This window comes from Pseudoalteromonas sp. S3776 (assembly GCF_005886915.1).
Classification (GTDB): Bacteria; Pseudomonadota; Gammaproteobacteria; order Enterobacterales; family Alteromonadaceae; genus Pseudoalteromonas.
Genome location: NZ_PNCU01000065.1, coordinates 1 through 42900 on the forward strand (window position 1 = coordinate 1; position 42900 = coordinate 42900).

Annotated in this window: 36 protein-coding genes and 3 tRNA genes; 7 read left to right on the forward strand and 32 right to left on the reverse strand. The window is 40.9% G+C overall.

Features of this window, described 5'->3' with window-relative positions:
- Positions 1 to 5: 5 nt before the first annotated feature.
- The 13 genes from CWC16_RS17775 to CWC16_RS17835 all read right to left on the reverse strand — a co-directional run bounded on the left by CWC16_RS17775 (position 6) and on the right by CWC16_RS17835 (position 12044).
- Positions 6 to 81 (reverse strand) — tRNA-Lys (locus CWC16_RS17775).
- Positions 82 to 152: 71 nt separating this feature from the next.
- Positions 153 to 228: transfer RNA gene (locus CWC16_RS17780), tRNA-Lys, on the reverse strand.
- A 219-nt stretch (positions 229 to 447) separates the two neighbouring features.
- Complete coding sequence (gene ybgF, locus CWC16_RS17785) at positions 448 to 1197, reverse strand: tol-pal system protein YbgF (RefSeq protein ID WP_138542506.1); 750 nt, start codon at positions 1195 to 1197, stop codon at positions 448 to 450.
- 13 nt (positions 1198 to 1210) lie between these two features.
- Positions 1211 to 1753: a peptidoglycan-associated lipoprotein Pal gene (gene pal / locus CWC16_RS17790; protein ID WP_004587277.1), complete on the reverse strand. Its 543-nt coding sequence runs from the start codon at positions 1751 to 1753 to the stop codon at positions 1211 to 1213.
- Positions 1754 to 1788: 35 nt separating this feature from the next.
- The gene (gene tolB, locus CWC16_RS17795) at positions 1789 to 3147 is read right to left on the reverse strand and encodes a Tol-Pal system beta propeller repeat protein TolB (protein WP_055016262.1); all 1359 of its coding nucleotides are present in this window, start codon (positions 3145 to 3147) and stop codon (positions 1789 to 1791) included.
- A 9-nt stretch (positions 3148 to 3156) separates the two neighbouring features.
- Positions 3157 to 4083 (reverse strand): cell envelope integrity protein TolA, encoded by a 927-nt coding sequence (gene tolA, locus CWC16_RS17800; RefSeq protein ID WP_055016261.1) that lies wholly within the window; start codon positions 4081 to 4083, stop codon positions 3157 to 3159.
- A gap of 4 nt (positions 4084 to 4087) precedes the next feature.
- Entirely contained in the window at positions 4088 to 4519 is a 432-nt protein-coding gene (tolR, locus tag CWC16_RS17805) for a protein TolR (protein WP_055016260.1), read from the reverse strand.
- A complete protein-coding gene (gene tolQ, locus CWC16_RS17810) occupies positions 4506 to 5210 on the reverse strand; it encodes a protein TolQ (protein WP_004587273.1) in 705 nt (234 codons plus the stop codon). Before tolQ ends, tolR begins: the two co-directional genes overlap by 14 nt.
- Positions 5211 to 6549: 1339 nt before the next feature.
- Complete coding sequence (gene ruvB, locus CWC16_RS17815) at positions 6550 to 7557, reverse strand: Holliday junction branch migration DNA helicase RuvB (protein WP_055016259.1); 1008 nt, start codon at positions 7555 to 7557, stop codon at positions 6550 to 6552.
- Between the two features lie 7 nt (positions 7558 to 7564).
- Positions 7565 to 8182: a Holliday junction branch migration protein RuvA gene (gene ruvA, locus CWC16_RS17820; RefSeq protein ID WP_138542507.1), complete on the reverse strand. Its 618-nt coding sequence runs from the start codon at positions 8180 to 8182 to the stop codon at positions 7565 to 7567.
- Positions 8183 to 8184: 2 nt separating this feature from the next.
- Entirely contained in the window at positions 8185 to 8709 is a 525-nt protein-coding gene (gene ruvC / locus CWC16_RS17825) for a crossover junction endodeoxyribonuclease RuvC (RefSeq protein ID WP_004587270.1), read from the reverse strand.
- A 130-nt stretch (positions 8710 to 8839) separates the two neighbouring features.
- Positions 8840 to 11341 (reverse strand): ABC transporter permease, encoded by a 2502-nt coding sequence (locus CWC16_RS17830; protein ID WP_138542508.1) that lies wholly within the window; start codon positions 11339 to 11341, stop codon positions 8840 to 8842.
- On the reverse strand, positions 11331 to 12044 hold the full coding sequence (locus CWC16_RS17835) for an ABC transporter ATP-binding protein (protein ID WP_138542526.1): 714 nt from the start codon (positions 12042 to 12044) through the stop codon (positions 11331 to 11333). Before CWC16_RS17835 ends, CWC16_RS17830 begins: the two co-directional genes overlap by 11 nt.
- Here CWC16_RS17835 and CWC16_RS17840 point away from each other — a divergent pair, their 5' ends adjacent.
- The 3 genes from CWC16_RS17840 to CWC16_RS17850 all read left to right on the forward strand — a co-directional run bounded on the left by CWC16_RS17840 (position 12045) and on the right by CWC16_RS17850 (position 13331).
- Positions 12045 to 12668, forward strand: coding sequence for an arylesterase (locus CWC16_RS17840; RefSeq protein WP_138542509.1), 624 nt, complete (start codon positions 12045 to 12047; stop codon positions 12666 to 12668). It abuts the gene before it with no gap.
- A gap of 172 nt (positions 12669 to 12840) precedes the next feature.
- Positions 12841 to 12917: transfer RNA gene (locus CWC16_RS17845), tRNA-Pro, on the forward strand.
- A 90-nt stretch (positions 12918 to 13007) separates the two neighbouring features.
- Positions 13008 to 13331, forward strand: coding sequence for a DUF2845 domain-containing protein (locus CWC16_RS17850; RefSeq protein WP_138542510.1), 324 nt, complete (start codon positions 13008 to 13010; stop codon positions 13329 to 13331).
- A 55-nt stretch (positions 13332 to 13386) separates the two neighbouring features.
- Here the strand turns inward: CWC16_RS17850 and CWC16_RS17855 are convergent, their stop codons facing one another.
- The 4 genes from CWC16_RS17855 to CWC16_RS17870 all read right to left on the reverse strand — a co-directional run bounded on the left by CWC16_RS17855 (position 13387) and on the right by CWC16_RS17870 (position 20355).
- A complete protein-coding gene (locus CWC16_RS17855) occupies positions 13387 to 13635 on the reverse strand; it encodes a hypothetical protein (RefSeq protein ID WP_138542511.1) in 249 nt (82 codons plus the stop codon).
- Between the two features lie 148 nt (positions 13636 to 13783).
- The gene (locus CWC16_RS17860; RefSeq protein WP_138542512.1) at positions 13784 to 15337 is read right to left on the reverse strand and encodes a type 1 glutamine amidotransferase family protein; all 1554 of its coding nucleotides are present in this window, start codon (positions 15335 to 15337) and stop codon (positions 13784 to 13786) included.
- 147 nt (positions 15338 to 15484) lie between these two features.
- Positions 15485 to 17632 carry a putative bifunctional diguanylate cyclase/phosphodiesterase gene (locus CWC16_RS17865; RefSeq protein ID WP_249929304.1) on the reverse strand — a complete coding sequence of 716 codons (2148 nt, stop codon included), beginning with the start codon at positions 17630 to 17632 and terminating at the stop codon, positions 15485 to 15487.
- Positions 17633 to 17844: 212 nt separating this feature from the next.
- Positions 17845 to 20355 (reverse strand): UvrD-helicase domain-containing protein, encoded by a 2511-nt coding sequence (locus tag CWC16_RS17870; RefSeq protein ID WP_138542513.1) that lies wholly within the window; start codon positions 20353 to 20355, stop codon positions 17845 to 17847.
- A gap of 289 nt (positions 20356 to 20644) precedes the next feature.
- Between CWC16_RS17870 and CWC16_RS17875 the strand changes: the two genes are divergently transcribed.
- From CWC16_RS17875 to CWC16_RS17885, 3 genes are all read left to right on the forward strand, one after another.
- Positions 20645 to 21229 carry a hypothetical protein gene (locus tag CWC16_RS17875; protein WP_138542514.1) on the forward strand — a complete coding sequence of 195 codons (585 nt, stop codon included), beginning with the start codon at positions 20645 to 20647 and terminating at the stop codon, positions 21227 to 21229.
- 64 nt (positions 21230 to 21293) lie between these two features.
- Complete coding sequence (locus CWC16_RS17880; protein ID WP_138542515.1) at positions 21294 to 22208, forward strand: M14 family metallopeptidase; 915 nt, start codon at positions 21294 to 21296, stop codon at positions 22206 to 22208.
- 30 nt (positions 22209 to 22238) lie between these two features.
- Positions 22239 to 22649, forward strand: coding sequence for a hypothetical protein (locus CWC16_RS17885; RefSeq protein ID WP_138542516.1), 411 nt, complete (start codon positions 22239 to 22241; stop codon positions 22647 to 22649).
- Positions 22650 to 22667: 18 nt separating this feature from the next.
- Here CWC16_RS17885 and ccoG read toward each other — a convergent pair whose 3' ends face one another.
- The 10 genes from ccoG to CWC16_RS17935 all read right to left on the reverse strand — a co-directional run bounded on the left by ccoG (position 22668) and on the right by CWC16_RS17935 (position 35692).
- On the reverse strand, positions 22668 to 24050 hold the full coding sequence (gene ccoG / locus CWC16_RS17890) for a cytochrome c oxidase accessory protein CcoG (RefSeq protein ID WP_138542517.1): 1383 nt from the start codon (positions 24048 to 24050) through the stop codon (positions 22668 to 22670).
- A 144-nt stretch (positions 24051 to 24194) separates the two neighbouring features.
- On the reverse strand, positions 24195 to 25613 hold the full coding sequence (locus tag CWC16_RS17895) for a sigma-54 interaction domain-containing protein (protein WP_138542518.1): 1419 nt from the start codon (positions 25611 to 25613) through the stop codon (positions 24195 to 24197).
- Positions 25614 to 25670: 57 nt separating this feature from the next.
- Positions 25671 to 26990 carry an ABC1 kinase family protein gene (locus tag CWC16_RS17900; RefSeq protein ID WP_138542519.1) on the reverse strand — a complete coding sequence of 440 codons (1320 nt, stop codon included), beginning with the start codon at positions 26988 to 26990 and terminating at the stop codon, positions 25671 to 25673.
- A gap of 115 nt (positions 26991 to 27105) precedes the next feature.
- Complete coding sequence (locus CWC16_RS17905) at positions 27106 to 27663, reverse strand: YceB family lipoprotein (RefSeq protein ID WP_138542520.1); 558 nt, start codon at positions 27661 to 27663, stop codon at positions 27106 to 27108.
- A gap of 93 nt (positions 27664 to 27756) precedes the next feature.
- On the reverse strand, positions 27757 to 30438 hold the full coding sequence (locus CWC16_RS17910) for a DUF349 domain-containing protein (protein ID WP_138542521.1): 2682 nt from the start codon (positions 30436 to 30438) through the stop codon (positions 27757 to 27759).
- Positions 30428 to 30709, reverse strand: a complete 282-nt coding sequence (locus CWC16_RS17915; protein ID WP_138542522.1) for a YeaC family protein — start codon at positions 30707 to 30709, stop codon at positions 30428 to 30430. The genes CWC16_RS17910 and CWC16_RS17915 overlap by 11 nt, the downstream gene beginning before the upstream one ends.
- A gap of 1 nt (position 30710) precedes the next feature.
- On the reverse strand, positions 30711 to 31037 hold the full coding sequence (locus CWC16_RS17920) for a hypothetical protein (RefSeq protein ID WP_055016234.1): 327 nt from the start codon (positions 31035 to 31037) through the stop codon (positions 30711 to 30713).
- A 59-nt stretch (positions 31038 to 31096) separates the two neighbouring features.
- On the reverse strand, positions 31097 to 32764 hold the full coding sequence (locus CWC16_RS17925; protein WP_138542523.1) for an alanine/glycine:cation symporter family protein: 1668 nt from the start codon (positions 32762 to 32764) through the stop codon (positions 31097 to 31099).
- 157 nt (positions 32765 to 32921) lie between these two features.
- The gene (locus tag CWC16_RS17930) at positions 32922 to 34049 is read right to left on the reverse strand and encodes a M14 family metallopeptidase (RefSeq protein WP_055020318.1); all 1128 of its coding nucleotides are present in this window, start codon (positions 34047 to 34049) and stop codon (positions 32922 to 32924) included.
- A 200-nt stretch (positions 34050 to 34249) separates the two neighbouring features.
- The gene (locus tag CWC16_RS17935) at positions 34250 to 35692 is read right to left on the reverse strand and encodes a glyceraldehyde-3-phosphate dehydrogenase (protein ID WP_055016231.1); all 1443 of its coding nucleotides are present in this window, start codon (positions 35690 to 35692) and stop codon (positions 34250 to 34252) included.
- A 174-nt stretch (positions 35693 to 35866) separates the two neighbouring features.
- On the opposite strand from CWC16_RS17935, the gene CWC16_RS17940 reads away from it, so the two are divergent.
- Entirely contained in the window at positions 35867 to 36667 is an 801-nt protein-coding gene (locus CWC16_RS17940) for a DUF2989 domain-containing protein (protein WP_055016230.1), read from the forward strand.
- A gap of 86 nt (positions 36668 to 36753) precedes the next feature.
- Here CWC16_RS17940 and ihfA read toward each other — a convergent pair whose 3' ends face one another.
- The 5 genes from ihfA to CWC16_RS17965 all read right to left on the reverse strand — a co-directional run bounded on the left by ihfA (position 36754) and on the right by CWC16_RS17965 (position 42287).
- On the reverse strand, positions 36754 to 37053 hold the full coding sequence (gene ihfA, locus CWC16_RS17945; RefSeq protein WP_002960690.1) for an integration host factor subunit alpha: 300 nt from the start codon (positions 37051 to 37053) through the stop codon (positions 36754 to 36756).
- A 2-nt stretch (positions 37054 to 37055) separates the two neighbouring features.
- On the reverse strand, positions 37056 to 39443 hold the full coding sequence (gene pheT / locus CWC16_RS17950; RefSeq protein WP_138542524.1) for a phenylalanine--tRNA ligase subunit beta: 2388 nt from the start codon (positions 39441 to 39443) through the stop codon (positions 37056 to 37058).
- Between the two features lie 15 nt (positions 39444 to 39458).
- A complete protein-coding gene (gene pheS, locus CWC16_RS17955; RefSeq protein WP_055016228.1) occupies positions 39459 to 40439 on the reverse strand; it encodes a phenylalanine--tRNA ligase subunit alpha in 981 nt (326 codons plus the stop codon).
- 82 nt (positions 40440 to 40521) lie between these two features.
- A complete protein-coding gene (gene hda / locus CWC16_RS17960) occupies positions 40522 to 41232 on the reverse strand; it encodes a DnaA regulatory inactivator Hda (protein WP_171037686.1) in 711 nt (236 codons plus the stop codon).
- Complete coding sequence (locus CWC16_RS17965) at positions 41232 to 42287, reverse strand: DUF2066 domain-containing protein (protein ID WP_138542525.1); 1056 nt, start codon at positions 42285 to 42287, stop codon at positions 41232 to 41234. Before CWC16_RS17965 ends, hda begins: the two co-directional genes overlap by 1 nt.
- Positions 42288 to 42900: the final 613 nt, after the last annotated feature.

The following is a 42900-nucleotide window of genomic DNA, read 5'->3' on the forward strand; positions in this document are numbered from 1 at the left end:
CAGAATGGTGGGTCATGATGGACTTGAACCATCGACCAATGGATTAAAAGTCCACTGCTCTACCAACTGAGCTAATGACCCGCTCTGTGTGCTTACAATTAAGTGAGCTGCGTAAATCCGCCGATTGAACCACTCTTTATCTTAATAAAGAATGGTGGGTCATGATGGACTTGAACCATCGACCAATGGATTAAAAGTCCACTGCTCTACCAACTGAGCTAATGACCCGCTCTTTTTGCCGCATTTTGAGTGGGGTAACCATTCGTTTGCTGCGGGCGCTTATAATACTTATTTATAAAATGAGTGCAACCGAAAATGTCTCTTTTTTTCAGTTTTTATGCCTAGGTGAGCAAAATTAAAGCGTTTGTGCTCAAACTACATGCAAATACAAGATTCGCCGAGTATTTCTATGTAGTTTGAGCTTTAAATACACTGCTTAAATGCGCCCTAATTAGCTAAACGCTCGGTTGCAAGTTTTGCAGCAGTTGTACTTGGATATTGGTTAATTAGATCACCCAATATTTTTTGTGCCTCTTGATTTTGGCCTTGCTCTTGTAAAAGCGTGCCTAATTTTAACATGGCATCTGGTCGTTTGTTTGAGTTAGGAAACTCATTAACCACCACTTTAAAATGCTCACTTGCTTTTACACCATCATTTTTAATGGTTAGCAACTGCCCAAGCCAATAATGTGCATTAGAGGCATACACAGAATTAGGATAGGTTGTTAAAAATGTTTGAAACTCAGGAATAGCTTGGTCGTAGCGTTTGTCTTTCATTATTAGCGCTACTGCACGCTCATACGCCTCGTTTTCAGATAAGTCACTGCTATAGGTTTGTGCATCGCTCGATTGCGTGTAATCGGTCGCAGGCGCAGCAGCAGGTTGTGTATACGCTTGGCTTACGCGGTTTTCTATTTCTTGATAAAGCTCTCGCTGGCGCTGAAGTACCTTTTCAAGTTTATAGCTTTGCTCTTCAGTAACACCGCGAATTTGGCTTACTTCATCTTGAAGCAGGTTAAGTTGTTGCTGTAATTCAACTTGTAATAAGTTTCGCGACTGCATCATGTTTTCTAGTGATGCTAAACGCTTCTCTATGCTCGACTGTGAACTTGCAGCTTCTGAAACAGGAGCGGGAGCAGCCAAAACTTGGGTGCTCCCGCTCAATATCATGGCTGCCAAAATAATTTTCGGCTTCATAATATCTCTTATCTTAGTAAACTAGTACCGCACGGCGGTTTTTAGCGAAAGCTGACTCAGTGCGAGATTTAACCATTGGTTTCTCTTCACCGTAGCTAACTACTGACATTTGGCTAGCAGAAACACCTAAGCTTTGTAGGTATTTTTCTACAGCTTGGCCACGATGCTCACCTAGTGCAATGTTGTACTCAGGCGTACCGCGCTCATCAGCGTGACCTTCAATTAATACTTTTACTGAAGGGTTTTGAACTAAAAACTCAGCATGTGCGCGAAGTAATTCTGCGTACTTGTTCTCAACAGTTGCTTTGTCGAAGTCAAAGTAAATGATTTGCTCTTGACGAAGCGCTTCATACTTTTGACGAAGTTGCTCTTCTGCTTGTTGTTCAGGTGAAATTGTTGCTACTTCAACTGTGTCCGTGTTTGTTGATTGCTCAACTGCACTTTGGTTTGATTGGTTAGCTGCGCCTTCATCAATATCTGAAGATGAGCTACAAGCGGCTAATGTCATTACTGGCACAGCGATTAGCAGGCCTTTAAGTACTTTGTTAAGTTGCATTGAGTAGATTCCTATTTTGAGTAAACCAGCAAATATTACTGTAAATATGGCGACCAAGCTGGTGCCTTTACTTGTCCGTCTAGCACGGGTAAACGTGCTTTAAAGCGACCGTCCATCGATACCAGCGCGAGTACCTGTTTATTATTATGAAGCGTGCTATATATGATCATCGAGCCGTTTGGCGCTATGCTCGGAGATTCATCAAGGCGAGTTCGTGTTAATACTTGAAACGCACCTGTAGCCAACTCTTTCTTAGCAAGATGGTACTGCCCGTTGGTACGGTTAACCATCACTAATTCTTTACTATCTGGCGTTATAGAACCCGCTAGGTTCATATCGCCGTCGAAGGTCAATCGTTGTGACCTACCAGTTCTTAAATTTAACTTATAAATCTGGGCATTACCACCCCTTTCAGATGTAAACACAATATCCTGGCCATTTGGGTACCAAGATGGTTCAGTATCTATACTACGGTGGCGTGTAAGGCGTGTTTCTTTACGGGTTGCTAAATCTAAAACGTAAACTTCGGTTGCACCTGTTTTATCTTTAGAAAGCACCAATAACATTTTTTTGCCATCTGGTGAAAACTGCGGTGCACCGTTAATACCGCGGTAACTTGTGATCAGCTCACGCTTACCTGAGTAGAGATCTTGAATGTAAATTTGGCTTTGGCGGTTTTCAAATGTTACATACGCAAGCTTAGTGCCATCAGGCGACCAAGCTGGTGACATTAACGGCTCTTTTGAGCGCAATAACACTTGCTCGTTAAAGCCATCGTAGTCGGCAACCACTAACTGGTAAGGTTTTGGTTGATCTTCGCGTACAATTACATACGCAATTTTAGTTAAAAACGCGCCTTTTTCACCGGTTAGCTTTTCGTAGACTACATCGCTTATGCGGTGAGAATAACGGCGAAAGCCACTTTCACCAATTACACTTTCGCGTGCTTCTAAAATGTGATCTTGGCTTTTTACAAGTTTACCGTTGCTCATCATTTGCGTTTGGCCGCCTGTAATTTGCCCACGGATCACATCTACCAATTCGTAGCGTACTAGGTAACGCCCATCAGTTTGCTGATCAACTTCGCCAACGACAACCGCTTCTACACCTTGGTTTACCCAAGCTGCGTAGTCTATATCGCCATCTTTATTAGGAAGTTGCGGCATTTGTGCTACATCTACCGGTTTAAACTTACCACTGCGCATTAAATCGGCAGCAATAACATCGCTCAATTTTTGCGGAATTGGGCCAACACCATTGTATTTAAAAGGCACGATGGCAATAGGACGTGCGCCGTCTACACCTTCAGTTATTACAATTTCAAGTGCCGCATTTGCCACACCCTGAAACCCTAATAATATAACTACAAAGGCTATTTTAATTTTGCTGAACATATCATTCCTTTAAAATTCTGGCTTGATTGTTAAATTAATATTCTTAAGTTGCTCGAATACATCTTTGTCTTTAGATACAGGTAATGTGTCGGCCATGCGCACAGCTCTAAGTGCTGCTTCACACACTAACTTATCACCCCCTAACGATTTAACCTGCGTGACTAAACCATTAAACCCAAGACGAATATTTACTCGGCACTGTTGATTTTTCATTTTTTCATCAATCAGTAAGTTTTGCTGAATACGCGCCATAATTAAGGCTCTATACTTATCAACTTCGCTTACTACTTGCTGTTGGCGTATTTTACTACGTGCAGCCTGCTCTTTTGCAAGTTGTTCTTGCAGCATTTGCTCTTGCAGCGCTTGCTGACGTTTGCGTTCGGCTTCTTTGGCACGCGCTTTGGCTTCTGCTTCACGTTTTTTACGCTCTGCTTCGGCTTTTTTCAGTGCCTCTTCTTCTGCTTTACGCTTATCTGCAGCCGCTTTGGCTGCATTTTCAGCCTCTTGCTTTTGCTTTTCGGCTTGTTTTGCCTTAGCACGTTCTTTTTGTTCAATTTCACGCGCTTTTTTAGCTTCAGCCTCAGCTTGTGCTTTTTCTTTCTCTTTTGCTTTACGCTGTTGCTCTAGCTTTTTAATATTACGGGCTTCGGCTTCACGTTGTTTACGTGCATTGGCGGCTCTGCGCTCTAAGTCGCGAATGCGCTTATCTTCAGCACGTTTTTTAGCGTCTTCTTTTTTTTGCAACTCGGCAATTTTTTGCTCAACTTGCTTTTGATCTACAGTGACCGCAGACACTGCATTATCAGGCTCAGGAATAGCCGAATTAAGCGTCACTTCCATTACTTTAGGTGCTGGAGGGTGTATATTCGCAGTTGCCCACAAAAAGCCCCCCAAACCTAAATGTAAAAGCACTGACTTGATTATAGAACTATTCATGTTACTACTGTTTCCCCTCAAAGGATTCTGTCATTAAACCCACAGATGGTACGCCAGCATTCTTTAAAAAGTCCATTAATAACAATACTTCTTGGTACGAAACCTTACCAGAGCCTTTAATCATTACTGGTACATCAGGGTTTTTCATTAGCTGAAGCTTAATAACCGCTGCCACATCCAGTGCTTCCATTGGCTCCTCTGGATCAGTTCCTATGCTTACATAGTACTTACCTGCAGAGTCAATAGAGGCAATAATGGGTGGCGTGTCTTTAGTGTCAACTAAATCCGACTCTTCCATTTTTGGTAAATCAACTTTTACACCGTGAGTAATAAGCGGTGCTGTTGCCATAAATATAATTAGCAATACCAACATTACATCAATGTAAGGTACTACATTAATTTCTGCGACCGGACGGCGCTTCTTACGCTGATACATTCGCTTTAGCCTCTATTTGGGTAGCTGCTTGACGGTGTAAAATATTGGCAAATTCTTCCATAAAGTTGATGTAGTGTGATTCTAGTTTTTCAACTTTATTAGCAAAGCGGTTATACGCAATAACAGCCGGAATAGCCGCAAATAAACCCATTGCTGTTGCAATAAGTGCCTCAGCAATACCTGGCGCTACCATTTGTAAAGTTGCTTGTTTAACTTCACCTAGTGCAATAAAGGCATTCATAATACCCCACACCGTACCGAATAAGCCGATATATGGGCTAATTGAACCTACTGTCGCTAAAAACGATAAGCTCGATTCTAGTTTTTCAATTTCACGCGATAGAGCCACACGCATTGAACGATGCGTACCTTCCATAACAATGCCTGCGCTTTGAAATGTGTTCTTTTTATGGCGCGCAAATTCTTTAAAGCCTGATGTAAATAACGCTTCAATACCATGAGATTGGCCACTGCGTGATGAAATTTCGTTGTATAATTTGCTTAAGTCGATACCTGACCAAAATTTTTGTTCGAATTTTTTTGCATCAGACAAGGCATCGCTAATTGCTTTTTTGCGCTGAAAAATAATTGCCCATGACATTACAGACATTGCTACAAGCGCTAGCATAACTAACTGCACAAGCAAACTGGCTTCTAGAATTAGATCTAAAAAGTTAAGCCCTGATCCCACGTTAAACTCCTAAATAATTTCAAAAAACGTCAATTTGGTTATTTTATGTAAATAAGACCATTGTAACGGCCATAAGTTGCATCTAGTGTATCGAGTCAAGAGTTTACTGACAACGGTATTGCTATGAATTGGCAACAAAAAACGTTAAACATACGGTTAATCACTTGTTTGTTTCTAAAACGCGACTGCCACGCTAAGTAAAGTACAACTAAATACAATAAAAGTGCGTAAATATACGCAGAAAACTTGATAAAATGCTGCGTTTATTCATAAAAAGTGCATAAGCACGCAAAAGCTATTCATGTCATTATGCATGTACTAATTTAACTAATAGTGTAACAATACAGCTCACACCAATTGTTTATTAATTTTCAGTAACTTATGAAGTTAACGAATAATTAACGCACAAGTTTCGAACAACTAAAAAATTCATCAGATTAGTTTTTTTTATCTGAAATTTTAAATTTTCTAGTTTGAACAAAAAGCACATATTCCGTATTATTCTCCCATACCGAGCTTACGCACTGAATGAAAGATTTTTCATTAAGCCAAGTTCTTAGTAATAGGATTTTTAAACGTATTACATTGTTTTACTCTTTTTGGATAAAACCTAATTAAGTAAAACGTAGTTCCCTGGATTACTTCCTTCAACTTGTTGTTTGCCCGCATTATATGCGGGCTTTTTTTTGCCTAAACTTTCGCGCTTCCTACTCAACCTGAATACTAGGGCCTGCTTACCTTTCGAGGTTAAATTCGCAGCAGCCTGTTTGGTATTTAGGCAAGGCAGAGCCTATGTAGTGTGGTCATTCCCCATAAATAGGCGATAACGACGTATAAATGCCAAACAGGCGCTGCCCTAAGGGTTCTGCCTAGGGGTCATTTACTCATTGTTACTCGGTTTTTACTTAGCCCACTAGGTTACAAACCTCGCGCCGCGATTAAATGGCCCCTAGATTGAACAAATTATAACCCTGAAAGGTCAACAGGCCCTCAATAAAAGCGCATTTCTTAAAGCCGCGTTTTCGCTAAAAGCTTCTCACTAAAAAAACTTATATCAGCCTAATTTAAGATGTCTGTAAGTCTCTTTATAAAAATACAATGTACTTAATTTAAATAACCACACTTTTAAGCTCTCAAAAAGTAGCAAATAAGTGCCGTGATAAATTCAATGGTACGCAGCATAGCCACGCCAGTCTTAACGTTAAGTGAATTACAAAATGAATTTAATTTATTGGTTACATTTGCAACAAAGTGGATGAAAGCTGATTAACTATTAAGAAAATTTTACAATTAAGGGTAGGTACAACCCGCTACATTGACTGTAACGGGCTAAATGAGGTTAATCTTGTTTAGGGAGTAAACCAAAGTGATGGTACGCATTGTCTGACACAATTCGCCCGCGCGGTGTGCGCTGTATAAAGCCTTGTTGAATTAAAAACGGCTCAATTACATCTTCAATGGTTTCTTTTTCTTCGCCGATGGCGGCGGCTAAATTATCTAGCCCTACAGGTCCGCCCATAAATTTTTCGATAATGGCAAGTAAGTATTTACGGTCCATGTAATCAAACCCGCTTTTATCTACGTCAATCATATCTAACGCCTGCTCGGCAACCGAGGCATTCACAGTGCCATCAGATTTTACTTGCGTGTAATCGCGTACACGGCGCAATAGGCGGTTAGCTATGCGCGGTGTGCCTCGCGAGCGCTTTGCAATTTCGGTGGCTCCATCATCGCACATTTGTAAATCTAAATAATGCGCTGAGCGCCCCACTATATATGATAAATCAGCAATAGAATAAAACTCTAAGCGCTGCACTATGCCAAAACGGTCTCTTAGTGGTGAGGTAAGAGAACCTGCACGTGTGGTTGCGCCAATAAGCGTAAACGGCGGTAAGTCTAATTTAATAGATCGTGCTGCTGGGCCTTCACCAATCATAATGTCGAGTTGATAATCTTCCATCGCGGGGTAAAGGATTTCTTCAACTTGCGGGCTGAGTCTGTGTATTTCATCAATAAACAGTACATCGCCCTCTTCAAGGTTAGTAAGCAATGCAGCAAGGTCGCCGGCTTTTTCGAGCACTGGCCCTGAGGTGGTTTTAATACTTACATTAAGCTCGTTGGCGACAATATTAGCAAGCGTGGTTTTACCTAAGCCTGGCGGGCCAAATATTAATAGATGATCGAGCGCTTCACCACGGCTACGGGCAGCCTCTATAAATATTTCCATTTGCTGCTTAACATGCGGCTGACCTTTGTAGTCGGCTAAAAGCTTGGGCCTTATTGCGCGGTCTATGGTGTCTTCGTTGGTTTTTTCGCTCGCGTCAATTAAACGATCAGCTTCAATCATGGGTTACTCACAACATTGATTTTAAAGATTCTTTAATAAGAACCTCAGTAGACATATCGGGTTTGCTTACCGATTTTACTGCTTTTTGCGCCTGTGGCAATTTATAACCTAACGCAACAAGTGCCGATACGGCATCGTCTGCGGCATTATTGGCAATAGTTGCATCGCAAGCGGGCTCTATTACGGCATTATCGCTAAATGGCGTAAATAAATCATTACCCCAATCTTTTAAGCGGTCTTTCATTTCAAGCACTAAACGCTCAGCGGTTTTTTTACCCACACCCGGTAATTTAACCAAGGTTGTGGCGTCTTCGTTGTTTACGCAACTTACAAATTGTTGCGCCGACATGCCCGACAAAATCGCTAACCCGAGTTTAGGCCCCACGCCATTTGCTTTTAACAACTCTCTAAACAGCGCGCGCTCGGTTTTATTATTAAAGCCAAATAATAGTTGTGCGTCTTCGCGTACTACAAAATGCGTGTACACGATGGTGTTTTCGCCAACATTGGGTAAGTCGTAAAAACAGGTCATGGGCATTTGTACTTCGTAGCCTACGCCGCTTACTTCTAATAAAATTTCGGGCGGCTGCTTTTCAACTAAAATGCCATTTAAACGGCCAATCATATTTATTTCCTTAAACGTCCTCTAACGGTTTTGCTGGCGCTACCCGCTAGTTTGATTAAATTTTGTTCTGAGTGAGCATGGCATATTGCAATAGCAAGTGCATCGGCCGCATCGGCTTGCGGTGTACCTGGTAATTTTAAAATATTTTTGACCATGTGTTGTACTTGCGACTTATCGGCGCCGCCATTTCCTACCACGGCTTGTTTAATTTGCCGTGCTGAGTATTCAAATACGGGTAAGTCGGCCATAGAGGCGCCCACGATAGCCGCGCCTCGGGCTTGGCCTAGCTTTAGCGCTGCATCCGGGTTATGCGCCATAAATACTTTTTCTATTGCAAAGGTTTCGGGCGAGAACTGCTCTATTATTTGTGTGATCCCTTGGTAGATCATTTTTAATCGTATGGGGAACTCATGCTCAGCTAATTTTATACACCCACTGCCTAAATAGGTAAATTTAGCACCTTGGTGAGCAACTACACCATAACCCGTTAAACGTGAACCTGGGTCTATCCCTAAAATAATGGCCAAACAGCACACTCATTATTGTTGTTTTTCAATAACGGTAATAATGCCAGAGCACTGTATAAATTACCAGTGGCGAGTAAAAACAAAAACGCCCGCAACTTAGTGCGGGCGTTTAGCATTAATAAAGTATAGCTTAGGCTAAAGCACGTACTAAGCCTTGGGTATTTTGTTTAAGCTTACGGGCAATCATTAAGTAGCCAAGCGCCGCCACAAAAACCCCGCCCGATACTGGCCCTATTAGCCATATTTCAGGGTGCAGTTTACCGGCTAAGTCAAACATTTGCTGCTGAACAATTAGCAAAGCTATATCACTAAATAATGCGGCTACAAACCCAGCTAAACCACCTAATAGCAAAAACTCATAAAGGGTCGCATTTTTTATTAACCGCCCTTTGGCGCCTAAAGTTCGCAGTATTACTATTTCTTGCATTCGCTCACCTAGGCTCGCTTGCACCTGCGATATAAGCACTAATGCACCACACAACACCACAATAGCAAGCACAAAGCCAATCGCTAACGACACCTGCTCAATGGTTGATTGAATTTGCTTTACAAAGTTATCTACATCAATGGCGGTAATAGTTGGATACGTGCGCAGTAACTGGCTAAACGCTTTCTTTTGCTCAGGCTCTATACGCACAGATGAAATATACGTTGCCGGAAAATCTTTTAGCACGTCGGGGCTTAAAATAATAAAAAAGTTAGGTTTTAGCGTAGCCCAGTTTACTTTACGTACGCTAGTTATTTTAGCGTCAAATGATTGCGCACCAATTAGAAATGTTAAAGTGTCGCCTATTTCTACATCTAAACGCTCCAGCATTGATTCCTCAACCGATGCTTCACCCACCGCGCCTTCGCCAAACCACTGTCCTTGCACAATTTCGTTTTGGGCTGGCACGTTTTCAAGCCACGTTAAGTTAAGCTCACGGCCGATGCCTGAACGTGCTTCTTCATCTTTTTTCTCGTTATCTTGCAACGATACTTTACGCGCAACAAGCTCGCCATTTACCGCATTTACGCGCCCACGAATGGTCGGGTAAAAATCAGATACTAAAATATCGTTTTCTGCTAGGTAATTGTTTACAGGCTCAAGTTCGTTTTGCGTAATATTAACTAAAAATGCATTTGGTGCATCGGCGGGTAATTGAGACTGCCAATCTGAGATCATGTCATTTTTAAGTACAATCAAAAACAGCAGCAATTTTATCGCCAACGAAAAGCTAATAAGCTGCACCGCATTTACGTTGGCACGCTTTTGTATTGAAGCAATAGCTAACGACCAGCTATTACCTGGTTTTAAGCCTAATTTACGGCCACCACCAAAAATTAATTTTGAAATAACAAACAACACCGCAATCAGAGCCAGTGTAGAAACAAACAAAATAAGCGTTATTTTAATGTTGTTACTAAATAACCACATTAATAAAAACACCGTAAGGGCACTTAAACCTAAGTGCACACGGCTTACGGCTAGTCTGTCGCCTAAATTACGGCGCAATACTCTAAGCGGTGGAATATCAAATAAATCAAGCAGTGGCTTAATAGAAAACATAACTGCACATATAACACCTGTGCTAATGGCCACCAGCCAAGGTTTAAAACCCGCTGCAGGTAAACTCATATCCATGCTTTTTGCTAAATACCCGGTGGCAATTTCTTGTAAACCGTAACCTATGGCTAAGCCAATGATAACCGCCATAGTGCAAACCATGAGTAAATGCATAAAGTAAATTTTACGAATTAATGCGCGGCTTCCGCCAAGGGTTTTCATCATAGCTACGGGGTCGTATTGGCGCTCACAATAACGCTTTGCCGACACAGCAATGGCAACTGTGGCTAAAATAATGCCCAGTAAGCCAGCTAGTAATAAAAAACTTTCTGCTCGGTTTAAGCTATTTGATATAGGCGATTGCCTGTCTTTGACGCCGTACCAGCGTTGATTTTCGGCCATTTGTGGCTTTAACCACTCATAAAACCGCGTTATGTCTGACTCATCGCCTGCATACAATTGGCGGTAGTTCACTCGGCTACCAGGTTGTATCACTTCTGTTTTTGCTACATCAGCAATATTTATGAGTACTCTGCGACTACTCGAAAATACATTAAACGGGGCATCAGGCTCTTCAACTACTACTTTTTCTACATTGAATACGGCAGCACCTAGCTCTACTTGGCTACCAATATCAATATTTAAGCTGTAAAAAACCGATTCACTTAGCCACACATTACCAGGCTTTGGTCCGCCCTGGGCTACTTGCGTTTCGCCAAGCAACGATGATTTAACTTTTAATTCGCCTTTTAACGGGTATTCGTTTGATGCCGCTTTTACCGAGGTAAACTGCATCTCGTCGTTGGCAAATAACATGGTATCAAAGTAGACCATTTGCGCAGTTTGTAAGTTTTCTTGTTTGGCTTTATTAATAAACGCCGTATCTAATTTGTGGGCACTGGCTAGCACTCTATCAGCCGCAATAAACGCACTACTTTTTTGTGCTATGCTTTGTGCTATTCGCTCTGTCACCATAGACAGCGTGAACACTGTTAGTACTGCAAGCGCAATCGCGGCACTAATTACGGTTAGTTCGCCGCGGCGAAATTCGCGGGCAAATAATTTAAGTGCTAACTTAGCCCACATTCGCTACGTCCTCTTTTGAGTTTTTAACTAACTGCCCCGCTTCAATTTGTACAATATGCTGGCACTTTTGCGCGAGTGCTTCATCGTGAGTTACTAAAATTAACGTTGTGCCGTGCTGCTGGTTTAAATCAAACAATAACGACTCCACCATTTTGCCGTTTTTACTGTCTAAATTTGCAGAAGGCTCGTCGGCAAATAAAATTTTAGGTGTGCCAATAAAAGCCCGGGCAATAGCCACACGTTGTTGCTCACCACCCGAGAGTTGCGATGGGTAATGATCTATACGGTGGCTTAGCCCTACTTTTTCTAACAATGCAAGGGCTTGCTCCTTGGCGTCGCTTTCGCCAGCAAGCTCTGCTGGCAGCATCACGTTTTCAAGGGAAGTTAAGCTTTGTACCAACATAAAAGATTGAAATACAAAGCCGACTTTTTCAGCTCGTAATGCCGCGCGTTGCTCTTCATCTAATCTATGAAGTGGCTCGCCATCAAGGATAATTTCACCACTGCTGGCTGTATCTAGGCCCGCTAATAAACTTAATAACGTGGATTTTCCTGAGCCCGATGTGCCCACAATAGCAACTGACTCACCATGCTTGACATTAAAGCTGATGTCGCTGAGGATGGGCAACTCACCTTCGAAGGTAGAAACTACTTTAGACAAACCATTTACTTGAATAATATTTAATTGAGAAAGCGCTGACATATGACTCATTCAATCCTACGTTTTGTATTCGTTTTATTTTTAGTTATCAAACCACTTAGTGCGGCGGCCGACAACACGATTTTAATACTTGGAGACAGTTTAAGTGCAGCCTATGGACTTAAACAAGAGCAAGGCTGGGTTAAATTGTTACAAGATAAATACGATGCAGAGCAGCGTAATATAGAGCTAATTAATGCCAGTATTAGTGGCGAAACAACCGGCGGCGCTTTACGCAGGCTAGATGCCTTACTCGCGCAATACCAACCAAGCCATGTGCTTATTGAGCTAGGTGCTAATGATGGTTTGCGTGGTTTTCCGGTAACAAAAATGCAGGCCAACTTAACGGATTTAATCGAAAAAAGCCAAGCTGAAAATGCTATGGTCGCGCTAATGAAAATTTACATTCCCCCTAATTACGGGCCGCGTTACAGTAAAATGTTCACAGACAGTTTTACACAAGTAAGTGAAAAAACAAATGCTCATTTACTTAACTTTTTTATGCTTAATGTGGCAGATAAGCCAAACTTAATGCAAAGAGATCAATTACATCCAAATAAAGAAGCTCAACCGCTCATACGTGATGAAATGTACGACTCGATCAATCAATGGCTAAATAAAGATTAGGGCCTGTTGTTGTTTGGTGGTTGGATTTGCGGCAGCTTGCTGTTTTGCCAAGACAAAGCCTATGAAGTTGCGCTTTTAAATATAGTTTTTTAGCTTATTTGCGCAATAAACGCGCAAACAAACAATCACTTATTGATTTTTAATAAAATATACGTACTATTGCAAACAACGTCGGTATGTAGCGCAGCTTGGTAGCGCACTGTCATGGGGTGTCAGGGGTCGCAGGTTCAAATCCTGCCATACCGACCATTTAACCTCCTCTTTATTTCTTTTTCACTGTCATTTTTCTGTATTACCTTGTATACATAGCATTAAATACTAAGTGTTTAAGGATGACTTATGAAAAAGCGTATTGTGTTTCCTCTGCTTTTATCTCTTTTTATTTCAAGCTTTGCGTTTGCCCAAGGTAGTTTTCGACTTAAAAACGGAAATCTATTAAGTGTGGGTAAAACTAAATCTGACATTGTAGCTCTGGTGGGTGCACCACTTTATAAAGATGTGCTTAATGAAGCTGTTGATATTGGCAAAGGTGACAATTTAGTTGAAACAGAAGAGTTTACTTATAAGCTAAAAGGCTCGATTGGAGGGATGTACATCGTATTGATCCGCTTTGAAAATAATATTGTGACCAGTATTAGCTCAAAACAAGTTGGCAGGCTTTAAATATTTTAGAGTTCGTTATAAACAGTTAAAAGCGCCATACGGCGCTTTTAAGGTTTTAGTGTGAACGCCCTACGCCGTTGCGCACCATGTCTTTGCCGTTTTCGAACACTTCAGCTGTAACGCCTCGCGCTAGTAATAACTGTTGCTTATCGTCAAATACCGCAACAAAATGGCTGCCGTCTTTGTTACTTGTAGCCATACCTACACCAGCCACCCCTTTTAAACCTAAGCCGCCGTTTTCTACCATAACTAAAAAGTTCTCTAGTTCTGCTAGGTTGTCGATTATGTCGTGCTCGTTATTCATACATTGCTCTTTATAAAATCTGCTTGGTTAATACCTATTCGTAGAATATAACTAAGTGAATAGGTAATAAATTTCTTGGGCGCTATTTTAAAGCTCATTACATTAAACTTAAACCTTTATATAAAGCTTATGTGTGTAGCGGTTATGGTTAAAAGCGCTCTACATTTAATAATAAATTACTTAGCGCGCAGCCATACGGCTGGGTATTAACGCGGTAATAATGGGTGTTTTTTGTGGCCGTTAAATTTATTAAAAGGTCATCTTGTTGCCCTACCGCACTTTGCTCTTGACTTAAGCACATGGCTTGAGTGAGCGAGCGTAGTTTTGAATCGGTTAAAATATTGGCAAAACGCTGCACCGGTAAAGGCGGTATTTTAACAGGTGCTAATGCTTGGCTAATGGTGCGCTCGCTAAGCTTAAAGCCCGCATTAGTAATATCTATTACACTACGAGCAGGCCAGTACGAGTAGTTATAGTTGTTTGCTTTTTGCTGCGTACTTAAATGCGCCACGCCACTTTGCCCTATTACCGTCATTAAATTTCCTTTTTGGGATTTTATAACGACTAAGGCTGTATTTTCATCAATGCCAAAACCATGCTTAATAACAGCGTTTTGCTTAACGTTATTTAATGTATTGGCTAGGTTTAGCGTTTGATTTTGCTCACTAAAGCGAGTGCTCAGTGGCCCATAGGTAAACGTGTTTAACCCCTTAATTACAGTAGGCTGCGGGGCACTCTTTGCTTTTAATACCGTTTCGCTTTGATGCTGTGAAAGATAGACTTTTTCACTTTGTATTTTGCTTCCTGCACCTAGCCCTACAATAACAGGGCGAGTTTTAATCGCGTTCGTCCAAGGGTAGGCAATATTATTTTCATCATACAGTGCTTTTAAAGCATTTTTAGCCGTGCCGTCGCTAAATAAAACACCGGTGCTGGTGTTTATTAAATTAACTAACGCCTCAACACCATTATTACACAGTGTATACTCAGCCTTTGTAAGCTCAGGATAAACATTATTGCGATTATACAGGTTCATTTGTGAGTGACGCAGCGCCGGTAAATCACTACATGTATTGTTAGTAATTGCTTTAGCAAGTGCAGGTGTAAGCGGTAACCATTGGCTGGTTACACCTTTTGGTAAAAGCGTTTTAAGCGCCTCTATTTGTGCGTATGGGTCTCGCTGGGCTGCACTAATAATTAATAAGGTGGGTGTTGGGTTTGCCACTTTTAAGCTACCCGCTATAAATTGCAATATACTGTTGCTTTGTGGTTTAGCTTTAGGTCGAGAGTTTGAATGGGGTTGTTCGAGCATATCAAACACAAAATTAAACTCTTGCTTAGTTAGACTATTGAGTTGCTCGTTATTGATATCTCGCCATTGCCAAAGCAGCTCACTTTTAGAGACTAACTTTTCATCTTTACTTATAAGGGCGTCTAAGGTCGTTAATACGTCTGCTTTTTTAGTGGTATGACTCGAAGGCCAATTTAGCCCAATTTGTTTAATGTTTGCCTTCGACACCCGAAACACAGCTTTATTTTGCGCGCTGCAACCGAGCGCCGTTTTTTCACTGCAACTATTAACTGCGCTACCGGCCAAAATTAGGGTTTGATCTTGCTGCTGGGCAGCCCCTTTGAATGAAAATAAAGTAAAAAAAACGAATATAAAGCTCATTCGCTTAATTAAAAAAGCACAGGTACGCATAACGCTCTCAAAGAAATCTAAATAGGCGTTAAGTTTAACAGCATGTAATAGCAGGCTAAATAGTAAATGTGAATGCTCAGTGATTGTTACACTTTAAAGTGATGTTGCATACACACTGACTGTTAATCACGAAGTCAATTTAGGTAATTAAAGTGTGGCCTTGTGCGCAAACACTAAACCATGATTAGTAACGTGAGCTACAAACTCTTTTGCATGCATTGGCTTTGCAAAATAAAAGCCCTGAAACTCTGTGCAACCCATGTGCGCCATTACATCAACCTGTTTTTGTGTTTCTACGCCTTCGGCCACACACGCAATATCAAGCTCTTTACACATAACATGCACCGCTTTTACTAAACTTTTTTGTCTAGTAGAGCTGGTAACTTGGCTAATTAAAGAGCGGTCGAGTTTCAACTTATTGATAGGGTAATCGGCAAGACGTGCAATGTTAGAGTACCCAACACCAAAATCATCGTCCGATACAGTAAAGCCCCACGACTGCAATGTTTTAATTAGCGTTAGCGAGTGCGCATGATTTGCCTCTAAAGAGGTTTCGGTCAGCTCTAATTCTATTTGGTGTGGCTTTACATTAAAGTCAGCTAAATATTTTACGAGCTTGGCTATGAAATCAGCTTGGCTAAAGTCGAGCAACGAAATATTAATAGATACTGGTACAGTAGGTAAGCCTTGCAGACTCCAATCAGCAAGTTGCGAGCATACTTTTTGAATAACTAAATCTGTTAGGCGGCTAACCATTCTGTGTTCTTCAGCAATGGGGATAAATACTCCTGGCGATACAGTGCCAAAAATTTTGCTATCCCAACGGGCAAGCGCCTCTAGACCTATGCATTTACCACTGGCAGTTACTTTGGGCTGGTAATGTACACTCAAATCGTTTTGCGTTAGCGCTTCATCTAATAGCATAGAAATTTCGTGTTTTTCTAAAAAGGCCTGCGAGCGTTTTTCGTCGTAACCACTTATCGGTTTGCACTTATTTGCGTGTTTAAGGGCACTCTCTGCATTTGCTAGTACCTCGGCACTTGAATGGCCTTGATCTGGGTAGCGCGCATAACCAAACAAAAAGTCTTGCTGCCTTCGCCCACTTTGCAATGCATATGTTTTGTCCAGAGTGTACTTTATGGCTGGTAGCGCCTTATTTTTAACCTCACCTTCGCCGTGCACGCCTATTATAAAAGCGAGTTTACCAGTAGCCACATGAGCACATAAAAATGGCCCCTCAGGTATGGCTTTTAGGCGCTTGTATGCACTAATTAATAGCGCTTGAGCACTTTGCTGAGAAAGTTTTAATTTTAAGTATTCACTGTTTGCGGTTTGGGTCACCACAATATAAAAACCGTGGCTGTACTTGCTAATTAGTCGCTCGCATTGCAACTCAAACCAGTGCTCGTTAGGTAACTTGGTATGGGGGTTTGAGTACTTTAAACGTTTGTTTTCTTGCTCAGCCGTGAGTAAATTTTGCTTTATCACATGCTCTTCAGTGCAATCGTAAAATTCATATATGCGATAGTTTTTATTGATTGCCACAGAGTAACTAGCCCTTAAAAAACGCTGTTTAAATTCAACAACTTGGCTTATCTCATTTAAATAAGGTGCCAATGAGGGCAATAAAGCAGTTATTTTTATGTCCTTTTTACGTGGCATTGTGCTAAAGCCAAATAAGGCGTCGGCACATTTATTGGTATCGGTAATATTAAACTGCTCATCTACAATGACTTTGGCTTTATCTGACTCGGTAAAAAAAGTTTTATATAACTCGTTTTTATCTCTTAGTAATGTATTCGCTACGTTAATCGATTTATTTAAGCGCTTTGCAGCAACTATGGTGCGCGCTACTGCTAAAGGGATGCAAATATTAAAAAATAAAAAAATTAATCCCGTTATGTATAAGTCTGCGCTGGGTAATTGTTGGGCTATACCTGTGACATTTGATAAATCAACGTTATTCACAATCATATAAAACGGCACAATGTTTAGTATTGAATAGGCTATTGCTGTTCTGTAGCCAAGCAGCATAAGCGCAATAATTGGGCAAGAATACATATACATAGAGCCGACTTTAGCTAACTCTAAATCTGTTAGAAACAGGTTCATACACAGGCTTGCTATAACAATAGCAATCAATAAAGCGTGTGCACTTTGTTTATAAAACCGCTTACTTGCTAAAAGTAAGCCACCAGCAATCGTTAAAAAGCCAAAGGTAAGTACAAGTATATAGCTAAGCTTAAGTGCTAATGCGGAGCTAAACGTATGACAAGCGACAAAAAAGCACAACAGTCATACGAGGCTTGAAATAATGCGCAGAGCACTAATTCGCCAATGTGCCACTTCGTTATCATGAGTATGTTGATCTGAAAGCAAAAAGTACGAATTAAAAAAGCGCATAGTTCATAAAGGTAAGATCACGATAATTTATTAAACATTTAAAAAAAGTTAATATCAAACAATTGCGTTATAAAATATGCTTTACGCAACTAATCCCCTTACATTTAAGCATTATCCTTACTTATTCTGCTGTTAGTCTGCTTTGCAAACAAGTTAGAGGCTATATCAATTGGGTAATTATCGTTTATTAGCTCACTAATAAATTCAGAATACCCAGATGGCGGCGCAATTAAATAGCTTTTATGCTTAGCACGTGTGATCCCTACGTACAATAAACGTCGCTCCTCAGAATGCTTAAAAGTATCTTGCGTGGGTAATAATGCCTCAACAAGTAAATTGCCAGGGTTATTGCTAGGAAAGCCTAACTTACCCTGCTCGAAACCTATAATAATACAGTAATCAGCCTCAAGTCCTTTTGCGCCGTGCAGTGTCCAAAAATGCAGTGGATTAGCAAAATTGTTACCTACTAAATGTTGCTCTACCTCATTAAGCATAAATCGATATCGGCTCAATACGGCAATACTGGCCGTACTATTATTTTTATTAATTGTGGCTATAATTTGCTGCACTTTTAGCGCTACTGACTTTTTACCTTGGTGTAAATCGTCAAGTAACACAACTTGAGGGGTGCTTACTTGCGTATGTGTAGTGATGTGCTTTTTATATTGTTCAGGGTTTTGCATTACAAACCGCCCTGCCACTTCACTAATACTGTTGTTATATCTAAACGTTTTTTGCAATAACGTGAGTGAATGACTGCCTATTAAATCATTAAACCGTGTGGTCAGTGCCAAATTACCACCTGAAAATCGATAGATGGCCTGCCAATCATCCCCCACCGCAGTAAGGCAAGGTTGTGGACCACTTTTTATTAGCGTATTTAAAAGCGCCATACGTGCGCATGAAATATCTTGAAATTCATCCACTAAAATATGACGCCAAGGTACACTTACCTTACCCGATTTAACCGCCAATTCTGCGCTTGTAATCATGTCGTCAAAGTCAATAGCGCCTTGCTCTTTAAGTTTGTCAGCGTATGCACGCTGCATAGCCACTAACAATGTTGTATAACGCTTATGATTTATAATGCCACTTTTAGCAATTCGCGCTGCTATTTGCGAGCTGGATAAATGCTCTCCCCGTATTGCGCTTAGGCAGTTTAAGTATTTATTTATATTTTGCTTTAACAGCCCGGTTGCAGATAACCGCTCGTACACTGCATGGTTATCTAAGGGTTTAATGTTCACGTTATGTTTTTGTAGTTGCGTTTTTAAACGCTGCTCAAGCTGGCTTTCTTGCCAGTTATAGTGAAATGTTTGTACCAACAGTTGGCCGTGTTTTTTATGGTGCGCCCGTACTGATTTAACATGCCCACTATTGTGCGATTTAGTAATGTTCTGAGCTGAATTACCTTGTCTATCTATCGCAAAATGTACCAAATAAATGTTGTGCTGTGGCAAGTAAAAGTCGGCGGTGTCATCATTTTGGTAAGTGTGTTCAATTCCATACATATAAAGCCAATTGGCAATTAATAAGTGCTGATAACTGCTTACCTTTAACCCCGATAGGGTGTGATAGCTTTGTGCTTTTATAGCGGTTTTAGTTGCGGTATTGAGGCTATCATTAGGTTCGTACAGGGTCTCAATAAAGGTTTTACAAAAACGTGAGTCTGTTTTTAGGGTGTTGCTAAGCCACTGGGTAAACCATTTATTAAGCGCCAACGCATCCTTTGCAAAAGGCGATAAGTTAAGCGTTTTATTATCGCTTTTAAGTAACTTCAGCCCCAGCGCATGAAACGTTAAAATAGTAGGCGGCGTAACATTTAAGTTTGCTTGCTGCACCCTTAAATTAAAGCGCTCAGTTAACTCGTTTGCCGCATTTTTATTATAAGCAAGTATTAATATGTGCTCGGGCTTTACACCCTCTTGGACTATTAAATCCAGAGCCTTTGCAACTATTACCGATGTTTTGCCAGTCCCTGCAGCCGCTAGCACTAAATTTTTATCGTTATTGCGTATAACGCCAAGGCGCTGCTCCTGGGTAAGTGGGTTAGATTCAATCACATTATAAAAATCGGCTCTTGCCGCTAGTGTTTTTTGCTCATAGGCTTTGCGCAGTTGCTCTGTGGCATGCGCTGCTGTTGGTGAGCTACTTAAAATAGTTAAAAACTTAATATCAGTGATCGATAAATACTGCTGCCAGAGTGAAGGTGAAGCCCCATACTGCTGTGCCAGTGAAAACACCGCCGATTTTAGTACAGGCACATTTGAGTCGCGCAGGTACTCGTTTGTTGCATAGCGTTTTACAAGCATTTTTGCTGTATTCACTTTTTCTTCTAAGTAATTGGCAAACACGCTGTTTAACTGCTCACTAAGTGTTTGAGCCTGCTGTTTATTTAAAAAGCTAATTACCGTTTTTGTACCATGGTTAAGGGTTATTTTCCCGCTGAAGAGGCCTTTTTTAAAGTGGGTAAAATTAGTAAAGTCGCTTATTAAATACGCGCGTGAAGTATTATTTTTAAAATGTATAACGAGTGAATTTTGCTTAATAGTAACGGTGCTAATACGTGTAAAAAAACGCCCTAACCCGCTTGGAGTAGCAATAAACTGCGCCATAAAACCTTGAATAGACTAAAATTAAAAATAAATTTTACCATAGTTTAAATACCAAAGCGCGTTGCGCTTTAAAAGTGAGGGGGTTAGCCAAGCAAGTATAAACGTTTATTATAAAGTGCCTGTATGCTGGGAACATTTAATGTTTATACGATGGTAAATAACCCCTAAAAAATAAACACACCTTATTTACTCCTAAGCAGGTGTTTAAATTTGCTTAAATTTCACGTTTGAATATTGAAGAAAGTGCACTATTGGTTTAATGTGAAGTTTTTATTAAACGAGAAATAATATGGATTTAACTAAGGAAGAGTTAAGTTTTATTTCGTCTGTTGTAGGCAGTAACAAGGACAATACAAACGATAACTCACAGCTTAGCTTAAGAACCACCTTACCCGATACACTAAAAGGTTTGTTGTCTCATGCTAAATTAACTATGTTAGCTGAAGTTGGGCATTATCAATTGTGGTTTCCGCTTGAGTTTAAACTCAACGATGATGGTTACTTAAACCCCGTACTAAGTGCGCCAGAGGTTATTGATACCGAAGGTGTAGAAAGAAGCTGGCGTTATTCTGATCTTAACCTACAAAGTGAGCGCTTTTATGTACTTTCGCTCTCTAGTAGTGGCGTGCTACTAAAACCCCGCGACCATCGCTACAGCCTTGCCCACGCGCAACATATTACATTTAAACTACCCAATAAGAAAAAAGTCACCCTACTTGTAGATTTAGTCCGTAAAACTAACTTAGGCTATGCTGCTAAAATTGTCAGTATTAAAAGTGGTAAAGAAGCACTGCGTGAGTATTTGTTCGAAAAACATAAACGCGAAAACGCCACCTTATATGAAAATACGTCTGACGTAACCGAGCATTTCTAGTTGCAGGCTTTTTCTAGCAACGATAAGCTAATGCCTTTGTAAAGCGATAAATTAAAGGCACACAATGAGCGACTCTTTATACCCAATCGGTACCCCCAATACACCTTGGAACAGCAGTGATAAAGCAGCATGGTTACAACTTCAACAAAAAAAGCGTGATTATAACCAGCTCGTTGTGAGTAAAATCAAGCAACCTAACGCGTTTTTAAATGTTGAGCAGTACGGCGAGTTAGACTATTCACCACTTAAGTTTCCTCTTTATGCATATAAAAGTGAAAATTGGCAAAATGATCGCCCAACCATCTTAATTACTGGCGGGGTGCACGGCTACGAAACAAGTGGCGTTATGGGGGCGCTGGCATTTGCTCATACTGACGTTCAAAAATATATAAATAATTTTAACTTTGTTATTGCGCCGTGTATTAGCCCCTGGGGCTTTGAAACCATAAACCGTTGGAACCCTGAGGCCATTGACCCTAACCGCTCTTTTTACGATAACAGCCCAGCCCAAGAATCAGCTGCTATTATGAAATATGTAACCTCGCTTAACACTGAGTTAGTTGCGCACATTGACTTACACGAAACCACAGACACAGACAACAGTGAGTTTAGGCCGGCCTTAGCTGCCCGCGATGGTAAAATTAACACTAACTGGAATATACCAGATGGCTTTTATTTAGTGGCAGATAGCAAAAAACCAGCCCCTGAGTTTCAAAAGGCCATTTTAAATAGTGTTGAGAAGGTAACCCACATCGCCCCTAGTGACGAAAATAATCAATTAATTGGTGTACCGCAGGAACAATTTGGCGTTATAAACTACGCAGCTCGCGAATTGGGCTTATGCATGGGCTTTACTGACGCCCCGTATGTAACAACAACCGAAGTATACCCCGATAGCCCAAGCGCCTCAGATGAGCAATGTACTCAAGCGCAAGTAGCTGTTATTACCGGTGCGTTAGATTATTTAAAGTCACTCTAATTTTGAACTAATTTAAATTAGGAGCCTGCCATGCAATACAAAAATAAACATGCAGAGGTTACTCTATCCGTTGCGGGCAATATCGTGATTGCCCAGTTTAGCGGAAATTTAGACCTTGAAGTGTTAGCTAGCTTTAAAGCCGCTCTTTATGAAACAGTGGCTGAATTTGAAGGTAAGCAATGGGGTTACATAAGCGACTCATCGTGTATACTTGCGGCTACACCCGATGCAGAGCAAGAAATGGTTGCCATAAGTACACATATGCAACAGACTAACTGCTTAATAAGTGCATTTGTTCTCACCTCCCCTATTGCTATAAGCCAAATGCAGCGAATAATGCAAAACGCTAAACGCGATGTAGATTTTAACCAATGTTTATTTGATAACCTAGATGCTGCAAAACGTTTTATTTCATCGCAATTAAATAATGGCGTGAGCTAACTTTAGCCCAAGCCATTGCTAGTTTTTATAAAACTGACTTGTTTTAGTAATGGCTATGTCTGGATTTTCATTGGCTGAAATAATAAAGCTCACTGGCGTTACTTTTTTTTCAATGTCGTAACCATCGGCGGTGACTGTAACCGGGATTTTCTTCATGAGTCCTGGTAATACCAAAATAGAGCTTGGCGCACTAAGCATAGCCTTTGGTAGCCCTTCTATGGCTATGGCGTAATGCATTGGCTGCTGAGTTTTATTGATAATAGTGAGTGTATATGGGTTTTCTACTAAACCTTCATAATTTACACGGTACAAGGCGTTTCTGTCGCGCAGTACCGATGCCTCTATTGGCGTACGTTGCAACCCCCATGCAACCATAGAAATAATTAACACCCCTGTTAATACGCCATACCCCACTAATTTAAGCCTAAATGGATTGGTTTTTTTACCTTCGAGCTGTTTTTCGCTGGCGTATTTAATTAACCCTTTTTGATAACCAAATTTATCCATAGTGTCATCACAGGCATCAATACATAACCCACAATTTATACACTCATACTGCAAGCCGTTACGAATATCTATGCCTGCAGGACATACCTCTACACATAAATTACAGTCTACACAGTCGCCTAAATCAAGTGCTTTAGGGTCTGCTTTACGTTTACGAGGGCCGCGGTTTTCGCCGCGCTTTGCATCGTAGCTTACTACCAATGTATCTTTATCAAACATCACCGATTGAAAGCGAGAATACGGGCATGCCACGTTACACATTTTTTCGCGTAAAAAGCCAGCATTTCCATAAGTACAAAATGCAAATAAAAACACCCAAAAGCTCGTTATACCCGACCACTGTAAGGTAAACATTTCAAGGTATAAGCTTTTAGCGGGAATAAAGTACGCCATAAACGAGGTGGCCGTAAGCAGTGATATAACTAGCCACGCAGCATGTTTCGTTATTTTTTTACGCCACTTTAAAGCACTCCATGGCGATTTATCTAACTTTATACGCTGATTACGCGTACCTTCTATACGTTGCTCTACCCAACTAAACATTAACATCCAGATTGTTTGGGGGCAGGTATATCCACACCACACGCGGCCAAGCCAATTCGTGACAAAAAACAATGCAAAGGCGCCTACCATAAATAGCAGCGCTAAAATCATAAAGTCTTGCGGCAGTAAGGTTAAGCCAAAAATTGTAAATTTTTGCGTTGCTACATCTAGTAGCACCGCTTGCTCTCCTTTATATTGTATCCAAGGTATGGCTATAAATGTGAGCATGAGTAGCCAACCTAAGTTACGCCTTATGCGCTGAAAAAAGCCTTTTTGTTCGCGGATGTAAATCGGGCCCTCTGTTTTGTAGGGCTTAATGATCATGTCTTCTTCTTTAATATCAAACTTCATAGTACTTACTTAATAGTGACGGTATTAAGTAAACTTTTGCAACTTTCAGACCAAACTGAAACTTAATGTAAGTATTTGATGTAAAAGAATATATATTTGTGCCTATAAATTAGATTCGTGATATTTAACGAACCACGCGATATATCACGAATTTTTAGTAATACCTAGTTTACGCATTTTAGAACGAAGCGTGCTCTCTGGTAGCCCTAACTTACTTGCTGCACCTTTATCACCCGATATTTGCCAATTAGATAGTTCAAGCACGGCAGTGATATGCTGCTTTTGTGCTTCAGCAAGTGTAAAAGAGGCATTAACCACATTGCTTGTACCCGCTTGTAACGGCTGGCTTAGCTTAAGTATGTCGTGCTTTGATAAAATAGCTTCGCGTTCAAGTACGTTTTGGAGCTCGCGAATATTACCGGGCCAATCATAAGCTTGTAGTTGGCTAATCGCTTTTTTACTGAGACCTATTAACTGCTTACCTAAACGCTTATTAAGCTGAGTAATTAAATTAGTACACAAATAAGGGATATCTTCTTTGCGTTCTCTTAATGCCGGTACTTTAATAGGAAACACATTAAGCCGATAATATAAATCAATTCTAAAACTGCCTATTTGCACCATTTGCCATAAGTCACGATTTGTTGCCGCCAATACTCTAATATTTACCTTTAATGTAGTGCTACCGCCTACGCGCTCAAACTCTTGTTCTTGTAATACGCGTAGCAATTTACTTTGCGCCTCTAATGGCAACTCTGCCACTTCATCTAAAAACAACGTGCCCTTGTCGGCCAGTTCAAAGCGGCCTTTACGTCGCTCGTTTGCACCGGTAAACGCACCGCGCTCGTGGCCAAATAATTCAGACTCTAACAAACTGGGAGTAAACGCTGCGCAGTTAACTTTTATAAATGCTTGATTACTGCGCTTACTTAATCGGTGTAAGTTACGCGCCACCAGCTCTTTTCCCGTGCCGTTTTCACCGAGTATAAGTACGGTGCTGTCGGTTTCACTAACAAGTTTGATCTGCGCCAGCATAGCTTGAAAAACATGGCTTTGGCCCACTAAACCTGAGCCTTGCCAATCTTGGTTAAGCTCTTCAATTAAGTAGTTGTTTTCATCTTGTAGCTGCTCACTTAAGTGCTTAACTTGCTCAAGTGCTTGTTTTAGATCATTTTGTGTTTTTTTCTGCGCTGATATATCGCGAAATACCGCGACTGCACCTATTAACTCACCCTGCCTGTAAACTGGGGTAGATGTGTATTCTACTGCAAACGAGGTGCCGTCTTTTCGCCAAAATACTTCGTTTTTAACCTCGCGGCGTTTGCCATCAAACATGGTGCAATATATTTTGCACTCATCGGCCGGATAAGGGGAGCCGTCGGCATGGCTGTGATGGTGATATTGATGTATTTTTTTTCCTAATAACTCATCGGCTTTCCAGCCGGTCATGCGCACAGCAGCGGGGTTTACAAACACCGCGTTACCCGATAAATCAAAGCCGTAAATACCCTCTCCTACCGCATTAAGTAAAAGTTTAGGGTCGTTTAAAAACTGTTTTATCATTGCATCATCCTCGCGAAATATCACGATTATTATGTCATAAAGTCACGCGCTAAACAGTTAAATAAAGTCGCTTTTAATATAAGGCTTAAATAAAGTATTAATATCTATTTTTGCATTTAACTTAGTCGCAATTAAATAAAGCCCAGCCAGCTTACGATGAATAAACAACGCATCAACCGGTGGTGTATGCCATTGCTGCGACTGTGCGCTCAGCTCAAGCCCTGCATTTTTAATATTTGTTGCTAAGGGACTGTTTTTAAAATCAAACTCACCCGTGACTCTTAGCGGCTCACACGCCATTAAAAACAAATCAATAACATGGCTTTTGTAAGAATCGAGTATGGAGTCTTGAAAGTAACCTATTTCGCGTGCTGCATTTAACACGCCCGCCCTATTGTTTTCGGTGCCTGCAATAAATAGTGACAGGTAGGCCTTGCTCAACTCACTCGAAATCTCTCGGGTTGCCCCAAAATCAAATAACACAATTTGCTTACTCTGAGTCTGATAATGAAAATTAGCAAAGTTGGGATCCGTTTGAATTAGCTTAAACTCAAACATTTCTTTAAAAAATAAATCTATGAGGTTCGCTGCAATGTTATTTTGCTCACCTTGGGGTAAATTACTAAGCGCTTCTATAGGCGTGGCTTGTACATACTCCATTGCCAAAATGCGTTTAGTGTTATGAGCGGCATATACCTTAGGCACTTTAAACTCAACATGCCGGCTGAGCAATTTACCCACTTTTTTAAGGTAATGTGCTTCGCGTTCATAATCAGCCTCGGCAAGTAGCTGCGCTTTAGCCTCATTTATTAGTGGCTGTATATCAAGCTCTTTAGGGATTAAACGAGTAATGTTTAAAAGTGCAATAACATTATCTACATCGCTGTGCACACTTTGCGCTATACCAGGGTATTGAATTTTTACCGCCAGCTTTTCGCCATTTTCTTGATAAGCTAAGTGCACTTGACCAATAGAAGCCGCTGCAAAGGGGCTAAGTTCAATATGTGAAAAACGTCCAAGCCAATCATCACCCCATTCATTTTTAAGTACCTTAATTAACTGCTTATGCGGCATTGGGTTTGCACCAGCACGAAGCAATGCGAGTAGTTGGGCGAGCTCTGGGCTTAATAGCTCGCCCGCATCCATAGATAGTAATTGCCCTAGCTTCATGGCCGCACCACGCAGGTGTGAAAGCTGTTCAGCTAGCTTTGCTATGTTTTTAGGTTGTAAAAGTAAAGCTTTATTATCCCAACCATTACCAGAGAGCGCACTTTTGGTGCCATCTATAAGCATGTTGGTTGCTACACCACCGGCTAAAGAGCCAAGCTTTGCAAATCGAGAGAGTCTTGAGGTGGGTATGCTGCGAGAAGCTGCCATTATAAAAACCTAATTAGCCTGGGAAACAGGCTAATTAGTACGTACGTTTTACTGTGCTCGATCTAATTAAAAGCACCGTTTAGGGGGAAAGCTACCGTAATCGGTGTGCTGTTCATTAAAGTCGCGGAACTAATTTAATGGCCCCTTTTACTACTTTCATATCTAGGGGTAATTTACTTAATAACATCATTTTAGGGTCATCCATATTTAATGTATAAACAGGGTTAACCGCTAAAAAGGCGTTTATAACGTCCATGGCCTCATTATCAAGTGCCGCTAAATTACCTTTAAACCCCCCTGCATCCACGCTAGAATCTAGTAGTTTAATATTGCGTAAAAACACGGCTTTTTTTTCACTGTCGTAAAACGGGCTCCCTTCTATTTGCAACTTTAAGCGTACTGGGTATTTTAGGGCAAAAGCATTTACCTCAGCACTTGAATCAGCGCCTAGCACCACAACATCACGGTTATCGGGGCCTATATCTACACTTAAATCGTTTACATCAAACTGTACGGGCAAGCCCATTAAGCTCACCTTTTCGCTTAACTTAGGCAGTTGATTACCTAGTACACTTTCTACCTCTGAGCTGGTAAATGAATAAACAGACACGCCTTGTGTAGAATTACACGCGCTTAAAAGTAATGTGGTTAAAAACAGTAATAAAATTCTCATGCTCACCTTTATCCTCGTTGTAATTATAAAAAAGCCGCTTAAACAGCGGCTTTTATCATGCAATACCCGTATTTAATACAGGCAAATTACATATTATGCTGCGAAAATCGTTTTAATTTTAGCAAGTGTGTCAGGCTCAACTGAACCCTTACTGAGCGCTAATAACTGCTTTAAATAATAGTTTAAATCAGCATGCTCACCACGGTGTTTATCATCAAGCATGGCGACTTGCTCTGCCATTCTAAGCGCTGCATTTTGCGAGCTTACATTAGCAAGAATTTCCATTCTTGTAATAAGTTGCTCACTACTTAGCGACGTTGCAAGTGGCGCTTGAAACTGACTTGGTAATACATCGTTATTTTCAAGTGCATCAATAAGTGCTTCAAAATTAGCGCGTTGTGCTTGGCTTGTAAGTAAAGCGAGCTTTTCTTCAATCGCACTTAATAATGCTGCAACTTTTGGCGCCAGCGATTTATATTGTGCGTAGCCTTTTACTTTGGTTTCAAGATCATGCAATTGGGCTTTTTGATTTACTTGCTCAAGGGCATTTTCTAGCTCGGCCAGCTCTATTGCTGCTTGTTTATCTGTTTCGTTTTGAGCCAGCTTTTGCTGCTCAAACTCACTGCTACGTTTGCTAAAGGTTTCATCGTTATACTGACGAAACTTTTGCCATAGCGCATTTTCAGCTTTTAAACCTGCAAAACCTATACTTTGCCATTGCTGTTGTAATTGCTTTAGCTCTTGGCATGCTGCTGCTAAATCTTCACTTTGCGAAAGCACTGAGGCACGCTCCACTAAGGCACTTTTTTGTGTAGCGTTATCTTTATGATACGCATTTAATATAGCAAATACAGTTTGTTGCTGTGCTTTAAAGCTTTCATTTAATACGCGGTATGTTTTAGGGTCAACTTTACCTACGCTGCGCCACGCTTTATTTAAACGGTTGTATTGGCTTTCAAATTGCTTCCAGTCAAAGCTTTCGATAGCGGTGTCTTGCTCGCTTAGTGTTTGCATGTCGTTTATCAGGGTCTGACGCTGAGCTTTTGCCGCTTCACGCGCCACTTCTTGCTCAGCAAAGTAACTACGACACGGTGCAAACAACAGCTCTATGTTGCTATCAAACTGCTCACCTTGTTGCTTTTCTTGCTCTGTATCTAAACGGCCAAGCTCGTTCCAACGCTTACGAAACGCTTTAACTTGTTCAGCACGCTGCTGTGGGTCGTCACACGGTTGGTCGACTAACGCTGCCACTTCTTCAAGTAAGGCTTCACGTTTTGGTGCTGCCGCGTATTTTTGCCAATCTTTTGCTTCTGCAAGTTGCGCTTCTAAATCGGCTTTTAAGTTTACAAGTGGCTGCTGAAATTGCGGTGTTAATTTATCAAACAACTCTTCAAAGCCTTTAAATACACCAAATGCAACATTAAAGCGACCTTGTTCAATAAGGCGTTTTACATCGCGGGCTTTTCGTTTAGCGGTGCTTTGATTTTTTTCAAGCGGTTTTGTCAGCTCACTCATTTGCGCTAAAAACTGTTTTTTGTGCGCATTTAATTGCGATTTAAAGTTTTGCTGCAATGCCCCATCTAGCACATTTAGGTGGCTACGAGTTTCTTTAAATGCGTTATTAAAACGAGTTAAAACATCGTCGTAATCGGCTAGCTGCTGCGCTGGCTCTATGGCTTTTAGCTCATCAAACGCAATTTTAAATTGCGCAACTGCGCTACTAAGCTCGGGTAATTTAGCTACTTGGTTGAATAGTTTTTCAAGCTTAATAATAACCTGTTTAGTTTGGGCATTATCGCCGTGCTGCGCATCGGTTAACGTCTGCTTAGCCTGTGCTACCTTTGCCTCTAGCCAATCTTGCTGAATTTGCTCAGGGGTTTCTAAACCTAACTGTAATGCATTTTCAATTTCTTCACTTAGCGCCTCTAACGTTGCCAGTGCAAGCAGTTGGCGCTGTTGCTCTGCTAAACGCTGCTGCTGTTGTTCGTGCTGTGCTTTTAGTGTTGCAATATGTGCATCGAGTTTATCAGTAATGCTGATGTATTTTTTATCTAGCTCTTTAACGTGATCTTCGCTTAACCATTTAAGCTCAAGCGCTTGCCACTGCGCCATTAATTCACCGGCTTGTGGGTTTACTATGGCGTAATCGTTTTTATCTCGCAGTGCGTTTAGCTTTGCTAAAATAACGCGCGTTGCGCTTTCTACCTGAGCAGGCATTTCTATCGCTAAACGCTCGTTCTCACTATGTTGCTCTAGCTGCTGCTTTGCATCACCCTTAGCATGTTTTACTAATGACTTAACAAGTTGATGCGTTATAACTAGCTCTACAAGTTGGCTTTGAAGCTCTTCGCTACCTTCTTTAAATGCTTTTTCAATTAATTTAGGATTTGCTAAGCGCTTTAAAAGTTTAACGCGTACTTGCAGCTCTTTCTCAGCAAAGGCGAGTTTTTCAAGCGTTTTAACTGGCGCAAAACGGTCTATATACTCACTTTTAATTTGTGTGCTCAGTGCGCTTTCGTTATTTAACACAGCATTTGAAATTTGTATTTCAGCTACATCTTTTAGCACCTGATCTTGTTTATAAGCTTTCCACCACAGTGCTAAGTTATTTACTTTTTGCAGTGCTTTACGGCGTATTTCGGCTGAATTATCTTCCAGTGCTAATGAACTTAAAGTTGATGCGTCGCGCTCTACATCAAGTTTTTCAATCGCGTCTAGACGAACCTGTTGCTTTGGGTGTTTCCACTTAGGTGTAAAAAGGTGTTTAAAGATCATGTTCACTAAACCTAGCTATTTCGTTTTCAGATTTAAATTCTTTTTGTAATTGTGCTTTTGTTTTTTGGATCATTTCGCCATTAGCGCCAATAGTAAATTGCTCGTTCGATTGCGCTATTTTAGCTTGGTAAAGCATAACAAGTTGCACCGTTTGTTGCTTTTGCTCATCAGAAAGCCGCGTGCCATCGGGCCATTTACCCGTTGAAGCACCATACTGTAAACGCTCAAATAATTCGGGGGTGATATTTTGTACAAGGTTGTCAATATTCATGTCATCTTTTCTTTTTTAGAGTCACTAAAATAACGCGGTTTACTAAATACCAAATACAGCCAATACCAATTGCAACTGTATAAGCGTACCACTCAAGGGTTTCTTTTGCGGGTTGTAAAAAGTACAAGCAAAAAAAGCCACCTAAAAATAGTATGAGTGCCAAGAAAGAATGGTTCATAAACATTTGCTGTTTTTTAATTCGCTGTTCGCGCTGAAGCTGTTGTACCTGCTCAGAGTTAAGTGCGCCAATGTTACTATTGCAATGTGGACATTGCTGATGTTTATCTGAAATTGATTTTGCACATTTGGGGCAATGAATAATCGCCATACTACTCTCCATACTACGCATAAAAAAAGCGCCTTGCGGCGCCCTTTATTGTACTTGTTTTATTGCTCGTTGTCTTTTTTGAATTTAACCCAGTAGTCATCTACGGATTGTTTCATTTCTTTACGCAATAACATAATGCCAAATAAGTTGGGCAAGGTCATAACGACAATTGCAACGGCAGCTAATTTCCACACTAAAGTAGTATCGGCAAACGACGCCCAAAAGAACGCCGCAACGTAAAATACGCGATACGGCATAACAGAGCGATTACCGAGTAAATAAATCATGGCACGGTCACCGTAATACGACCATGCAATAGCTGTAGAAAACGCGAATAACAATAAGCCTATCGATACTATGTATTGGCCACTATCGCCAAAGAAGCCACGTGTAAAGGCTTTAGTAGTCAGCTCTGCTGAATGCACTAACGATTTACCAATTAAACTTATGCTGTCATCCGTTGGCATACCGTTTTTAACCTCAACAATACCTGTGTATTTATGTTTTTCGGTAAGGCCAAAACGGATGTCTTCACCAATTGAGCGAGAATGTAATACGGTAAAACCATTACTTGCCGGCTCGCCATTAACCACATTAATATTGCCGTTAAATAGCTCTACCTTGCTCTCGTTACCATTTAGGTAATTGTACAGCTCTTGGCGCTGGGCTTCGTTAGTTTCTGAGTAGTCACCTTTAATAATGCTCATTGACGATCGTTCAAAATGCGTTTCGAATTTTTCGTTCCATACGCCAGACGATAAAATAACTAAGCCTGTTAATGTACAAATAATGATTGTATCGATAAACGGCTCTAAAATTGACACCATACCTTCAGACACTGGCTCATCTGCCTTTGCCGATGCGTGAGCAATGGGTGCTGAGCCTTGACCCGCCTCATTCGAGAACAAACCACGGTTAACACCTCTGTTAAATGCATACGCAAAAGATGCGCCTAAAAAGCCACCCGCTGCAGCAGAGCCAGTGAAAGCATCAACAAATATTGAGGCAAACGAAGGTCCAATGTTTTCTACATTGTAAAAAATAACCCCTAACGCACCCACAATGTAAATAACAGCCATAATGGGCACTACACGTGATGTAATTGCAGCAATACGTTTAATACCGCCTAAAATAACCAACGCAAGTAAAATAGATAACACAGCACCGGTTGCCATAGGGGCAAAACCAAATGTAGCTTCCATACCCTGCGCAATATTATTAATTTGTGGCAAGCTGCCTGTACCAAATGAACTAATTACAGTAGCAACAGCAAATAAAATAGCTAGCCACTTCATATTTAGGCGTTTATCCATGTAATACATGGGACCGCCCGCCATGGTGCCGTCTTGTGTTTTTTCGCGGTATTTATGTGAAAGCGTAACTTCTACAAATTTGGTGGTCATACCAAAAAAAGCCGTCATCCACATCCAAAATAATGCTGCAGGGCCACCAATAGAAATAGCCAATGCTACCCCACCAATGTTACCTGTACCTACGGTACCAGAGAGCGCAGTAGCAAGTGCTTGAAAATGGGTTGTATCACCCTCGGTGCCTTTTTTATCAAACTTACCAGTAACCACCTTACACGCATGTTTGAAATAACGAATTTGTGGGAACTTTAAATAAATAGTAAAAAATAGACCAACACCTAAAAGCACGTAGGGGAACCACACTGCGCCCCCTAACATGCCATCTAGGCTATCTAAAAGTTGTCCGAATGCATCCACGCTAAATACCTCTTATTATTTTATTTGAGACTGTTGATTGTTTATTACTTATTGAGAGTTACGTAATACGATAACTAAGCTATTGCACACTTTTATTATTTGTTAATTTTGTAATAAAAAAGGGCAACATTTAATGTTGCCCCTACCTTATACTAATTTATCTTAATTTATCAACGACATTTACGATAGCCGCTAAAGTATCTTGACCAAATTGATACGAGCGGCGGTCTGACCAGCCGTAATCTGGGTCTGGTAAGTCGTTATTATCTTTAAACGGCATTTCAATTGTGTAAGTAAGTGCTTTAAACTCTTCTGCTGTTGCAGATGAGCCAACTGTTAAATTAGCTTTGCCCGGCTCGTCTTTATCGTAACCGTGCTCATCTTGAAACTCTGGCGTTATAGTAAGTAGCGCTGCTTTAAAGCTATCTTCTAGGTCTTTTAAGCGGTCATCGTAGCTTGGAATACCTTCACTGCCTGCCACAAAGTTATAAGGGATTGCTTCGTCACCGTGTATATCTAAATGCATGTCTAGGCCAGTTTCGCGCATTTTATTAAGCACTAAATACACTTCTGGGCTATTTTCCATGCTAGGCGTTTGCCATTCACGGTTTAAGTTAACGCCTTTTGCGTTAGTACGAAGGTGGCCACGTACGCTGCCATCTGGGTTCATGTTTGGTACTACATAAAACACAGCCTTTGATAATAGTGCTGCGGCATGCGGGTCTTCGTCATCTAGCAATTTGTGTAATAACCCTTCTACAAACCACTCTGCCATTGTTTCGCCTGGGTGTTGACGTGCTGTGATCCAGATTGTTTTTTTATCTTCGCTAGGCTGACCAATTTTAAGCACGCTCATATCACGGCCATCAAGTGTTTCGCCTAATGTTTGTAGTTGGCAAAGCTCTTCGCTTTGTGCCCACGCTAATAAATCTAAATGACGCTCGTAGCTGTAAGGCGCAAAGTAAGCAAAGTAAACACTGCCGCACTCAGGCTCTAGCTCAAACGTAAGTGTGCCATTTTCGTAATTTGAAGGCACACGGAACCAGGTTTGACGGTCGTACGAGGCAACCGCTTGGTAACCTTCCCAGCCATCGGGGTAAGCTGATTTATCTAAATTATTAATGTTTAACTTATGCAATTGATAAGGTGTTGTTTCAAGGCGAAAGTGAAACCATTGATAAAATTCAGACTGGTGATCATTGTTAATTTCTAATTGAATATTTAGCGGATCGGTGGCTTCGATAACCTTTATGTTACCACTATCAAAATTGCTGCTGATTTTCATGAAAAAACCTTAAGGTAGAATAAGTTTATCTGCTTCACTTGCAGAACTGACACTATTTTATAAATAGTAAAATGCATAATTACGGGATAACCGCAGTACACATCTCAATAATTAAAGCCTACCACACAGGGTACACTTTAAAAATATTACGCGACTAAAAAAGCCAGCAAAAAAGCTGGCTTAGTATAATTGCGTTTATATTAGCGAGGTAAGCTTGGGAAAGCCACTTCAGCCATATCACGCATACAGCGTACTACTTGGCAGCTGTAACCAAATTCATTGTCGTACCATACGTATAATACAACGCGGTTACCTTCAACAATGGTAGCTTGCGAATCAACCACACCCGCATAGCGGCTACCCACTAAATCGGTCGATACAATTTCAGTTGATGCGGTGTAGTCGATTTGGTCGCGCAATTCTGAGTGCAATGCTGTTTCACGTAAAAACGCATTTAGCTCTTCTGTCGTTGTGCTGCTATCAAGGTTCAAGTTTAATATAGCTAGCGATACATTCGGTGTAGGCACACGAATCGCATTACCTGTTAGTTTACCTTCCAATTCTGGTAAGGCTTTAGATACTGCTTTAGCTGCACCTGTTTCGGTAATTACCATATTAAGCGCTGCGGCACGTCCACGGCGCTCTGCTTTGTGATAGTTATCAATAAGGTTTTGATCGTTTGTGTAAGAGTGCACGGTTTCTACGTGGCCGTTATTAATACCAAACTTATCGTTCAATGCTTTTAAGGTTGGCGTAATCGCATTGGTGGTACAGCTTGCTGCACATACAATTTTATCTTCAGGCTTAATGTCTTGGTTATTTACACCGTAAACAATATTTTTAATGTTGCCTTTAGCCGGTGCTGTTAATAATACTTTTGCAGCGCCTTTAGACTCTAAATGCTGACCAAGGCCCGCTTCGTCTTTCCAAATACCAGTGTTATCTACAACAAGTGCATTTTCGATACCGTAAGCAGTGTAATCAACTTCGCTTGGCGAGTTAGCATAAATCACTTGGATGTAGCTACCATTGGCTTTAATTGCATTACGCTCTTTATCAATGGTAATTGAGCCATTAAATGGGCCATGAATTGAATCGCGACGTAATAAGCTTGCACGTTTTTCAAGGTCACCTTCTTTACCACCACGTACTACAATTGCACGTAAACGTAAGTCGGCATAAGGGCCTGATTTTTCAATTAATAAGCGCGCTAGTAGACGCCCAATACGACCAAAACCGTAAAGCACTACATCACGCGGCTCTTTGGCTGGTGAGTCGGCTATCTCAGCTAATTCGTCTTTTACAAACTCATCAACTGTGCGGCCATTAGCAGCATCACTGTACAAATAGCTATAAGCCAGTTTACCAATATCAATACGTGCTGAATTTAACTCCATTTTGCTAATCGCTTCTAAAAACGGAAAGCTTTCGCGTAAACGTAATTTAGTGCCTTCAAATTGAGCTACAGTTTTATGTGATTTGATAATATCGATAGTACTGGCATTAACGAGAGGACGGCCATATACAGCGATTTCTATGCCACGGTTACGATAAAGCTTACCAATAATAGGTTGCATGCTTTCAGCGTAATCTTGACGTTCTTGCCAACTATTTGTGTATTCTAATTCGTGAGATGAGGTCATTTTATTTACCTAATTTAATCATTTTGAACGGATAGCCTATAAAAATGCATTCGATTTTGAGAGTAATGCACTTCAGGCAGGGCTATTCTAAGGTAATCTAAAGTTATTCTCTACTGTTAGCGGACAAATGATTGCGCTAGAATGGTAATGTATATATTCATTTGAGGTTAAGGAATGGTTTTAAGAGCAGGCGCAATACTCACATTGCTCGCGTTAACAGGATGCGAAGAGCCACTGACTCTCGCTCAAGTATGTAAGGAAACACCTGGCTTTTGTAGTGATTTAAATAAAGATAGCCATTGTAAAAATGAGCGTTCTGAGGTTATTTTAAAACGCTATATTGAATATAAAAAACCCACAGATGAAAACAAATACCAATTACTAAAAGGGTTTGAATCGTATAATCAATGTATTACTTTAGCCGCAAAAATTGAGCATATTAAACTAAAGTCTAAAACGACGTCGCGCATAGAAGGCCAACTTACTAGTATTAAAGAAATGACCCGCCTTTATCAAGACACAAAAAACACAAACCACCCTGGTTTGCTTTACTATCATTGGTCGCGTAACAATGAGCAAAATGCACTAACACGTTTGCTTGCAATGGAAAATGACGAAAGCGTCACCAATAGCGCAGAGATGCAGTTTTATCTTGCCTCTTATTACATTAAATTTGATGATGAAAAAACGATTGATTTGCTCTACAAAACGCTTGAGCTAAATAAACAAGGTCAACAACCAAACCCTGAAGTGTATACCTCGTTAATTAGCTTGTTTTATAAGCATGATAAATATAAACACGCTTACATTTTTTCAAAAGTGGCGCAAAGCGCTGGTATAGAAAATATAGATTTATTACCAATAGAGCACCAACTAATGAGTGATGGTAAAAATTTAGATGCACTCGATACACTTGCCCAACAAACGTATGAGCAAATACAAAACGGTGAGTTTGTATCACCGCGAGAGTTTTAGGTAAGCAAAACCCTGGCATTAATCATGTTTTTAAAACATGAAACCCTAAGGTTTTAAATAAAAAAGGCAGCTTTCGCTGCCCTTTTTTATTTTGCTTTGCTTGTACCCACTTCTACACGGGTTTTAAGCTTTTGACCTGGTCTAAAGGTCACCACGCGGCGCGCCGAAATAGGGATGTCTTCTCCTGTTTTCGGGTTTCGGCCTGGTCTTTCTTTTTTATCACGAAGATCAAAGTTACCAAATCCAGAGAGCTTAACCTGCTCGCCTTTTTCAAGCGCTGAGCGGATTTCTTCAAAAAACGCTTCAACTAAATCTTTGGCATCTTTTTTATTGATCCCGAGCTTTTCAAATAGGTGTTCAGCTATGTCGGCTTTAGTAAGCGCCATATCTAGTCCCTCAACGATGCATTAAACTTTTCGGCCAATGTGGCCACCACGTTATCAACTACCAGATTGATATCTTTCTCTTCGAGTGTTCTATCAACCGCCTGCAGTGTTAGAGCAATCGCCAAACTCTTATAATTTGGCTCAATACCTTTGCCCTTATACACATCGAATAAGTTTAGGTCAACCAATTGATTTCCGCCAACTTTTTCTATTGTGCTTAAAATATCACCTGAATTAACGCTGTCAGCCACTAAAATCGCGATGTCGCGGCGATTTGAAGGGAATTTTGAAACCCCTACAGCTTGCGGTAAATTTCTTTTTTCTATTGCAGACATTTCTATTTCAAATACAAAAGTTGCGTTATTGATATCTAACGATTTTTGCACCTGAGGGTGAAGAGCACCAAAAAATCCTACCTTTTTACCATCAACATAAATTACCGCTGATTGGCCCGGGTGTAAACCATCTGACTGCTCTGCTTTAATTTCAAAGCGGCTTGTATCGTTGGTGATTGCTAATAAGGCTTCAACATCACCTTTTAAATCGTAAAAATCAACGTTGCGTTTTTGCTCAACCCAATGCTCACCATGTGCAAGGCCTGTGATCACACCGCCAATCACAGGGATTTGTTGCAAGCCATTTTCTGCACTGTCGTCGCTAATAAATTTAAGGCCATGTTCAAATAAACGAATACGTGGTTGTTGACGGTTTTGATTATACGCAACCGATGCTAAAAGCCCTGGCATTAAGCTTACACGCATAGCCGACATTTCAATTGAAATTGGGTGCGGCAATATAAGCGGTGCACTTTGCGGGTGTATAATAGCTTGTGCTTTAGGGTCTACAAAACTGTACGTGATTGCTTCTTGGTAACCACGTGTCACTAACGTATTACGAAACTTACTTAGCGCAATGGTTGACTCATCATGCGTAGTCATTTTTAACTTTGCAGTTGGGGCAACATTTGGAATACTGTTGTAACCATAAACACGCGCAACTTCTTCAATTAAGTCTTCTTCAATAGATATATCGAAACGGTAACTTGGTATATCAGCGCTCCAGCTATCGTTTTCAAACTTAACGTCTAACCCTAAACGAGTCAAAATATCAGTCACTTTTGCATCGTCAATATGATGACCAATTACACGGTCTAAACGTGCACGACGTAGACGTACTTCAGTCACTTTTGGTAGTTTATCAGCAGCCACAGCTTCTACAACCGGTCCTGCTTCACCGCCAACAATATCAAGTAATAAAGCGGTTGCGCGCTCCATTGCATCATGTTGAAGGGTAAAATCAACACCACGCTCATAGCGGTGTGATGCATCGGTATGTAAGCCATAACTACGGGCTTGGCCTGCAATTGCTACCGGATTAAAAAACGCGCTTTCTAATAAAATATCAGAGGTTTTTTCTGTTACACCTGATTGCTCGCCACCAAAAACACCAGCAATCGCCAGCGCTTTATTATCATCAGCTATCACAAGTGTTGATTCATTCAGTTTTGCAGTATTGCCATCAAGTAATACGAGTTCTTCGTCTGCACGAGCATTACGTACTTTAATACCCCCTTCAATTGCATTTAAATCAAATGCATGCATTGGGTGGCCAAGTTCTAGTAATACATAGTTAGTAACATCAACAACAGGGTCGATTGAGCGAATACCACTACGGCGTAGTTTTTCAACCATCCAAAGTGGTGTTTCTGCATCAAGGCTAACGCCTTTAATTACACGCCCTAAGTAACGCGGACACGCATCAGCATTAACAAGCTCAATAGATACTTTATCGTCAATAGTGCCGCTAACAGCTGGAATTTGTAGCTCGTTTACATCAACACTGTTTAATACACCGACCTCGCGTGCAAGGCCTTTTATACCTAAGCAATCACCACGGTTTGGCGTTAAGTCAACATCAATTATGTTGTCATCTAGGCCTAAGTATTCGCGCAAGTCTGTACCAATTGGCGCATCGCTTGGCAATTCCATAATACCGTCGCCTTCTTCGCTAATACCTAGCTCTACAAAAGCACACAACATGCCATGAGATGGCTGACCGCGTAATTTGGCTTTTTTAATTTTAAAGTCGCCCGGTAAAACAGCGCCCACTGTTGCAACTGCTACTTTAATGCCTTGGCGACAGTTTGGCGCACCACACACAATATCAAGTAACTCATCGCCACCTACATTGATTTTAGTAACGCGAAGTTTATCTGCATCTGGGTGCTGTGCACACTCTACTACTTCACCAACGACTACGCCGTTAAAATCCGCTGCGGCGCTCTCAACTGCGTCAACCTCAAGGCCAGCCATAGAAAGCTGTTCCGAAAGAGCTTGCGTATCAATAGCAGGGTTTACCCACTCTCTTAACCACTTTTCACTAAATTTCATTTTATATTTTCACTCTTAACGGAACTGGTTTAGGAATTTTAAGTCATTTTCAAAAAATGCACGTAAGTCATTTACGCCATAGCGCAGCATGGTCAAGCGCTCTACGCCCATACCAAAAGCAAAACCGGTGTATTTTTCTGGGTCAATACCCACTGACTTAAGTACATTAGGGTGAACCATGCCACAACCTAATACTTCAAGCCATTTACCGTCTTTACCCATAACATCTACTTCAGCTGAAGGCTCTGTAAATGGGAAGAATGAAGGACGGAAACGAATTTCCATGTCTTCTTCAAAAAAGTTACGCAAGAAGTCGTGTAAAATACCTTTAAGCTCTGTGAAGCTTACGTCAGTATCAACCATTAAACCTTCTACCTGATGAAACATTGGGGTATGCGTTTGGTCGTAATCGTTACGATATACTCGACCAGGCGAGATAATTCGCAGTGGTGGCTGCTCTGTTTCCATAGTACGGATTTGCACACCACTTGTTTGCGTTCGCAGCACTAATTTAGGGTTGAAATAAAAGGTATCGTGATCAGCACGTGCGGGGTGATGCTCAGGAATATTTAGCGCATCAAAGTTATGAAAATCGTCTTCTACTTCTGGGCCTGATTTCACAGCAAAACCTAGTTCACCAAAAAAGCTTTCTATACGCTCGATTGTGCGCGTTACTGGGTGTAATCCACCGGTTGGCATTACGCGCCCTGGTAAAGTTACATCAATTGTTTCAGCCGCTAGCTTTTCTTCAAGCGCTTTACTTGCTAAAAGCTCACGCTTTTCGTTAATTGCTTGTTGTACATCTTGCTTTGCTTGGTTAATTACTTGGCCTGCTTCTTTGCGTTCTTCAGGCGCAATTTTACCCAGTGTTTTAAGTAAGCTTGTGATTTCGCCTTTTTTACCAAGGTAATTAACCCTGATCTCTTCTAGTTGCGCGATTTCACTGGCACTGGCAACAGCCTCAAGTGCTTGCGCTAAAATATTTTCTAAGTTCATTCGATACCTGATCTTTCAAAGAAGGTGATTACAATTTTGTTGAGTAATGATAACTGAAAGCAGGGTCTAGATTCTAGACCTACTACAGCTTTAACGTTGATTTTATGAAGGGAATTGTTAATTTTCGTTGTGCGGCCATTGATGCGTGATCTAATTTGTCTAATACGTCTAATAAAGCACGCATATCGCGGCTCAAGCGCGTTAATAAAAAACGCGCGCATTCATCGCTTAGTTCAAGCCCACGCATATGCGCACGCTTAACAAGTGCTTGTGCTTTATCATCGTCGCTCATTGAACGAATTTGAAAAGTGGTTCCCCACTTTAAGCGAGACTCTAAGTCAGGTAAGCTAATATTTAACATATCGGGTAGTAAATCAGCCGTTACTACCAACATTTTACCGGGCTCGTTAAAGCGATTAAAAAAGTTAAAAAGGGCTTTTTCCCACGCATCATTACCAGCAACTAAGTGCACATCATCAATACATAATACGTCTAGGGCTTCTAAACCGTCTAGTACCATAGGGCCAAAGTCGATAACTTCGCGCATAGATAAAAGCATGTTCGACCAACCACGCTCTTGGGCTTGAATGCAGGTTGCGTACAACAAGTGAGACTTACCAGAGTCACCCAACCCGCACAAATAGGTGTATTGAAATTTATTGGCAACCTTTGAAAAGCTCGCCTTGAGATGATTTACCTCTAATGAGTCTTCTCCACCAAAGTAAGAAGCAAATGTTTCATCGTCAGGCAGGGTGACCGGCAGCGCCATTTGCATTGGCTCAGCGCTTAGCATTACTCACCGACCCATTGATACTCAAGACTATTTTTATCTACAACGTGGTAAAATGCACGTGGGTCGACATAGTCTTTAAATACACTATCAAGCCCAAGGCCTTTTTTAAGATCTGCCACACTGCCAGTATGGTTAAGCTTAAACTCAACAAACTCTGGGGTTTTACGCATAATCGTTACTTGCGTTACGACACTTAAATTTTGTAAACGGCGTTTTGCAAGTTCAATGTCGACAAAGCTCTGAGTGCCTTTTAAGGTGAGCGTAGCCGCAGCTTGTTCATAATATGCATTAGGGTCAATAGCGTATTCATTGGCTAAACCCAACGCTAAACTATCTATCATCTCGCCTACAATTTGTTGTTTATCACCCTCAAGTCGGTTTGAATCGAATAAGTCATCATTAGTGAAACGCCAGTCTAAAATCCAAGTTTCACTGTCAGGCTCTTGATACATTCTTGCCGTGATACTTCGCTCTGCACTATAACGTCGAGACGCCTCTTCAACAGGCCCTGAAAAGTTGCCCCACACCTCGGGGATCCCAACTAAACGTCTGTCTTGTAGATCCAATAACGGTACCACCACGGGCAAACCACGCCGTCCGGCTTTGTCATATATAAGTTGCTCTAACTGAGGGTAACTTTCTTGGGTTACGAGCTCTCTACGCCAGTTGTCTTCAATGCCTAACCAAATGGCAACCAGTGGTCGCTGAACACCCCAAAGAGGTAAATTTAATTCTTTAATTAGTTCATTAATTTTACGCGCTTCAAATTTAACGACTAAATTAAGTTGACCATTTGCTTTTTCATCATATTCAAATTTAAGCATGTAATTTGAAATATTTTTGGTACGCTGCTGAGCAAGCTTATTTTGATCAGCAGACTCATCACCGCTTACCTTTACTAAAACATTAAGTAATGCTTTACGGCTAGCGGCCAAACGCGTGTCTCGGCTTTTATCGTCTACTTTTAATATATCTTGATACAGATCAGTTACTTCAACTGCCGATACAGAGAAACAAAATATAAATGATATGGCACTAATTAATAATCTATACACTGGCTATTAGTTCTTGGTTTTAAACTATTTTGATCCTAAATCAAAGCCACTAACAAAGCAAAATTATATTTGTAATCTAGCTATGTTGAATAAATATTGTTTATCTTAAAGCTTAAATACAGAAACAAACTGCTACTTAGCTATATGTAAAATGGATTGTTATTGGTGAGGCGAATAAAGAACTAGTCGGGTTTTCTTGTATTTGAGCCTGGCGAGGTCGTAGAGCCTATAGCGGTAGAAAGCCAAAGTGAAATGGAATGTCATCATTGTTAAATGCATTTGATAGCCAAAACACGGTTCACAAAGAGACGCTGCGCTTAAGAGACGCTCCGCTTTAGAGAAGAACATGCTGGATATAACTTTTCTTCAGACGTAAAAAAACCAACTATTGCAAGTCGGGCTTTCTTGTATTTGGCGCCAGGCGATGTCGTAGTGCCCACAGCGGTGGAGAGTAACATAGCAAAGTACTCTTAATGTTTTTTAATGGGATTCACTGAGCACTGAGGTGGTCGTCGCGTTCTTTTACCCGTAGGTTTCGTTATACTCAACCCACGCTACAAAGTACTGGTTGACGCTGTGCAGCTGATAGCTGACGGCTGATAGCTACTATTTT

Coding starts and splice junctions, on each gene's coding strand:
- ybgF (WP_138542506.1), bottom strand. CDS start 1,197: ATGAAGCCGAAAATTATTTTGGCAGCCATGATATTGAGCGGGAGCACC.
- pal (WP_004587277.1), bottom strand. CDS start 1,753: ATGCAACTTAACAAAGTACTTAAAGGCCTGCTAATCGCTGTGCCAGTA.
- tolB (WP_055016262.1), bottom strand. CDS start 3,147: ATGTTCAGCAAAATTAAAATAGCCTTTGTAGTTATATTATTAGGGTTT.
- tolA (WP_055016261.1), bottom strand. CDS start 4,083: ATGAATAGTTCTATAATCAAGTCAGTGCTTTTACATTTAGGTTTGGGG.
- tolR (WP_055016260.1), bottom strand. CDS start 4,519: ATGTATCAGCGTAAGAAGCGCCGTCCGGTCGCAGAAATTAATGTAGTA.
- ruvB (WP_055016259.1), bottom strand. CDS start 7,557: ATGATTGAAGCTGATCGTTTAATTGACGCGAGCGAAAAAACCAACGAA.
- ruvA (WP_138542507.1), bottom strand. CDS start 8,182: ATGATTGGCCGTTTAAATGGCATTTTAGTTGAAAAGCAGCCGCCCGAA.
- CWC16_RS17830 (WP_138542508.1), bottom strand. CDS start 11,341: ATGTGGGCTAAGTTAGCACTTAAATTATTTGCCCGCGAATTTCGCCGC.
- CWC16_RS17835 (WP_138542526.1), bottom strand. CDS start 12,044: ATGTCAGCGCTTTCTCAATTAAATATTATTCAAGTAAATGGTTTGTCT.
- CWC16_RS17840 (WP_138542509.1), top strand. CDS start 12,045: ATGACTCATTCAATCCTACGTTTTGTATTCGTTTTATTTTTAGTTATC.
- CWC16_RS17850 (WP_138542510.1), top strand. CDS start 13,008: ATGAAAAAGCGTATTGTGTTTCCTCTGCTTTTATCTCTTTTTATTTCA.
- CWC16_RS17855 (WP_138542511.1), bottom strand. CDS start 13,635: ATGAATAACGAGCACGACATAATCGACAACCTAGCAGAACTAGAGAAC.
- CWC16_RS17860 (WP_138542512.1), bottom strand. CDS start 15,337: ATGCGTACCTGTGCTTTTTTAATTAAGCGAATGAGCTTTATATTCGTT.
- CWC16_RS17870 (WP_138542513.1), bottom strand. CDS start 20,355: ATGGCGCAGTTTATTGCTACTCCAAGCGGGTTAGGGCGTTTTTTTACA.
- CWC16_RS17875 (WP_138542514.1), top strand. CDS start 20,645: ATGGATTTAACTAAGGAAGAGTTAAGTTTTATTTCGTCTGTTGTAGGC.
- CWC16_RS17880 (WP_138542515.1), top strand. CDS start 21,294: ATGAGCGACTCTTTATACCCAATCGGTACCCCCAATACACCTTGGAAC.
- CWC16_RS17885 (WP_138542516.1), top strand. CDS start 22,239: ATGCAATACAAAAATAAACATGCAGAGGTTACTCTATCCGTTGCGGGC.
- ccoG (WP_138542517.1), bottom strand. CDS start 24,050: ATGAAGTTTGATATTAAAGAAGAAGACATGATCATTAAGCCCTACAAA.
- CWC16_RS17895 (WP_138542518.1), bottom strand. CDS start 25,613: ATGATAAAACAGTTTTTAAACGACCCTAAACTTTTACTTAATGCGGTA.
- CWC16_RS17900 (WP_138542519.1), bottom strand. CDS start 26,990: ATGGCAGCTTCTCGCAGCATACCCACCTCAAGACTCTCTCGATTTGCA.
- CWC16_RS17905 (WP_138542520.1), bottom strand. CDS start 27,663: ATGAGAATTTTATTACTGTTTTTAACCACATTACTTTTAAGCGCGTGT.
- CWC16_RS17910 (WP_138542521.1), bottom strand. CDS start 30,438: ATGATCTTTAAACACCTTTTTACACCTAAGTGGAAACACCCAAAGCAA.
- CWC16_RS17915 (WP_138542522.1), bottom strand. CDS start 30,709: ATGAATATTGACAACCTTGTACAAAATATCACCCCCGAATTATTTGAG.
- CWC16_RS17920 (WP_055016234.1), bottom strand. CDS start 31,037: ATGGCGATTATTCATTGCCCCAAATGTGCAAAATCAATTTCAGATAAA.
- CWC16_RS17930 (WP_055020318.1), bottom strand. CDS start 34,049: ATGAAAATCAGCAGCAATTTTGATAGTGGTAACATAAAGGTTATCGAA.
- CWC16_RS17935 (WP_055016231.1), bottom strand. CDS start 35,692: ATGACCTCATCTCACGAATTAGAATACACAAATAGTTGGCAAGAACGT.
- CWC16_RS17940 (WP_055016230.1), top strand. CDS start 35,867: ATGGTTTTAAGAGCAGGCGCAATACTCACATTGCTCGCGTTAACAGGA.
- ihfA (WP_002960690.1), bottom strand. CDS start 37,053: ATGGCGCTTACTAAAGCCGACATAGCTGAACACCTATTTGAAAAGCTC.
- pheT (WP_138542524.1), bottom strand. CDS start 39,443: ATGAAATTTAGTGAAAAGTGGTTAAGAGAGTGGGTAAACCCTGCTATT.
- pheS (WP_055016228.1), bottom strand. CDS start 40,439: ATGAACTTAGAAAATATTTTAGCGCAAGCACTTGAGGCTGTTGCCAGT.
- hda (WP_171037686.1), bottom strand. CDS start 41,232: ATGCTAAGCGCTGAGCCAATGCAAATGGCGCTGCCGGTCACCCTGCCT.